Below are 51,261 nucleotides of genomic sequence, written 5' to 3'. Positions count from 1 at the left end.
CTGGGTACGCAGGGCGCAGGTCGATGCCAAGGAGCGTGAAGGCCTGACCACCAGCGACCGTGAGCGTATGAAGGCGCTGGAGCGCGAGGTCCGGGAGCTGCGCCAAGCCAACGAGATTCTGCGCAAGGCCTCCGCGTATTTTGCCCAGGCGGAGCTCGACCGCCGATCCAAACCATGATCGCCTTCATCGACGATCACCGCGCCGTCTACGGAGTCGAGCCGATCTGCCATGTGTTGCCGATTGCTCCGTCGACCTATTACCGTCACGTGGCCGAACGCCAGCGTCCTGATGAGCGTTCGGCGCGCGCCAAGCGTGATGAAGATCTGTCACTCGCCATCCAGCGTATCTGGGCCGAACACTTCCAGGTCTATGGCATTCGCAAAGTGTGGCGCCAACTCCAGCGCGAAGGCGTGACGGTGGCTCGCTGCACCGTCGAGCGGCTGATGCGCCGCCTTGGCCTGCGTGGTGTGATCCGTGGCCGCGTGGTGCGCACCACGTTTAGCGACAAATCCACGCCATCGCCGCTGGATCGGGTCAATCGGCAGTTCCGCGCCGACCGTCCGAATCAACTGTGGGTCAGTGACTTTACCTATGTGTCGACGTGGCAGGGCTTCGTCTACGTGGCCTTTGTGATCGACGTCTACGCGCGTCGTATCGTCGGTTGGCGCGTGTCGCGCACGGCTCACACGGACTTCGTGCTGGACGCGCTGGAGCAAGCGCTGTGTGACCGACGACCGACCCGACAGGCGTTGATTCATCATTCCGATCGCGGCTCGCAATACGTCAGCATTCGCTATACCGAACGACTGGTCGAGGCGGGCATTGAGCCGTCGGTCGGCAGCGTGGGCGATTCTTACGACAACGCGTTGGCTGAAACCATCAACGGGCTGTACAAGGCCGAAGTGATTCACCGTCGAGCTTGGCCACGCATGGAAGATGTGGAACTGGCTACGCTGGCGTGGGTGGACTGGTATAACCATCGACGTTTGCTTTCGTCGATCGGTTACCGCACACCGGCGCAAGCCGAAGCCGATTACTATCAACCACAGAGCGCGCTGCCCGAAGCGGCGTGACTCAAATCAAACAGCCTCCGGCAAACCCGGGGCGGTTCAGTTTCTGTACAACGCTCGCGCCAAGATCACGCGCTGCTTCTATCCACCTGATAGTGTCGAACCCATGTCACCTACGAGGCTGATAGCCCATCGGTATTGCCATGATGTCGTTGTGAATCACCGCCATGCGGGCTGCAGTTTCGATCTCCAATACAAACCGCCGTGAAGAGGTCTGAGCGGGATATGGCCATCACAAACATGAGTAGCGAAAAGATGGTCAAGAAAAACACATGTGGCGGACGGCCGAGCAGCCAGCCTGACGAAAGAAGGCCAGGTAATTTCTGCATCACGTATAATAGGTAAGATAATCATAGAAATTTCTGTGTGTTTTTATTATTTACTGACGGGTTTTATGCTTTGCTGTGTTGATAACTATGATAAGCGACATGCCCGAAAGGGCTACCGGAAAGAATGTTCCAAGCGCCTTTGTTATAAAGGTTGTTGTTAAGCTAATTCCAGCGATATACCTGATTTCAAGAAGTACTAAGGCACACGGTATGAGCCATAATGACAGGAATATTTTTAAATGCCATGCGATGGATTTTTGACGACAAGACATAACTCTAATCCTGGGTATAAGGTTTTTATCAAAGTGTATCAGGGGCAGAGCCCCTGATACTCGACACCTCAAATGCTCTATAGCCTCACTCCTTGGGTTGGCAAGCGCTGCCCTGTAATGCCACTGCACCAGATCCCGCGCCAAGAAGTGAGGCGCCTAGGACCGCTCCGAGTCCGGCAGTCACAGGAGCCGCGGGGCCTCCGACGGCGGCGCCGATGAGAGCCCCAACTGCCCCGCCAATGGCTGCGCCAAATCCTCCGGCGGCTAGCGCACCGTTTGCGCATGTGCTGGGGTCGGCGATCATCAATCCGCCGTTGACCTGTTGGACTTCCTGCATGATCAGTTCTTTCATTACATTTCTCCCAACTAGCACCAGAGATATCTGCCGCCCTGGCTTCGGCCCTGTCTAGATCTACTCAACGAGATCCTCGACAAACCTGACCTGTTGTTGTTCCATGATCGCCACTTTGTCGGCTGCTGTGACCGTTTCGGATCGATGCGCAATCACAAGACGCGTAATGCTGAGTCGCCTCACACAAGTATTCACCATGTACTCGCGCTCGATATCCAGATGACTCGTTGCCTCATCCAGCACAAGAAATTGTGGGCGGCGGTAGAGCGCGCGGGCTAGAATTATTCGCTGTTTTTGTCCGCCAGATAGACTGGATCCCATATCGCCAACAAGGGTTTGATAACCCATTGGCATCGCCATAATGTCGTCGTGAACGGCAGCCATCCGAGCAGCGGATTCGGTGCGGGCGGATGTTACTTCGCGGTCAAAGAAGCAGATGTTGTCTGTGATGGAGCCTGCGAAGAGCTGATCGTCTTGCATAACAGCACCGATCGATTGCCGATAGGTGTCGAGTCCCAGATTGCGAATATCGATGCCTCCGAATAACACCTCGCCCTCGATCGGCTCCAGAAGGCCAAGGATGATCTTTGCAAGGGTGCTTTTACCGCAGCCGCTGGGGCCGGTGAGTGCTACAGATTCACCTTTTTTGATGGACAGGTTGCAGTTCTTGAGAACCCACGGTTCGCCCTCGGCATAGCGGAAGCTGACGTTACGCAATTCGATGCTCGCCTCTAGCGGTGGGTCGCGCCAGGGCGATTTAACAGTACTCTCCGGTGCTGTCAGCGCAATGTCCGCGACTCGCTCCGCATGCAACTTCAGCATGCGAAAGTCCACCCACTTGTCGATTAATCCGGCCGACCGCGTCGTAAATTGATCCGCGTAGGCGATAAACGCAATCAGCATGCCGGCAGAGAAGTCATTGCTCAGTGCCAGCTTTGCTGCGATCCATATCAAGGCTACTCGGCCGACACCAAACATCAACTGATTGCTCAGTGTGAAGACGATACCAAGGCGTTGGATGGTGATATCGCGGTTGGTGGTCGCCACCGTGGCATTGGCATAGCGGGACAAGCGTTCATCCTGCTTGTTCGCCAGTTTGATCGGCATGGCGCCGCGAATGGATTCCAGTAGCTCGCTTTGCTGGCGAGCGGCGTAGACGATCTGTTCCTCGTTGGCGCGGCGAAGCGGGTTGAAGAATATCCAGCGGGTGATGCCGTATAGGGCAAATAGCCCAACGACCAGCAAGGTTAGCCACACACTGTAAAACGCCATCACGACGAGCGTGACGATCGACATCAGGCCATCCAGCAGCGAGCCTATGAACTGCGTGGTCAACGTCTTCTGGATGGCCTGCATCGAACCGAAGCGCGAGACTACATCGCCAACGTGGCGCTTTTCGTACCAGTCCAACGGCAACCGCATCAGGTGTGCGAACAGATTGCTTGCCCATTGCAGATTTAATGTGGCCCCCAGCCACATCACAGCCCACGAACGCGCAGCAGTAACCAGCGCCGAAAAGATGGTGATGCCCAAGAAGCCCAGGCCCAGGAGGGTAAGCAGATCACGATCCGCCGATACCAATACTTGGTCCAGCACCCATTGCAGGTAGAACGGGCCAGCCAATACGAACGTTTCGAGCGCCAGGGATAGCAAAAGGATTTGCGCCATGGCTGGCATCAAACCCCGAACGCGGCCAGCGAGGGCGCGCAACGACACCCTCTGCCGTTCACTGACCGGTGCGAAATCACTGCCTGGTGTTAGCTCCAGTGCGACACCGGTGAAATGATCGGATGCTTCACGCAGGCTGAGTTTGCGAATGCCTTGCGCGGGGTCGTATATGACGACACCGTCGCGCTTGGCACGTTTCAAAACGACAAAGTGATTGAAGTTCCAATGCAGCAGGCAAGGTGTGCGTAATTGGCCTAGATGGTCGAGCGTGAGCTTCAAGGGGCGGCAGGCGAAGCCCAACTGATTGCCCATCCCCATCACATGGGAAAGCGTTACCCCCTTGAGCGACGTCGAGAAACGACGACGCAAACCGGGAAGGTCCACGTCGTGGCCGTGGTAGCTCGCAATCATGGCAAGGCAAGCCAGTGCGCACTCCGCGGTTTCCGTTTGCAATATCATCGGTAGCCGGCGCGACCAGCCAAGTTGCAAACGATCTTGAATGCTTCGCTTGCGAGGCGATGAGCCTTGCTGAGGTGCTCCGTCAGCCATGCGCCCCTCCCAACAGGTGATGCGCCATGCCGTAAAGTGGCTCGAACACCCATTCGAGCAGTGTGCGCCTTTCCATCAGGATGTCGGCATCGACGGTCATGCCCGGCTTTACCGGTTCCGGCTTGCCATAGGCCAGAATGTGCTGGCTATCGAGCGTTACTTGCACGCGGTATAGCGGCTCCTTGGGTTGCTGCTCGACAAGCGCCTGCACTTCCGAGGCGGACAAGGCGCTGCGTGAAATATCGGCGACCTTTCCATAGTGCTGGCCGAACTTTTGATAAGGGAATGCGGCGTAACGCAGCACTACCTGGTTACCGGGCTCGATAAAACCCACAGCGCGCGAAGGCACCAGCAATTGGGCTTGCAAAGTCGAGCCAGCGGGCAGCAGCGATAGTGTGGATTGCCCGGCCGCCACCATCTGGCCTTCTTTGAAAAGCACGGTGGATACAATGCCGTCGCGCGGGGCGCGGATCACCACAGCGCGTTGCGCTTCGTTCTGGGCTGCGGAGCCGCTGATTTCAGCTAATTGCCGCTCGATATCATTGCGCTTGGTGGCTGCATCAAGCGGAAGCTGCGTCAACTGTTGCTGTGTCGCATCCAGTTCCTGACGAATCTCCAGCTGCTGCCTCAGCAACGTCTTGTGTTGCGTTTGTGCGTTATAAGCTGTTGTTTGTTGCTGCTGCAATTGAAGGGCGGAAACATAGCCCTTCGATCCCAGGGGGCGAATGCGCTCAAGCAACTGTTGGGCGCTGTCGGCTTGTTCTTTTTGAATGGCAAGCTGACCGGCGATCTGCTCCAACTGGGCGCGCAGAAGGGCAGACTTGTCACGTAGCGCGTCCGCCTGTTGCGCAGTTAACTGCGCCTTAGTTTGCAGGTCCGCCTGTAAACGAAGCCTTTGCACTTCCAGTTGCTGGCCGACCAACGCATGCGTGCTGCCCAGCTTGGCGCTATCTTGCTCGCCGGAAATTTCGATCAGCGGATCGCCTTGCTTTACGGTCTGGCCATCACGTACCCATACGCGATTGACCAGGCCGGCTGCAGTGGCATGGAGGTTGAGCAATCCTTCGCTGGGCACCAGCTGGCCAGTAACGGCCTCGCGGCGGGTATAGTGGCCGAACACCAGAAACAGTATCAAAGCTGTCGCGAAGGATATGGCCAATAAAGTCCATGCCCAACGCGAAAGCGGTGTGGCGACAAGAATAGTGCCTAGCCATTCTTGTCTTCTTGCCTCCAATGCTTCCTGCCGAAATAGCGTTGACATGGATCGTCCCTCCTGGACGCATCCTGATATCGCTTTGAGGAAGTTGAAACTGGCGCGGTGCTGGGCTGGTTGTCAGGCTATTCCCAATAGAGCGACCTTCGATGCCTTCGATCGACGAGATGCGCTGGCCCAATACGCGAGGAACTCAGGAGCGCAACATTGCTTCCGAATGCGCGAGGCTGCCGCAAATGGCTTGCAGGCGCGTGAGCAACATTTCGCGATAGGCAGCCACTTCGGAAAGCGGATGGCCCACGCCCCGCAATTGGGCGCAACGCAAAGCGGCCTGATAGGCGAGCATGGGGCCGGGCAGTTCCGAACGCTTATGTCCATCGCCCTGCCACAGCACGGCCACCCAGCCTTCTTCCAGCTCGTGATCCGATTCGTCCACCGGCATGTACAAGGTGCCGTCCGCCAGCGACAGGGCGCAGTCGTGGCCGTCGGCGAACTGGAAGGTATACAGCGGCGTCAGTTCGGCGATGAAATCGACGATGCGTTGGCTCAATCCGGCCATGCGAATCCCCCAGGGGATGAAAGGCGGCGAATGGTAGCGGCAAGCTCCTGGCACATGTGAGATGCCGGCGGCAATCCCGTGCATCGTAACCACCGGCGCGGATGCAGGCCATAGGGCTGCGCTCGGCTTTCGCCGGCTCCCGGAAAACGCGACAATGGGCGACTTTCAAGGATCCTGCCGCCACTGCGGTGGTTGATTTCGGCGGATCCGACGCCACTAGCGTGGGGCGCGTCGCATGTCTCGTCTTTGGGCTTACGGCGTTTCTTCCATGCACACGCCGTAGCCAACAGAGGTTGCCCGACCCATGTCCCAGACGCCGAAGATCATCTACACGCTGACGGATGAAGCCCCGTACCTTGCCACCCAGTCCCTGCTGCCCATCGTCAAGGCGTATACCGCCACCGCCGGCATCGGGGTGGAAACGCGCGACATCTCGCTGGCCGGACGCATCCTGGCGCAGTTCTCGGACACCCTCAAAGACGGCCAGAAGGTTTCCGACGACCTCACCGAGCTCGGCCAGCTGGCCACCGCGCCGGAGGCCAACATCATCAAGCTGCCGAACATCAGCGCGTCGATGCCGCAGCTGAAGGCCGCGATCAAGGAACTGCAATCGCAAGGTTACGCACTGCCGGACTATCCGGAAGATCCAAAGGATGTGAGCGACTGGAATATCCGCGCGCGCTACGACAAGGTGAAGGGCAGTGCGGTGAACCCGGTGCTGCGCGAAGGCAATTCCGATCGCCGCGCGCCGCTTTCGGTGAAGAACTACGCACGCAAGCATCCGCACAAGATGGGTGCCTGGAGCGGCGATTCGAAGACGCACGTGGCGCACATGAGCGGCGGCGATTTCTACGGCAGCGAGAAATCCGTCACCGTCGAGCACGCCACCGTCGCCAAGATCGAATGGATCGGCAATGACGGCAGCAACACCGTGCTCAAGGAAAAGACCAACCTCACTGCCGGCGAAATCATCGATGCGGCCGTGATGAGCAAGAAAGCGCTGGCCAGCTTCATCGACGCGCAGATCGAGGATGCGAAAAGCCAGGGCGTGCTGTTCTCGCTGCACCTGAAGGCCACCATGATGAAGGTGTCCGATCCGATCATGTTCGGCCAGGTCGTCAACGAGTTCTACAAGGACGTGCTTACCAAGCACGCGGACACGCTCAAGAGCATCGGTTTCAATCCGAACAACGGCATTGGCGATCTGTATGCGCGCATCGGCGCGCTGCCGGCCGACCAGCAGGCGCAGATCAAGGCCGACGTGGAGGCCGAGTACGCCAAGCGTCCCGCGCTGGCGATGGTCAATTCCGACAAGGGCATCACCAACCTGCACGTGCCCAGCGACGTGATCGTCGATGCCTCGATGCCGGCGATGATCCGCGACTCCGGCAAGATGTGGAACACCGAAGGCAAGTTGCAGGACACCAAGGCGGTGATTCCCGATCGCAGCTACGCCGGCGTGTACCAGGCCGTAATCGAGGACTGCAAGGCAAACGGCGCGTACGATCCCACCACCATGGGCAGCGTGCCGAACGTGGGCCTGATGGCGCAGGCGGCCGAGGAATACGGTTCGCACGACAAGACCTTCCAGATCGCCGGCGACGGCGTGGTGCGCGTCACCGACGCCGACGGCAAGCTGCTGCTGGAACACGCAGTGGAAGCCGGCGACATCTGGCGCATGTGCCAGACCAAGGATGCACCGGTGCAGGACTGGGTGAAGCTCGCCGTCACCCGCGCGCGCCTGAGCAACACGCCGGCCGTGTTCTGGCTGGATGCGAACCGCGCGCACGATGCGCAGATCATCAAGAAGGTCGAGCGCTACCTGAAGGATCACGACCTCAGCGGCCTGGACATCCGCACGCTGTCGCCGGTAGAAGCTACCAAATTTTCGCTGGCGCGCATCCGCAAGGGCCAGGACACCATTTCGGTTACCGGCAACGTACTGCGCGACTACCTCACCGACCTGTTCCCGATCATGGAGCTGGGCACCAGCGCGAAGATGCTTTCCATCGTGCCGCTGATGGCCGGTGGCGGCCTGTTCGAAACCGGCGCCGGCGGCTCCGCGCCCAAGCACGTGCAGCAGTTCCTGGAAGAAAACTGCCTGCGCTGGGATTCGCTGGGCGAGTTCCTCGCGCTGGCTGCCTCGCTCGATCACTTGAGCAACCGCTACGACAATGCCGCGGCCGGCGTGCTGGCCAAGACCCTGGACCAGGCCAACGGCAAGTTCCTCGACAACAACAAGTCGCCGGCCCGCAAAGTGGGCGAACTCGACAACCGCGGCAGCCATTTCTATCTGGCGTTGTATTGGGCGCAAGCCTTGGCCGAGCAGAACGACGATGCCGCACTCAAGGCCAAGTTCGCGCCGCTTGCCAAGGCGCTGACCGACAACGAAGCGAAGATCGTCGCCGAACTCAACGGCGCGCAGGGTAAGCCGGTAGATATCCACGGCTACTACCACCCGGATCTGTCCCTGGTGAGCAAGGCGATGCGGCCGAGCGAGACGTTCAATCAGGCCTTGGCGGCGTTGTAAGCCTTTCCATCCGCTGTGTATCGGACGGGGCCTTCGGGCCCCGTTTTCGTTTTCGGCCCGACTGCGCGTGTCATGCATTTGCATTACACTGTGAAGGTCTTCCGCCGGAGAACCGCGATGGCCGCCAACGCCCTCGTACAGACACGTATCGACGCTGACATAAAGGAACGCGCCGCTGCGGTCCTGGACAGCATGGGGCTGACCGTTTCCGATGCTGTCCGCATCCTGCTTACCCGCGTGGCCAGGGAGGGTGCATTGCCCTTTGCGTTTGCTGCCGACCCTGCGGTCCACGATGCGTGGTTTCGCGCCAAGGTCCATGAAGCCTTGAACGATCCGCGTCCTGCCATACCCGATACGGACGTGGAAGCGCATTTTGCGAAGCGCCGAAAGGCGGCATTGAGAAAAAGCCGCAAGGAATGATGCGTGAAACTCGAATGGACGCATCTTGCCTTGACGGATCGTGACAGGCTTTTTGATTACATTGAGGCGGAGCATCCCGATGCTGCCGTCATGCTCGACGAGCGCCTGCTCAAGCAAACCAAGCAGCTCAAGCAGTTTCCTGAAAGCGGTCGGCCGGGTAGGGTGGCCGGTACAAGGGAGTTGGTCGTGCAGCGAACGCCTTACATCGTCGTTTACCAGGTTGCCGCCGATACGGTGCTGATTTTGCGCGTGTTGCACGAAGCGCAGCAGTGGCCCATGGATGCGGCGCAGATGCGTGCGTTCGATCTCGATGCAGACCTGCGGGAGCCCTGATCGTGCGCATCGTAATGATCGTAGGAGTGCTGTCATTCGTCTTGGCGACGCCAGCGTGGTCGCAATCGACGCCCGCTCCAACCAGCAGCGCGCCCAGCGCGGTGGCCGCCAAAGCGCCGTTGCTTTCCCCCGTCACCGTCACCGGCGAGCAACCGGGGCCTGGTTTGTGGAAGGTGAGCAAGGGCGATCACGTGATGTGGGTGCTCGGCACGGTCACGCCCTTGCCGAAGAACATGCAATGGCGCTCCGCGGAAGTGGAGCAGACGATCGCGCATTCGCAGGAGCTGCTTGAAGCACCCTCGGCGGAAGTGAAGGTGGACGCCGGCTTTTTCGGCAAGCTCGTGTTGCTGCCGTCGGTTTACAGCGCGCGCAAGAATCCCGATGGCGCCAGCCTGCAGCAGATTCTGCCGCCCGGCATCTATGCGCGCTGGCAGGCGGTGAAGCCGCCGTATTTCGGCAGCGATCGCGGCATCGAATACTGGCGGCCGATCCTGGTGGCGCTGAAGTTGTACCAGAAAGCGCTGGACAAGGCCGGGCTCACCAATCGCAACGACATCAACAAACTGGTGTTCAAGCTGGCCGCGCGGCACGACATCAAGCGCATCCCGGTGAAATACCGCTTGGTGGTGGAGCATCCGCGCGAGGCGCTGGACACCATCAAGCAGACCCAGTTGCACGACATCAGCTGCTTCAACCAGACGCTCGATACGGTGCAGAACGGCATGGGCATGCTGACCGAGCGCGCCAATGCCTGGTCGACCGGCGATATCCAAGGGCTGCGTAATCTGGCCGTGAGCGACCGTCACCAATCCTGCTTGATCGCCGTGATCAACGCCGATTTTGCCGAGCAGCTCGGCTTGCACGATCTGCCCCGGCGAATGGAGCAGGCGTGGCTGGATGCAGCGGAAGCGGCGCTGATCCGCAATACGCAGACCTTCGCCGTGTTGCCGATGGAACAGGTACTGTCGCCGGATGGTTGGCTGGCTCGCCTCAAGGCGCTTGGTTATACGGTGCGAGCGCCAGACGAGGAGGACGATTGAGCCCGCTCAGAACGCCGCGCTGGCCTCGTTCAACGCGGCAATTTCATCCTGCGCAAGCGTCAACGTCGCCGCGCCGGTCAGTTCGCGCAACTGCTCGACGGATGTGGCGCTGGCAATCGGCGCGGTAATACCAGGTCGCGCCATCAGCCAGGCCAGTGCGACTTGCGACGGCGTTGCCTTGTGCGCGGCGGCCACCTCGTCCAGCGCGGCCAGCACTTTCAAGCCTTGCGGCGTCAGGTACTTCTTTACCGAGCCGCCGCGTGCGCGACTCTTGGCAAGATCGCCCTCGCTGCGGTATTTGCCGCTGAGGAAGCCGCTGGCCAGCGCGTAGTAATTGATCACGCCGATGTCTTCCCGGCGCGCGAGCGGTTCCAGTTCGCGTTCGTAGACCGCGCGGCTGACCAGGTTGTATTCCGGTTGCAGGCTTTCGTAGCGGGGCAGGTTGTGTTCTTGCGAAATCTTCAATGCCTCGGCGAACCGATCGGCGCCATAGTTGGAAGCGCCGATCACGCGCACCTTGCCTTCCTCGATCAGTTTCGCGAACGCGCCCAGGGTTTCGCTGAGCGGCACGCTGGCGTCGTCCTCGTGCGCCTGGTAGAGGTCGATGCGGTCGGTTTGCAGGCGCTGCAGGGAACCTTCCACCGCCTGGCGGATGTTCAGCGGCGAGAGGCCGCGATGTTCCACCCACTTGGCCACCTTGGTGGCGATCAGCACCTTGTCGCGCTTGCCGCTGCGCTTGAGCCACTTGCCGATGATGGTTTCCGATTCGCCGCCGCGGTTGCCCGGCGCCCACGCCGAGTAGACGTCGGCGGTGTCGATCAGGTTGAAGCCGGCGTCGACGAAGGCGTCGAGCAGCTCGAACGAGCGCGGCTCATCCGTGCTCCAGCCGAACACGTTGCCGCCGAAGGCGAGCGGGGCGATGGAAAGCGTGGAACGGCCCAGTTGGCGCAGTTGCATGAACGACGGTCCTCGGCAGGGGGCAATGCCTGTCGATATGGGTGCGCGCCGGCCTTAAGGCAACACTGAATAAGTATTGCCGTCGTCACCAGCCCTGTCTGTTCGCAGGCCGCAGGGCCGTCGGCGAAGGCAGACTGGCGCATCGTCGAGACGGGTACCTGCGGCATGCGGACAGACAGGGCTGGCCCCAACCGATTGAATTGAAAATGATGGGGTGATGCCTGGAAGGCCCGCAGGCTGCGCCGCGCGGCTTGGCAAGACAGCCAGTCTTCCCTGCGCCACGCACCACACCCTGCGAGCCTTCCAGGCATCATGACGACGGCGATACTTATTCAGTGTTGCCTTAATCAAGCGCAGCGGGCGGGTGTGTCCTGTGCGTTGGACGGCAACGGCAGTTTCGCGACATCCACCTCGACTTTTGGTGGTTCCGTTGCGCAGGCGGGCGATGGCGCATCGACGTGCCAGCTCAGGTTGGACGGCGTGATATGGCCGTGAAGGAACAGCAGATCGACCCATGGCGAACGCATGGCGGCGAGTTCCGATGGAGTGGGAATGTGCACAAAGTATCGGCGTAGACCTGCAAGAAAAAGCGATATATTCGCAAGACAGCGTTGAAGGGTATTCAACATGAGCCGGGTTCCGCTCAGTCTTCTGCAACAATTCGTGCAAGTGGCGCGCTTGGGCAATCTCTCGCGCGCCGCCGAGCAGGCAAACCTCACCGTCAGCGCGCTGAGCCATCAGATGCGCCAGTTGGAAGAGCGCCTGGAGCGGCGCCTGTTCGAGCGCGGTCCACGCGGCGTGACCTTGACCGTGGAAGGCTGCAGCCTGCTCGAAGCGGTGGGCGAGCATTTCGATGGCATCGAACATGCGCTGTCGCGTTATCGCCAGCGGCGCCACGATGCGCTGACGGTGAGCGCCAGCCCCGGCATCATCTCCAGCTGGCTGATGCCACGCTTGCCGCGCCTGCTGGCTACGCATCCGGAGCTGGAACTCAACCTGCAGTCCAGCAACCTGCTGGTGAACTTCGAGCGCGAAGCGGTGGACGCCGCGGTGCGTTACGGCAAGGGCGAGTGGGAAGGCCTGCGCAGCGAATACCTGTTCGGCGAATGGATCGCGCCGGTCGCCGCGCCGTCGCTGATCGAGCGCATGGCCGGCGCCGACCCGCTCGATCTTGCGCAGTGGCCGTTGATCGGCGATCCCAATCGCGCCAACCGCTGGATCGACTGGTTCGCGCATTACGGCGGCGAACCGCCGCAACGCTACGTGGCGCACGTGGATACGATCGATGCGCTACGCCAGGCGGCGCTGGAAGGCCTGGGCGTTGCGCTGGGGCGCATGGTCACCACCAAGTCGTGGATCGACGCCGGCCGGCTGGTAGTGCTGGGTGATCGCTACCTGCCGGTGCCGGAGGCGTATCACCTGGTCTATCCGCCACGCTCGGAAGACCATCGCGGCATGGTGACCTTTCGCGCGTGGTTGCATGAAGAGGCCAAGGCGTATTGCCGGCAGATGCCGCAGCCGCAGCGGGATGAGGCTGCGGCGTAGCGAGATTCAGGCGCCGCCAAGCGCGGTCATCAACGTCATTGGCTGATCCGTTGACGAGATGCTGCCTTCGGGAATGGCATCGGACGAGGCCTGCAGCGGCTTGTTCCGCTGCCACGGTATCCATTCGTGCGGACCGGGAATGTAGGGTTCCCACTTGCCGTAGGTATCTCTTGACGTGCCTTGCGTGTGCAAATTGAATTGCACCGGTACGCGCACATCCCAGTAGGGATCCAGTACGTGCTTGCCGGTGGTGGGCAGGTTGTACGTCCAGTGCTTGGCCGCATCCAGCGCCGCGTCGCCAAGCACCGAGCGGAAATGGCGCATCTGTGAATCGCGTCCGTAGACGCCCAGGTTCACTTGCTCCACCGCAACGTCCTGCACCTGGCCCTGGCGGTTGACGCGCATCAGCAGAAACACCGTGCCGTCCACGCGCGACTGGACCGCCTCTTGCGGATAACGAGGTGGCTGGCGGTCCTTGTACGTCACGTGATCGGTTGCGGTGGCATTCGTATCGCCGAAGCTGGCGCTGCTGATGCGCAGCGTGTCGTTTTTATCGTCGGTCGGCTTGGCGACGATGCGCAAACGCATCGTCGCGTGCTGGATGGCATTCACATGTTCGGCGAACTGGAATTTCCAGCCGGGCACGCTGTTCTTCACGAGATCGACGACGGAAGCAGGGATTTTTTCGGGCCGGTCCAGCGCGTAGCTGTAGACACCGCCATCGGGCGCCACGTCGATGGTGCCCGTGACCAGCATGGTGGCTTCGGCGGTCTTGCGTATATCACTGGTGCCTGCCCATGCCACGCAGGTGGACAGTGTGCAAAGCGCTGCTGCAATCCAACCTTTCATGACTGTCTCCTTGTCAGGTGCGGCGAGTATAGCGGCCCGAATGGACGCCCACACGCTCACGCGCCAGCAGAGGGTTGCTGCGTTCTACACTTATCGTAAACTGTTGATCGCCGACCATTATCGATTCGGCGATGACATCCCTTCTTTCGTGGCACCCATAAGGATTCGCTAATGCCAGGTACCGCCATCCTCGTCGACGGCGCTTTTTTTCTTGCCCGCTATCGCAAAGTGTGGGGCGATCGCGACGCCAATGATGCGCGCACCGTCGCCAAGACACTGTTCGGCATGGCGCTGGAACATCTCAAGGCACTGGATCGTCCGCGCGAGGCGCTTTATCGCATCTTCTTCTACGATTGCCCGCCGCTGGAAAAAGTGCTGATCAAGCCGATCAGCGGCGAGAGCGTCGATTACTCGCGCACCGGCGCCGCCGTCTTCCGCCGCGACCTGCACGATCAGCTGCGCCGCCAGCGCAAGATGGCGCTGCGGCTGGGGCGGCTTTCCGATCGCGGCGAATGGAAGCTGCGCCACCAGGCGTATCAGCAGTTGCGCGAGGAATCGCTGTATTGGGACGAGCTGTCCGACGAGCACTTCGAGCCGGACATGCGCCAGACGCAGGTCGACATGAAGATCGGCATCGACATCGCCGCGCTGGCCTACAAGAAGCAGGTGGACCAGATCATCCTGGTGGCCGGCGATGCGGATTTCATTCCCGCCGCCAAGCTGGCCCGCTACGAGGGCATCGATTTCATCCTCGATCCGATGTGGCAGGGCATCGCGCCGGATCTGCACGAGCATATCGATGGCTTGCAGTCGGTCTGTCCGCGGCCGTTTTGAGCGGGACAGGGATTGAGGGAATAGAGTAGGGAATTGGGAGGGCGGGATCGCTGCTGTTATCGCATCTTCGCGTTCAGTATTCCCTATTCTCCCCATCCCTATTCCTGGCGCCCCGTGCGCGATTCGTAAACTAATCGTAAAATGTCCACGCTCGCTGTACGGGGTTTACGGCAGGCTTGTCGCCCATCTACGAGGAATCGTCATGAGATCCAGGTTCGTCTTCGGATTTTCCGTTGCCCTGTTGCTTGCGGCCGGCGTGGCCCAGGCGCAACAGGCATCGCAGGATCAGCCTGCAGGCGACCTGGTGCCGCCGACCAGCGCCAGCGATTTCACCGCCGGCCAGCTGGATGCGGTGCTGGCCGGCTCCTGGCGTTCGGAACACAACAAGGCGCGCGACGTCTACCGCCATCCCAAGGCCACGCTGCAGTTCTTTGGCCTGCAGCCGGACAAGACGGTGATCGAGATCACCCCTGGCGGCGGCTGGTATACCGAAATCCTGGCGCCGCTGCTGCGCGACAATGGCCACTACATTGCCGCGATATCCGGCGGCAACGGCGGTGAAGACAAGCAGGATGCCGATGCGTTGCGAGCCAAGTTCAAGGCCGACCCCAACCAATACGACAAGGCCTCCATCGTCGTGTTCAACCCCAAGACGCCGATATTCGGGCCGCTCGGTTCGGCCGACATGGTGCTGACCTTCCGCAACGTGCACAACTGGACCATGGCCGGCAACGCCGAAGCGATGTTCAAGGCGTTCTATGCCGTGCTCAAGACTGGCGGCACGCTGGGCGTGGTCGATCATCGCGCGGCGCCGGGCACCAGCCTGGATGCGGCCAAGAACAGCGGTTACTTGCCCACCGATTACGTGATCAAGCTTGCCACCGATGCCGGCTTCAAGCTCGATGGCCAGAGCGAGATCAACGCTAATCCCAAGGACACCAAGAACTATCCCAAGGGCGTGTGGACGCTGCCGCCGACCTTGACGCTGGGCGACAAGGACCGCGACAAATACCTGGCCATCGGCGAATCCGATCGCATGACGCTGCGGTTCGTAAAAACCGGCGTCAACAAGGCGCCCGCGATGCCGGCGCCGACCTCGACCGTCCGTCATTGATTGAGCCCGTAAGCCGGGTCTCGCGTGTAGGTTGGGGTGCAAACCCCAACATCGCCATGCACATATCCATCGGAGTGTTGGGGTTTGCACACCAACCTACGCAGGCACCATGCTTCTTGCGCTGAACAAGCCCTTCGGTGTGCTGTGCCAGTTCACCAGCAGCGACGGGCGTCCCACGCTGGCCGACTACGTGCGGCAGAAAGATGTCTATCCCGCCGGCCGCCTGGATCACGACAGCGAAGGCCTGCTGTTGCTCACCGACGATGGCGCGTTGGCGCACCGCCTGACCGATCCGAAGCACAAGCAGCCGAAAACCTACTTGGTGCAGATGGACGGTGCGATCACTGACGAGGCCGTGCAGGCATTGAGCCGCGGCGTAAGCTTGAATGACGGCCCGACCTTGCCTGCCATCGCCGAGCATGCGCAGGAACCGGCGTGGCTGTGGCCGCGCGATCCGCCGGTGCGTTTTCGCAAGAGCATTCCTACCAGCTGGTTGTCGATCACGCTGCGCGAAGGACGCAATCGCCAGGTGCGCCGCATGACCGCGGCGGTGGGATTTCCGACGTTGCGCCTGATCCGCGTGCGCATCGGCGATTACGCCCTGGATGGCCTGCTGCCCGGCGAGACACGCGTGTTACGGTAGGTTGGAGTGCAAACTCCAACGTATGCACGGCCTACAAACCAAAAAACGCCTGCGCTGCCGCCGTGCTGTTCGCCGCCGTCACGTCCGCCGACTCACCACGGTCGCGCGCAATCTCCTCGCAGATGTGCTTCAGGTACATCGGTTCGTTGCGCCGATGGCTGGGTTGCGGCCGCACGCTGCGCGGCAGGAGGTAGGGCGCGTCGGTCTCGATCAGCAGGCGGTCGGCGGGAATCTCGCGCACGAACTCACGCAGATGCGTGCCGCGCCGCTCGTCGCAGATCCAGCCGGTGATGCCGATGTGGCAATCCAGTGCCAAGTAGTCGTGCAGCGCCTCGCGCGTGTCGGTGAAGCAATGCACGACCGCCGCCGGCACCTTGTCCCGATAGCGCTTGAGCAAGGCGAGAAAATCGTGATGCGCATCGCGCTGATGCAGGAACAACGGCTTGCCCACATCCGCGGCAATTTGCAGCTGGCGCTCGAACACCTGCAACTGCACCTCTCGCGGCGAGTAATTGCGGTTGTAGTCCAGTCCTGTTTCGCCCACCGCGCGCACTTGCGCATGGTTTGCCAGTACGCGCAGATGCGTGTCGGTTAAATCGTTGTAATCGACCGCGTGATGCGGATGCACCCCTGCCGTGGCGAACAGTTTGCCGGGATGGGCGCGGGCCAGCTCCAGGGCGTGATCGCTACCGCTATGTGACGCGCCCGTGACGATCATTTGAACCACCCCGTGCGCCCAGGCGCGTTCCAGCACGGCATCGAAGTCGTGCCGAAACGATTCGTGGGTGAGATTGGCCCCGATGTCGACAAGCTGCATGGCAAAGCGAACCTTATCAAAAGGTCGATTGTCTCATTCGCATCCGGCCCGATCCATGCTGCATGCGCGTTACGCTTTCGCGTGAACAGGTGATCACTACGCGATAGCCGCTACGATGCGAGGCTCGCCAGCCGCTTCGTGGATGTGTTACCAATGGGATTCGCCTCTTCGACGCGTAGGGACGCCGGGCGGGCGGGACTATCCGAAAGCAGTATGACCAACGGGGTGGAACCATGTCGGCAGCCTTGAAGCCGGCGTCCATAGGGACGATGCAAGCCACGGAAGACCACGAGGCGGCGGTATGCGCGCTGCTTGTTGCACGTGGACGCCTGAAGGACAACGATCTGGCACGCGCCAAGCGCCTGCACGAAGAGGCGCCGGAAGGCACGCTCACGGCACTGTTGGCCAGGCTGGGCCTGGTGTCCGAGCGCGATCTGGCCGAGGCCTGGGCCGAACGCCTGCACGCACCGCTGCTGGCCGCGCGCGACGCGCCGGACATGCCGCCGGCCGATCTGGATGTATCCGTGCGCTTTCTCAAGCAGCAGCACGTGGTGCCGGTGCGTGTGGGTGAAGACGGCATCGCCCTGGTCGTGGCCGATCCGGCCGACCCCTATCCCTTGCATGCGCTGCAGCTGGCATCGGGCAAGCCGGTGGCGATGTGCATCGGCCTGCGCTCGGAAATCGACGACCTGATCGAGCGCTACTACGGCCAGGGCCGTTCCGCGATGGGCACCATCGTGGAAAACCTCGACGGCAGCGGCGCCGAAGAAGAAGACGTGGAGCACCTGCGCGACCTGGCCTCCGAAGCGCCAGTGATCCGCCTGGTGAACTTGATCCTGCAGCGCGCGGTGGAACAGCGCGCCTCCGATGTGCACATCGAGCCGTTCGAAAATCGCCTGAAAGTACGCTACCGCATCGACGGCGTGCTGCACGAAGTGGAAGCGCCGCCGTCCAGCTCTACCGCGGCGGTGATCAGCCGCGTGAAGATCATGGCCAAGCTCAACATTGCCGAGCGCCGCCTGCCGCAGGACGGTCGCATCCAGTTGCGCGTGCAGGGCAAGGAATTGGACCTGCGTGTTTCCACCGTACCGACCAGCTTCGGCGAATCGGTGGTGATGCGTATTCTCGATCGCGAAACGGTGGTGTTCGATTTCGCCTCGCTGGGTTTCACCGACAGCTTCCAGCAGCGGTTCATCGATGTGCTGGAACGTCCGCATGGCATCCTGCTCGTCACCGGCCCGACCGGTTCGGGTAAAACCACCACGCTGTATACGGCGCTGTCGAAGATCAATACGCCGGGCGTAAAGATCATCACCGTCGAAGACCCGGTGGAGTACCAGCTCGAGGGCATCAACCAGATCCAGGTGAAGCCGCAGATCGGGCTGGATTTCGCCAACGCGCTGCGCTCGATCATGCGCCAGGATCCGGACGTGATCATGATCGGCGAAATGCGCGACCTGGAAACCTGCCGCATCGCGATCCAGTCTGCGCTCACCGGTCACCTGGTGTTGTCCACGCTGCATACCAACAGCGCCTCCGGCGGTGTGACGCGCCTGCTCGACATGGGCGTGGAAGACTACCTGCTCGGTTCCACCGTCAACGGCATCCTCGCGCAGCGCCTGGTACGCCGGCTCGATCCGGAAACCGCCATTGCGTATGAAGCGCCACCGGAAGTGGTGAAGGAATTCGAGCTGGAGAAATACACCAACGAGCGCCCGATCCGCTTGTGGAAGCCCGGCACCAGCACGGCCAATCCCACCGGCTATCGTGGGCGTCGCGCAATCATGGAATTCCTGGTGATGAGCGACGCACTGCGCCGCCTGGTGATGCAGCGTGCCGACGCCAGCGTGATCGAGCGCCAGGCGCGCGCCGAAGGCATGCGCACCATGTATGAGGACGGGATCGCCAAGGCGGTGGCGGGCATCACCACCATCGAGGAGGTGTTGCGTGTCACGCAGGAGGGCTAAGCGCCCCGAACTGTTACGACTTGCTCCCTCCCCTACGGGCAATAGGGGAGGGTTGGGGTGGGGTGAAGGCCACACTCTTGCGATGAATTCGTGCCGTGCGGCCAGCTCGCGCACCCCCCTCCCGACCTCCCCCTGCAAGCAGGGGGAGGAGCTTGAACCATGAGTCAATTCCGCTACCGCGCCGTCAGCGCCTCCGGCGAAATCGTGCAAGGCGAAATGGAGGCCGCCAGCCTCGATGAAGTGATCGTGCGCCTGCAGGATCAAGGCCACACGCCGCTGGAAGCCAAGCCGGCCGATGCCGCCGGTAGCGGCGGCGGTTTTGCGGGGTTTCTCAAGCGCGGCCCGTTCAGTGGTGACCAGCTGGCGCAGTTCACGCATCAGCTCGCCACGCTGCTGGGCGCGGGGCAGCCGCTGGATCGCGCGCTCGGTATCCTGATGGACCTGCCCGAAGGCGAGCATGCCAAGAAACTGATCGAACGCGTGCGCGATCGCGTGCGCGGGGGCACGCCCTTGTCGCAGGCGATGGATGAAGAGCATGGCGTGTTTCCCAAGCTCTACATCGCGCTGGTGCGCGCGGGTGAAGTCGGCGGTTCGCTCGAAGACACGCTGCGGCGGCTGGCCGATTACCTCGAGCGCACGCAGGAGCTGCGCGGCAGCATCATCAACGCGCTGATTTATCCGGCGTTCCTGATGGTCGGCGTGTTCGGTTCGCTGCTGTTGCTGCTCACCTATGTGGTGCCGCAGTTCGTGCCGATCTTCCAGGACATGCAGGTACCGATTCCGCTCATCACCCGCGCGGTGCTGGCGCTCGGCACCACCTTGCAGGATTGGTGGTGGCTGATCGTGGCGATCATCGTCGGCGGCATCTTCGTATGGCGCTCGCGCATGCGCGATCCGGCACAGCGCCTGGCCTGGCACGAGCGTCTGCTGAAGATGCGCGTGGTCGGCCCGCTCGTATTGAAAGTGGAAACCGCGCGTCTTGCGCGCACGCTCGGCACGCTGGTGAAGAACGGCGTGCCGCTGCTGTCGGCATTGAGCATTGCGCGCATGGTCACCTCCAATCGCGCGCTGGACGAATCGCTGCTGCAGGCCACCGACATGGTCAAGGGCGGCAATGGCCTGAGCCTCGCGCTGGGGCAATCGCAGCGTTTTCCGCGCCTGGCCATCCAGATGGTGCAGGTGGGCGAAGAGGCCGGGCAGCTCGACACCATGCTGCTCAAGGTCGCCGATACGTTCGAAATGGAAAGCCGGCGCGCCATCGATCGCCTGCTGGCCGCGCTGGTACCCACGCTTACCATTGTGATGACGTTCTTCGTGGCCATCATCATGGCGGCGATCCTGCTGCCGCTGCTCAGCCTTACCAGCAACATCCAGTGACCGGCGTTGTCCCAAACTCATCGTTTTCTATTGCACGCCTCGAAACGGAGAAACCAACCTATGCAGTACAGATACCCGCGAACCCGGCAACTGCGCCATTCCCGCCGCAGCGCCGGTTTCACCCTGCTGGAAATGCTGGCGGTGATCGTGCTGATCGGCATCGTCGGCGCCATCGTGGTGCGCCAGGTCGGCAGCAGCGTAGACAAGGGCAAGTACGGCGCCGGCAAAGCCCAGCTCACCACCCTGAGCCAGGCGATCGATTCGTATGCGCTGGACAACGGCTCTCCGCCCGGGCAGTTGCCCGACCTGGTCAACAAGCCTTCCAACGCCACCAATTGGCAGGGGCCTTATGTAAAGCCTTCGCAGCTCAAGGACCCCTGGGGCCATGATTTTGGCTACACGTACCCTGGCCAGCATGGCAATTACGACCTGGTGTTTTACGGTCGCGATGGCCGGCCGGGTGGCGAGGGGTATGACGCGGATGTTGGAAACTGGCAGTAATGAAGCGGTGTGAATCGTCAATCGCCAATCGTCCATCGGGAGCGCTGCATGGCGGTGCTCCACGGTTGGCGTTTCACGGTTCACGCCAGCACGGTTTCACCTTGCTGGAAATGCTCGCCGTCATCATCCTGATCGGCATCGCGGCGACGGCGGTATCGATCTCGGTGGCGCATGGCCTGGCCAGTGCACGCATCAATGCCGCCGCCGGCGAGCTTGCGGCATCGTTGCGCACCACGCGCACGCAGGCGATCGTGAAGGGCCAGCAGAGCGTGTTCGAGGTGGATACGCGCGGCGAGCTGTATCGCGGCGCGGACAAGCGCGACATGAAATTGCCCAAGGGCCTGCAGCTTTCCGTCACCAGCGCCGCCAGCGATCAAACCCGCGGCGAGATCGCACGCATTCGTTTCTTCCCCGATGGCAGCTCCACCGGCGGACGCATCACGCTACGCAGCGGCCAGCGTGAATGGCATGTCAACGTATCGTGGCTCACCGGCGCCATCACCATCTTCGACACGGCCAAGCACTCGTGAACGTGTCGACGAGGGGACTGCTGGACTTTGGATGGCCGGGCTGCAAATCCGCCTACGCGGTCCATATGTCCATCACCTCGCCGGGCCATAGAACCACTATGGACCGGCGAGGCGCCGAACATCTGTCCTCGCGTAGTCAGATTTTCGCCTCGACCATCAAAGCCCAGCAGACCCCTAGCCACGCACGCGGCTTCAGCCTGCTGGAGGTGATCGCCGCCGTCATGCTGCTGGCGATCGCCTTCGCCGCGTTGATGGAAGTGGCAGGCGGTTCGATCCGTCTTTCGCAAAAGTCCTCCGATTACACGCAAGCCGCGTTGTGGGCACGCTCCAAGCTCGATTCCAGTTTCGTGCTGGAGCAGATCCAGCCCGGCGCGACGCAAGGCAGTTTCGACAATCGTTTCCGCTGGCGCATGCAGGTTACGCCGTGGGACGTGCCGAACACCTCGCCGGCCGGCACGCCGTATGCGTTCCATATGTATAAGCTCAATCTGGAGGTGATCTGGGGTACCGCGCCGTTCGAGCATACGGCGCGTTTCAGCACGTTGCGGATCGGGAGCAGTGCGCCGTGATGCGCGGCCAGCACATCGTTGCATGCCTTGCAGCAGGTTTCCCGCAGCGGGCGGAAACCTCGCACGCTTCACGCATCGCTGCGTCCCGCCAGCAACAAGGCTTCACCCTGTTCGAAGTGCTAGGCGCCATGGCGCTGCTCGCCTTGCTGTTGCTGGGCGTGTACTCCGGCGTGCGTTCGGCCACGCATACCGTGCAGGCGGGCACGATCAAGATCGAGCAATTGGATGAAGTGCGTTCCGCGCAGCAATTCCTGCGGCGCGAACTGGCGCAGGCGATGGCGCAGTCGATGGGCATGGATGCGAACGGCAACGGCATCTTCTTCGTCGGTACGGCCGATTCGATGCGCTTCGTCGCGCCATTGCCCGGTTATCTCGGGCGCATGGGTCCGCAGCTGATCGAGGTGAAACTGGTCAAGGGTGAACACGGCAAGCAACTGGTGGCGAGCCTGGCCGTGCTGCCGCCCAATGGCGACAAGCCCAAGCCGCTGGGCGAGCCGCAGGTGCTGCTCGACGGCGTGATCGACGGCAGCTTCAGCTACCGCGGCGTGAACCAGCAAGGCCAGCCGATGGACTGGCAGAACGATTGGAACACCGCCGCGACCATGCCCAACCTGGTGGTGATCAAGCTGGCGCTCGCCAAGGATCGTCCGTGGCCGATGCTGAGCGTACCGCTGCGCGTGAATGCCGCGGCGCTGCAAGGGCCGGGTAATTTGTTGCGTGGCTTGCGCGGGCCAGGGGTGGGGCCGTGATCGGCGCGAATCGTCAATCGGGAATCGGGAATCGTCAGTGCCGCAGCGTGGCGCTTGCCGGTACGAGCGACCACCGCGTTCGGCTTTTCACCATTCCCGATTCCCGGTTTCCGATTCCCGTTCCGCACCATCAACGCGGCGTCGCCCTCCTGCTGGTGATGTGGGCCTGCACCCTGCTCGCCATCCTGCTTGGCGGCTACGCAATACTTGCGCACACCGAAGGCTTGCAGGCGAATTATCAGTTCCAGCAGGCGCGTGCGCACTACGCGGCCGAGGCCGGCGTGATGCGCGCGATCTACTCACTGCAGGCGCCCAACATCAACGACCGCTGGATCGCCGATGGACGCATCTATCCGATCGAGTTCGATCGCGCCAAGGTCGGCGTGTCCGCCACCGCGGAAAGCGGCAAGGTGGATCTCAACGCCGCCACGCCCGACGTGCTGACCAATTTGCTGCGCAATGCCGGCGCCGACCCCGTGCATGCCAGCCAGATCACCCAGGCGATCGTCGATTGGCGCAGTTTTCCGATCTCGCAACAACAGATATCGCAGCGCAACGCTGCCTATACCGCCGCGGGTCGCGATTACGGTCCGCGCAACGGGCCGTTCGCCAGCGTGGAGGAATTGCAGATGGTGCTGGGCATGACGCCGGAGCTGTACGAGAAAGTGGCGCCGTACGTCACGATCTGGTCGGGTCGGGCCAGTCCGGACCAGAACACCGCACCGCTGCTTGCGTTAGCCTCCATCCCTGGCATGGATTTGCAACGTGCCGCTGCCATCATCGCCGCGCGTCCGGCGGCGGTCGGTGCCGCCGCCACCACGGGGTTGGTCGCCAACAACGGCATCACGCATAGCATTCGGTCCGAGGCCGTGCTGGCCGACGGCACGCGCGCAATCCTGCGCGCCACGGTACGCTTGCAAGGATATCGGCCCGGCGCGCAGGCTTTTGCGGTGCTGCGCTGGCAGGAGGGAGACGGGGAGTGAACGCCGCAACACAGACATTGCGACCGCAACTGGAGCGTGCACGCCGCGCATGGCGCGGTTCGCCCTTGCCCGGTTTCTTCGCCTGGTGGTGGGGAGAGTTGTGCGCGCTGTTTCCGGCGCGCTGGCAGGCGTTCTTCAGCGGCGGCAATGTGTGGTGCCTGCTGCATCACCAGGACGGTCAGTGGTCGGTCAGGCGCAGCGGCCAGTCGCAGGCGTCGGTGCCCTGGAGCGATGCGCTCGATGCGCCCGAACAGCAGGCGCTGTTGAACGCGGCCGTGGCCGATGTGGATCGCCAGGATCTGCGCCTCGCCCTGTGCCTGCCGCAGGAAGCCGTGCTGCGCCGCCGCCTGCTGCTGCCGGAAGCGGCACGCGATAATTTGCGCCAGATCGGCGCCTTCGAAATGGATCGGCAAACGCCGTTCCGCCTCGATCAGGTGTACTACGACCTGCGCGAAGTATCAGGTCCGGCGCCAGATGGCCGCATCGCCGCCGAACTCGTCGTCGCGCCGCGCGCAGCGGTGGACGCCAAGCTCGATCATCTGCGCAGCGCCGGCATTGCGATCGATGCGGTGGACCTGTGCGAAGGCGATGCGCGGCTTGGCGTGAACCTGCTGCCGCCGGAAATGGCACGCGTGCATCGCGATCCGCGGCGCCGGCTCAATCTCGCGCTGGCAGTGGCCGCCGTGCTGTTGCTGGTGCTGTGCCTGGGGCAATACCTGCACAACCGCCAGGAAGCATTGGCTGCAATGCAGACGCAGGTCGACGACATGCGCGCCGATGCGCAGAAAATCGCGCAACTACGCAAGCAACTGGAAGACAGCACTGGCGCGGCCGGCTTCCTGGCCAAGCGCAAGACCGATTCGGTAGCGATCGTCGACGTGCTGCAGGACCTTACCGCGCGCATCCCGGATGACACCTGGCTGGAACGCTTCACGGTGGAAAGCAGCGGCGGGCGCGTGGGTATCCAGGGCCAGAGCGCGAAGGCCGCCTCGCTAATCGACGTGCTACAAAGCAGCAAGCTGCTCACCGGCGCGAATTTCCAGGGCGTGATCCAGCGCGATCCGGCGACCAACAAGGAACGCTTCTACATGGATGCGCAGTTGCGCACGCCTACCGCCAGCAAGCCAGCCGCCAGCAGCAGCGCGGGAGCGGCCAAATGAAAATGAGGCCGATGAAACCCACCGAAAGCCGCATGGCCGCGATCGGCCTGTTGCTGCTGGTGCTGGTGCTGACGTATTTCCTGTTGCTGCATTGGTGGTTCGTGGCGCCGCTGCGCGACATCGACAGCCAGATGGACGATCTGCGCGATACGCAAAGCCGCTATGCCGCTGCCATCGCGCAGAAGCCGCAACTGCTCAAGCGCATCGAAGAACTCGGCCACGCGCAGACCGACAGCAGCACCTTCCTGACCGAGACCGATCCCAATGCGGCCTCCGCGTCCTTGATGCAGCGCGTGGTGGACGATGCCGCCGCGCACGCGCAGGAAGGCAGTTGCGAAGTCAGCCAGAAGATGCCGGTGAACAACCCGGGCACTTCGTCGAGCGATCCGTATCAGAAGGTGGTGGTCAGCATCAGCCTGCATTGCGACATGCAGCCGTTGATGGGCCTGTTGTACACGCTTGAAAAAGGCAAGCCGTATCTGTTCGTGCAGGATTTCAGTGTGTACCGCAATCCGCTGGTGAACACACAGAAGAATGTGGCGCCGCTGGAAGTGCAATTCACGCTGGCCGGTTACGTGCGTGCCTCCGGCAAGCAGGCCGCACCCGCCAATGGGCAGGAACCTAACACGCAGGCGCCGGGAGGGGACGACGAATGAACGCCGCCGCCCAGCGCCGTCTAACCCCCGCTGTGGGTGCCGCCGTGGCCGTGTTCGGCGTGGCGCTGCTTGCGCTGATGTTCGGCGCGGGACGCGGCGTGAGCTGGGACCCGCCGCGCCCGGTGCCGCCCCTGCCGGCCGTGCACGCGGTCAACCTGCCCACGCCGCCGCCGCTGCAAAGCTACGCGCAAACCTGGGAACACCCGCTGTTCAGCGCCGACCGCAAGCCGATCGTCACGCAAAGCGGCGGCAGCGAAGGCGTGAGCCTGGGTGATCTCCAGCTCACCGGCATCATTCTCACGCCCGGCCTGCATATGGCCCTGCTCGGCCCCACCAACAGCAAGGGCGGCGACGAAGACAAGCAGGTGAGCGTGCGCGAAGGGTCCACCTTGCCCGACAGCACCTGGAAGCTGGTCCAGGTACTGCCGCGCTCAGCGATCTTCGCCTCACCCAGCGGACGCACGGAACTGAAGCTGCCGGCCGGTGCTCCGATAGACCAGAAGCAGCCGGTGCCGAACGCGTCGTCACCGCAGGGCGCCATACCGATGAACCAGCCACAGCCGGAAGACGGTGCGGAGCCGGGTCGTCCCGAGCCTGCCCAGAATGGCGTACTCATGCGGCCGGCACCGCCGCCGCCGGTTCGGCCCAACGATGCGCAAGCGGAGCGCTTGCAAAAACTACGAGCTGCCATTCTTAAGCAGCGTTCCCAGCAGCAGCAAACAGGGAATCAGGGAGAACACTGATACATGTCACACACGCGCCTGCAATCCACCCCACGCATCGGCCTGCGCATCGGCGCGATCGCGTTGGCGGTCTTCCTGAGCGGCTGCGCGGCCAACAAGCCGCTGGTCCCCGACAACCATCAGCTGGAACGCGAAGCCGTCGCCGGCACCGAAAAGCCCGCGCCGCAGCCGCAGCCGCTGAACACCAACCTCAACAACGGGCAGGCGGCGCCGGCCGTGGCCAGCATCACGCCCGGCACCGGCGAGTTCGTGCGGCCGACCGGACCGGCCAGGCCGCACCGTCCCGCCTCGGGCGCCGGCGCGGTCACCTTCAACTTCGAAAACCAGCCGGTGCAGGCGGTGGTAAAGGCGATCCTGGGCGATCTCTTGCACGAGAACTACACCATCGTGCCGGGCGTGCAGGGCAATATCTCCTTCTCCACCTCCGAGCCGGTCGACAGCAGCCAGGCCATGCCGATCCTGGAAACGCTGCTGTCGTGGACGCACAACGCGCTGGTGAAAACCGACGGCCGCTATGTGGTGATGCCGGAGAAGGACGCCGTGGCAGGCAACGTCGCGCCCAGCCTCGGCGCGGCGGCGCCGAGCGGAGGCATGCAGGCTCGCCTGTTCCCGCTGCATTACATCGCCGCGGACCAGATGCAGAAACTGCTCAAGCCGTTCGCTCGCCCCGATTCGATTTTGCTGGTCGACAACGCGCGCAACGTGATCGTGGTGTCCGGCACGCCGGATGAAATCGACAACTACAGCCGTACCATCCGCACCTTCGACGTGGACTGGCTGCGCGGCATGTCGGTGGGCGTGTTCAACCTGCAGCACGCGACGGTGGAAGACCTGATGCCGCAGCTCGACGCGATGTTCGGCGCAAAGGGCGACACGCCGCTGGCCGGCATGTTCCGCTTCATCCCGATCAAGCGCACCAACGCGCTGGTGGTGATCAGCACCCAGCCGAGCTATCTCAACGAGATCGGCAACTGGATCGCCAAGATCGACCTGGGCGGCGGCAACGAGCCCCAGTTGTATGTGTATGACGTGCGCAACATCGGCGCGGCGGACCTGGCGCACTATCTGGCGCAGATCTATACCGACAACAGTGGCGGTTCGTCCGATCGTGGTGGAGCAGTGGCACCAGGCGCAGGTGGTGCGTCGACGCTGGGTGTGGGCAACAACGGCAGCGGCAACAGCAGCGGCATGGGTAGTACCGCCGGCGGCTTTGGCAATTCCACCACCGGCAGCGGACTATCCAATGGGCTGTCCGGTGGCGGTTTGGGTGGTACGGGCGGCAGCTCCTACGGCGGTGGCTTGGGCTCGTCCTCTACCGGAGGCATCGGAGGCATCGGTGGCATCGGTGGCGGCACGGCCGTCAACGGCGTCGGCATGAATGGCGGCCTGGCCAACAGCCAGGCCCAGGATCAGGGTTACAGCTCCAAGGACGGCAGCATCCGCATCGGTTCGGTGAGCGGCAACAACCAGTTGCTGGTGCGCGCGCGTCCGGCGCAATGGCAGGAGATTCTCGGCGTCATCAAGAACCTTGACGTGCCGCCGCTGCAGGTGCAGATCGAGACACGCGTGTTCGAAGTGGCGTTGACGGGCGACTTCCAGTTCGGTGTGCAGTGGTATCTGCAGGGGCTGGCTGGTGGACAGGCAAACAGTAATGGTGGATTTACGCCAGGCTATCCCGGTGCGCACCGCTGGATTGGCCTGGGCGGTGGCATTGGCCCTGGCAGCAATGCGAGCAACACGTACAGCGGGCAGCCCTTCTTCTATTCCTTCCTGAGCCCGGGCGGAAAATTCCAGGTCGCGCTCAATGCGCTGGAAACCAGTGGCAACACCAAGACGCTGTCAGCGCCTTCGCTGGTCGTGCTCAACAATCAGGTCGCGCACATCCAGGTGGGTGACCAGGTGCCGGTGAACCAGACCTATTACACCGGCCTGGGAACCGGAACCGGCACGACGGTGGGCCAGGTGCAATACATACCTACCGGCGTGATCCTCGACGTACAGCCACGCGTGAATCCGGGTGGCCTGGTCTATCTCAACATCGACCAGCAAGTCAGTTCGTTGAACGGCAATCCCAACAGCCAAGGCAATTACACGATTTCGCAGCGTCAGATCGCTACCCAGCTGGGTGTGCAGAACGGTCAGACCGTGCTGCTTGGCGGCCTGATTCAGCAGACTGATAGCGACACCAACAGAGGCGTGCCGGGGCTGAGCCGCATCCCTGTCCTGGGCAAGCTGTTTGGTTCGACCGATAAAAATAAAGCCCGCTCGGAACTGATCGTGCTGATCACTCCGCGTGTGATCACCAACAGCGAGGAAGCCAAGCAGATCACCGACGAATACCAGGAGAAGTTCCAGTCGCTGGCGCCGCTGCATGGCGAGAAGGGTCCGCCGGTGGAATACCCGCTGCGTCGATAATACTGCCGTAGGTTGGGGTGCAAACCCCAACATCGCCATGCATGAGCGTAGGTGCGTTGGGGTTCGCACCCCAACCTACGTCTATCGCAACGATTTTCCGTCAGCCGCGCAAGTTTGAGCATTTTGCAGTTTCCGATCACGCCACTGCTGCCCGATATCCGTGCCACGCTGGCCGCACAGCCGCGCCTGGTGCTGGAAGCGCCGCCCGGTGCCGGCAAGACCACGCAAGTTCCGCTCGCGTTGCGCAACGAGGACTGGCTCGAAGGCAAGAAGATCATCATGCTCGAGCCGCGCCGCATCGCTGCGCGCGCGGCGGCGCAATTCATGGCGCAGCAACTTGGAGAACAAGTCGGGCAGACGGTGGGTTATCGCATTCGCTTCGAAGCGCGCGTCAGCGCGGCCACGCATATCGAAGTGGTGACCGAAGGCATCCTTACGCGGCTGATCCAAAACGACCCCGAACTCACCGGCATCGGCGCGATCCTGTTCGACGAATTCCACGAACGACACCTGGCGGGTGATCTCGGCGCGGCCTTGGCGCTGGATGTGCAAAACACCTTGCGGCCGGATCTGCGCATCGTGGTGATGTCGGCCACGCTCGATGGCGAACGCATCGCGCAATGGCTGGATGCACCACGCATCAGCAGCCCCGGCCGCAGCTTTCCGGTGCGCATCGAATATCCGCCTGCGCGTACGCAGGAAAGCACGGAACAGCATCTGGTGCGCATCGCTCGGCAAGCACTGGAAGAAAACCAGGGCGACGTGCTTGCGTTTCTCCCGGGTCGCCGCGAAATCGCCCGCGTGCAAGGCATGATGCAGGCGCTGCAGCGGGACGACCTGGAAGTGATGGCGTTGCACGGGGAGCTCTCGCTGACTGAACAGCAGCTCGCGCTGGCGCCGGCGGAAGCGGGCATGCGCCGCATCGTGCTGGCTACCAATGTCGCCGAATCCAGCGTGACGTTGCCTGGCATCCGCGCGGTGATCGACACCGGGCTGGCACGCGAACCGTGCTTCGATCCGAACTCCGGCTTTACGCGGCTGGAAACCGTGACCATTTCGCAAGCCTCTGCCGATCAGCGCGCGGGACGCGCAGGGCGTGTCGCCGAAGGCACGGCTTACCGCCTGTGGCCGCAAAGCCGCCGCCTGGATGCGTCGCGCACGGCGGAAATCATGCAGGCGGAACTATCGGGGCTGGCGCTGGAACTGGCCGCCTGGGGCAGCGCGGAACTATCCTGGCTCGATCCACCGCCCGCTGGTGCACTGGCGCAGGCGCGCGAATTGCTCGTGCGGCTAGGTGCGCTCGATGCGCAAGGCCGCATCACTGCTTTGGGACGCCGAATGCTGGAACTTGGTGCGACCCCGCGACTTGGCGCGGCGGCCTTGCGCGCACCCGAAACATTGCATGCATTGGTGGCGGATCTGCTTGCACTGATGGAAGCGCGTTCTCCGCTGCGCGGCGAGCAGGCGCGCAGCGATGATTTCCGGGCACGGGTGACAGCGTTGCACGCGTGGCGCGATCGACGCAGCGCAACCGGTTTGAGCCATGGCGCGGATGCGGGCGCACTGGCTGCGGTCGAGCAGGCCAGCAAAGGCTGGCGTCAACGCCTGGGCATACGCAGCGCCGCCAGCGGCGTGCCGCATAGTCACGCGGTCGGCGATTTGTTGCTGCATGCGTTTCCCGATCGCATCGCGCGTCAGGACGACAGCAATCCAGCACGCTACACCTTGGCCAACGGCCGCGGCGCGCGTCTGCACGAACAGACGGCATTGCTGGGCGAACCGTGGCTGGTCGCGCTCGATCTTCGTCACGAAGCGCGCGATAGCTTGATATTGGCCGCGGCGCCGCTCGACCCGCGCGTGCTGGAAGAAGACTATCCCGGCCAATTCCAGCGCGTGCGCACCGTGCGCTGGAATGAAGAGCGCGCGGCGGTGGAAGCGTTCGAGGAACGCCGCTTCGGCGCGATCGTGCTCGAACGGCGCAGCGTTCCCGTGCAGCCGGAAGACGCCGTGCCGGCGTTGCTTGCCGCGGTCCGTCAACGCGGATTGGATGCCTTGCCATGGAGCGAATCGGCGCGCCGACTGCGCCTGCGCATGCAATCGCTGCGCGAATGGATGCCGGAACTGGGCTTGCCTGATGTTTCCGATGCACATCTGCTGGCTACGCTCGAAGACTGGCTCGGCCCGTACCTGCAGACCAAGCGCAAGCTCGATGCCTTGTCGGAAGACGAGCTTTCCCAGGCACTGGCCGCATTGTTCGACTACGAGCAGCGCAAGCAACTGGATGTGCAGGCGCCCGACAGCTTGACCGTGCCCAGCGGACAGACGCGCCGTCTCGAATACAAGCCCGGCGAGCCACCGGTGCTTGCCGTAAAGCTGCAGGAACTGTTCGGCCTGGCCGACACGCCGCGCGTGGCCGGCGGCCGCGTGCCGGTGACGCTGCATCTGCTGTCGCCCGCGGGACGTCCGATCCAGGTCACGCAGGATCTGCATGGTTTCTGGGAACGCACCTATCCGGAAGTGAAGAAGGAGTTGAAGGGGCGCTATCCCAAGCATCCCTGGCCGGACGATCCGTGGACCGCCACACCGACGCATCGCGCAAAACCAAGAGGAACGTAACGCTCGTAGGTTGGGGTGAAAACCCCAACGTCGCCATGCCAAACAGTGAGAGAGCGTTGGGGATTACACACAACCAAGCCCCACCAATGTCGCGTGTAACGCCTTGTCTATCGGCGTATAAGGCCGCTCACCCAAAAACGCCACCAACTTGGCATCGTCCAGCCGGATCGATTCCCGCCACAGATAACGCATCTTGCGCAGTTCCCGCAGCGTTTCCATGAACGGTGCCGCCAACGCCGTCAACCACCAGGGAAAGCGCTTTAATACGATGTGCGGGTTGTCGGCCGCACGCCGGACGGCATCGGCCATCGCATGACCATCCAGCCAATAACCACCGAAGTGATACACGTCGAAGTCGGCCAGGGCACGCTCGCGTTCGAGCAGGCGGGCGATCGTTTCCGCCACATCGGGCAGATAGGCCCATGCGTGATGATGCGCGTAATCGGCAGGGTAGCGCAGCGTCGTGACCGGCTTGCCCGGTTGCACCAATCCCTGTCCGAACCAGTTGTTGCCGGCGCGCGGCCCAATGAAATCACCGCAACGCACGATCAGCGTGCGCACGCCGGCATGCGTGGCCTGCGCCAGGCGGCGCTCCATCTGCGCGCGAATCTCACCCTTGCGCGTTTGCGGATGTTGCGGCGCATCCTCGCGCAACAGCGGGAATGCATCGGGACCGAAGTTGTAGATCGTGCCGGGCAGCACGATGCGCGCATGCGCCGCCTTGGCCGCCTCGATCGTGTTTTCCAGCATCGGCAGCACCAGCGTGTCCCACTGGCGATAGCCCGGTGGATTGACCGCGTGCACGATCACGTTCACGCCGTTTGCGGCGGCGAGCACGTCGGCAAGCTGCATCGCGTCGCCCTGAATCCAGGCGATGCCGTCTTGCTCAGCCGGCAGATGCCGCACCAGGGCGCGCACCTGCCAACCGTGTTTCTGCAATGCCAGGCAGGTTTCGCGGCCGATGCCGCCGTTGGCACCGATCACCAATGCCGTTCGAGATGTGCGCATGACTTCGGTCTCCGTGGGGGTTGAACGGAAGTCTGGTCGCGCCCAGCCCAAAAGAAAATTGCCTAATAGCGTAGAGCTGTTATACAAATATGCATGACCATCCAAGAACCCGGTTGGGAGTTGTACCGTTCGTTTCTCGCGGTGATGCGTGAAGGCAGCCTGTCTGCCGCCGCTCGCCTGCTCGGTATGACGCAGCCGAGCCTGGGGCGGCATATTCGCGAGCTGGAGGACACCCTGGGCGTCTCGCTGTTCGCCCGCTCGCCGCAAGGCGTATCGCCCACCGACCTGGCGCATGCCTTGCTGCCGCATGCGCAAGCGATGGCGTCCGCTTCGGCGGCGCTGCGGCGAGCCGCGACCACTCGCGACGACGCGATCGCCGGCGTGGTGCGCATCGCCGCCAGCGAGGTGGTGGGCGTGGAAGTGCTGCCGCCGATGCTTGCCGCCTTCCGCGAGCGGCACCCGGGCGTGGTGATGGAGCTGTCCCTTTCCAACCAGGCGGAAAACCTGCTGCGTCGCGACGCCGACATCGCCATCCGCATGGGCCGTCCTACCCAGGATGCGCTGGTTGCGCGACAGGTCGGCAGGATCGCGCTCGGCATGTATGCGCACCGGCGTTACGTTAAAGCGCATGGACGTCCCGGTACGATGGCCGAGCTCGCCGGGCACGCACTGATCGGCTTCGACCGGGAAACGGCATACATCCGCAGCCTGCGTCCGGCCGGCGTGCCTTATGCGCGCGAGCATTTCGCCTTGCGCACCGACAACGACCTTGCCGCGTTGGCGGCGCTGCGCGCGGGTTATGGCATCGCCATCTGCCAATGTGGCATCGGCGATCGCGACCCGTCGCTGCTGCGCCTGTTCGCGGACAGCTTCGAGTTGCACATGGATACCTGGGTGGCGATGCACGAGGATTTGCGCCGCAACGCACTGATGCGTGCGTTGTACGATCACCTCGCCACGCTGTTGATGGACTACGCCAACGGCGCCTCGCCGCCGGGCAAGCGCACGCTTCGGGCGCCGGCGAAACGTTGACGATGCGCGATGGCTACACTGCCTTCATGAACGACGTGAGCCCGCTCAACCGTTATCAACTGGCCGAACTGGGCGCCATGCTGGCCGAGCCGGCACGCGCGGCGATTCTGTTGGCATTGATGGACGGCACCATGCGCCCGGCCGGCGAACTGGCGGAGGTCGCCGGGGTAAGCGCGGCAACCGCCAGTGCGCATCTGAAGCGCCTGCTCGATGGCGGCCTGCTTGGCCTGCACGAACAGGGTCGGCATCGCTATTACCGCCTGGCCAATGACGACGTGGCGGCATGGCTGGAAGCGATGGCCTTGCCGCATGCCACGCGTGCGGTGCCCAGGCCGGCGTCGCGCGATCTCACGTTGTGCCGTGCGCGCACGTGCTATCGCCACCTTGCCGGGCAGTTGGGTGTCGCGCTGTGTGAAGCATGGCTGCATCGAGGATGGCTGCGTGCGGACAGCGATGGCATGTCGCTGTTGCCGGACGCTGCCGATGCGTTGATACATGCCGGTTGGCAGATGGCATCGACCCAGCAGTTGGTGCAGCTGCGCGGACGCGGCTGCCTGGATTGGACCGAGCGCCGCCTGCATCTGGGTGGCGCGCTCGGCGTCGCCATCACCGGCGGTCTGCTCGATACGGGCTGGTTGCGCCGCGCGCCGCGCAATCGCGCCTTGCTGCCGACGCCGGATGGCTTGCGCCAACTCGCCATGCTTGGTGTGCGCATCGATCCTTGAAGGTTGCGCCGTTGGCATGCATTCATGCTTGTCATCGTGCATTTCACGGACGTGATGACGCCTTCAGCGATTTGGATCGTGCGAACGTGAACGTCGCGTGCAGGTTTTTCTCGCCACGCTTTCAATAAGCTTGCGAAATTCTGCGCAGCAATTGTTCCAGTTTATGGTCAAGCCGATGCGTTCGGAAGAATTTGCGTGAACAAATGGATGAGGAACGCGCGGTCGAATCTGCCCGCCATGCATGGGCATGGATTTCCAACGCTACGCAAAAAACCTTTGGCGCAAAGCGAGCAGATTCATGCGATAGGAAAAACATATCGCGTATGGTGAATTTGGCGTGTGCATTTTTTCTGCGACGCAGTTCCATGCACGTTGCTTGACGCTGAATTTTCCGCCCGATACTTTCAAATGCATTCGTGGCAGGGAATTGGCGACGAATGATTCCTTGGCGATGCAACGTGTTTGTGGGGATGCATCACCTGAGCGCTGCAATCGGCACTGCCCGCAACGGGAGCAGGGGGAGCAGCAGCACGCCGGTGCTCGGGGGAATCTTAAGACGCAGCATTGTTCGATATGGCGTCGCGTGCGAGCGCGACTTCACTGGCATGAGGTACGCGCGACCTCAGTGGCTTCGCTCGTCCTCAACATTCCTGGGGAGTGAACTAATGTCTAGTCGTTTTCATCACAAGGCCATGCTGATTGCATTGGGTCTGGTTGCGGTCAACGCGGTGTATGTGCACGCCGCACCGTTGCCGGATGCAGGCAACATGGCGGCCGCCAGCTCCACTGCCATGGTCAACCTTCATCCCGCCGTTGCCTTGCGCACGGGTGACCAGGTCGTAGGGCCGCTGGCGTTTTCGCATCCGATGCATGTGGTCGTCACGCTGAAACTGCGCAACGAGCAGCAGTTGGACAGCTACATTGCCAAGCCCGGCTTCAAGCCGCTCACCTCCGAGCAATTCAATGCGCAGTACGCGCCCACGGCCGAACAGGCGCAAGCCGTCGCCAATTACCTGAGCAAGGCCGGCTTCACCAACGTCAAGATCGCGCCCAACCGCGCACAGGTGGAAGCCGATGGCCGCGCCGATACGGCGCAGACCGCATTCGGCACGAGCTTCGTGCATGTGAAGACCAAGGAAGGCCGGGATGCCTTCGCCAACAACAGCCCTGTGCGAATTCCCGCCAGCCTGCAGGGAACCGTCAACGCCGTGCTCGGCATGCAGAACGTGCATATCTCGCACGTGTTCGCCAAGCGGCTCAACCCTAACGTGGTCCATGGCAACAACCTGCAGCCGATGGCCGGTACGCCGGTGGGCCACCAGCCCTCCGATTTCCGCACGATCTACGGCGCCAGCAGCATGGCGAACGTCGCCTCGCCGATCGTAGGTTCAGTGTCGTCGGGCAGCCTGAGCAACGTGGTCAGCGACCTCAAGGCGACCTATCCGAGCGTAACGGTGACGATCAAGGGACCCAACGCAGGCAGCAGCACCAGCGGCGATGGCGAATGGGATCTGGACAGCCAGGACATCCTCGCCATGACGGGGCAGTCGCAGTACTACTTCTACAACGCCAATTCGTTGAGCGATGCGGACCTGCAGACCATCTACAACGATGTCGTGTCCGACAACCTGCTCAAGGCGATCGACGTGTCGCTGGGCGAATGCGAGACCTCGGCGCAATCCAGCGGTGCGGCATCTTCGAACGACAGCACCTTCAAGCAGGCCGTCGCGCAAGGCCAGACCTTCTTCGTTTCCTCCGGCGATTCTGGCGCGGATGAATGCAGCAATGGTGGCATCACGCCGAGCTGGCCGGCCAGTTCGCAATACGTCACTGCCGTGGGCGGCACCGAGCTCTACACGAACAGCACTACCACGTGGGCAAGCGAAACGGTGTGGAACAACTTAAGCTCGAGCGAAGGCGCCACCGGCGGCAGCCCCAGCACCTTCGAACCGATTCCGAGCTGGCAGCAGGGCGTGGCGGGCATCACCGACCAGAGCCATCGCGGCGTGCCCGATATCGCCTTCGACGCGAGCCCCGTGAGCGGCGCGCTGGTCTACGTGGATGGCCAGGCCAACCAGCAGATCGGCGGCACCAGCCTCGCCGCGCCATTGGCTGCCGGCATGTGGGGATTGGTGCTGCAGGCCAAGGGCACCAGCCTGGGCTTCGCCTCGCCGGTGCTCTACAGCGTCGCGAAATCGTCCAGCAATTACGCTGCGGCGTTCCACGACGTCACCTCGGGCAACAACAGCGGCGAAACCGCGGCGAGCGGCTGGGACTACACCACCGGCTGGGGCAGCGTGATCGTCAACCAGTTCAGCAGCCTGGCCGGTGGCGGGTCGGGCGGCGGCGGTAACCCCGTTGCCAATTTCACCGACAGCGTGAACGGCCTGACGGTGAACTTCACCAACACCTCCACCGATACCGGCGGCACCATCAGCTCGTACGCGTGGACCTTCGGCGATGGCGGCACGTCGACCAGCGCCAGCCCCAGCCACACCTACACAGCTGCGGGTACCTACACCGTCACACTGAAGGTAACCGACAACACCGGCGCCACCAACAGCACCAGCAAATCGGTCACCGTCAGCAGCGGCGGCGGTTCGACCCAACTGCTCGGCAATCCCGGCTTTGAAACCGGCACGGCATCGCCCTGGTCGATGAGCTCCGGCGTGCTTTGCAGCAACAGCAGCTGCTCTGGCGAAGTTGCGCACAACGGTTCGTGGTTCGCATGGATGGATGGCTACGGCAGCACCCATACCGATACGGTGTCGCAGACGGTGAGCATTCCTTCCGGAAAATCCAGCGCCACCTTGCAGTTCTATCTGCATGTCGACACCGCAGAGACCACCACGACGACCGCGTACGACACGCTGAAGGTGCAACTGGTCAACAGCAGCGGAACGGTGCTGACGACGCTGGCGACCTTCTCCAACCTCAACGCGGCGTCGGGTTACCAGGTGCACAGCTATAACCTCAGCTCGTATATCGGGCAGACCGTGACGCTGAAGTTCACCGGCACCGAAGACACTTCGCTGCAAACCTCGTTCGTGCTGGACGACGTCAATTTGAACGTGCAGTAAGCCTTGAAAAGGGGTGTGCACGGATGCACTGACAGGCGGGAAGGCGGAGCCGCAGGAGTGCGGCTCCGTCTTACGCGTCAGACGCGATGCTGGTTTTCAGGCCAGGCGCGAACGCACGGTATTTTTGCCTGATGCCGTCCGCTGCTCCATCCAGTCGTACAACACCGGCAGCAGCACCAGCGTCAGCAAGGTCGACGTGACCAGGCCACCCACCACTACGGTGGCCAGCGGGCGCTGCGTTTCTGCACCCACGCCGCTGGACAGCAGCATCGGCACCAGGCCAAGAATCGCCACGCTCGCGGTCATCAACACGGGACGCAGGCGCAACATGCTACCGCGCACGACGGCGTCGCGAACCGACAATCCTTTTGCACGCTGTTCGTTCAAGAAGCTCACCAGCACGATGCCGTTGAGCATGGCGACGCCGAACACCGCGATAAAGCCAATCGCCGAGGGGACGGATAAATACTGACCGGTGATGGCAAGCGCAACGATGCCGCCGATGATGGCGAACGGCACATTGGCCAGGATCAGGCCGGCGTATTTCATTGAGTTGAAGGCGGTGTAGAGCAGGATGAAGATAAAGAAGACCGTGGCCGGCACGATCAGCGACAAGCGCTTCAACGCACGCTGCTGGTTCTCGAATGCGCCGCCCCACTCGATGTAGTAGCCCGTCGGCAACCTCACTGCCTGGCTGATGGCTGCGTTGGCATCGCGGACAAAACCATCGATATCGCGCCCACGCACATCCATCTGGATAACGGCATATCGCTGCAGCTGTTCGCGCCGGATGAAGGAATAACCTTCGGCCTCGCTCACCTCCGCCACCTGGGAGAGTTGCACGATGGCGCCCGTGGACGTACGCAAGGGAATGCGCTGGATGGATGCCGGCGACTCCCTGTCCTTGTCATCCAGGCGAACGGCGATGTCGAATCGCTTGACGCCTTCCATCAGCGGGGTGACCGGTTCGCCGCCGATGCCATTTTTGACCACCGTCAATACATCGTCCGCATTGAGGCCGTACCGCGCGAGCGCGTCGCGGTCCACGCGAATGCGGATCTGCGGTTTGCCCAGGTTGGCCTCCAGGGCGAGGTCCGCCACGCCCGGTACGCCGGCGAGCGCATTCTTGATCTGGCCACTCAAACGATCGAGCGTGGCCAGATCGTCGCCATAGAGCTTGAGCGCGAGCGTGGCGCGCACGCCGGAAATCAGTTCTTCGATGCGCATCTGGATCGGCTGCGTGTAGCTCACCACCGCAGTAGGTAGCGCATCGGACAGTTCTTTCTGCATGTCCGCCTCGATACTTTCGAGCGTCTGCCCTTTGCGCCATTGGTCCTTCGGCTTGAGCGGTGTGTAGACCTCCATATAGTTCACGTCGGCGGTCTCGCCTTTTTCGGCGCGACCGATCATCGCCAGGGTGGTCTCCACTTCCGGAAACTTGGCCCTGACGCGATCGGCCACCTGCCTGGAAACGGCGATCGATTCATCGAGCGACGCCGAAGGAATGGAAGTAATGCGCCACATGATCGCGCCCTCGCGCAGGTTCGGCATGAATTCCTTGCCCAGGAGCGGAAACAGCGCAAGGCTGCCGATCAGCGCGCCGCCGGCGATGGCGAGTACGGTGCGGCGATGACGTAGCGACCACGTCAACACGGTGTCGTAGCGACGCTTCAGGAAGGCCACCAGCCGCGTGTCCTTTTCCTCCTTTGGCTTGAGCATCAGCGCGGCGAGGACAGGAATAAGCGTCAACGCGAGCAGCAACGATCCGGCCATGGCAAAGCTGATGTTGAAGGCCATCGGCTTGAACATCTTGCCTTCCAATCCTTGCAGGCTGAGCAACGGCAGGAACACCACGATGATGATCAGGATCGCGAAGGCGATCGGATTGGCCACTTCGCGCGCCGCCGCGAGCACGGCGGCCGTTCTGTCGACGGGCAGGCCCTGCGCCTTTCGTTCGGCCATGATGCGGAAGGCGTTCTCGACCATCACCACTGCGCCATCCACCATCATGCCGATGCCGATCGCCAATCCCGCGAGCGACATCAGGTTGGCCGACAGCCCGGCTTGCTCCATGCAGATGAACGCAATGAGCATGGCCAGCGGCAATGCAATCACGACCACCACCGCACTGCGTAATTCGCCCAGGAACAGAAACAGCACGATGGCGACCAGCACGGAACCTTCGATGAGCGCGCGCACAGCAGTCTGCACAGCCTTGTTCACCAGTTCGGTGCGTTCGTAAACCGGCTTCACCACCACGCCCGGCGGCAATGCCTGCTTCACCGTGGCCAGCTTGGCCTGCACCGCATCGACCACGCGCTTGGCGTTCTCGCCGACGCGCGCGAGCGCCTGCCCCATCACCACTTCCTTGCCGTCGCGGGTGATCGCGCCGGTGCGTGGCGCGCCGGCCTCGGTGATGCTTGCCACATCGCGCACGTAGACCGGCGTGCCGTTTTCGCTCTTGAGCACGATCTGGCCGATGTCCCTGGTGTCCTTGACCAGGCCGAGGCCGCGCACGAGATATTGCTCGCGCCCCACGTCCACGAAGTTGCCCCCGACCTGCGCATTGTTGGCCTGGAGCGCTTCGATCACCTGCTTGAAGCCGAGGTTGTGCGCAATCAGCTTCATCGGATCGATGCGAACCTGGTACTGCTTTTCCTGGCCACCCCAGGAGGTGACATCGTCCACGCCCGGTGCAGTGCGCAGGATCAGGCGAATCGTCCAATCCTGCAGGGTGCGCAAGTCCATGTCGCTGGGTGCGTCCTCGAGCGCGTCGTCCGCACGCTCCACCGTGTACCAGAACACTTGGCCAAGGCCCGACGTGTTCGGTCCCATCTCGGGTTTGCCATAGCCGGCGGGCAAGCGGTCGCCCACTTGCTGAAGCCGCTCGTTGACCAGCTGGCGAGCGAAGTAGATGTCCATGTCGTCGTCGAAGTACACCGAGACATACGACAAGCCGAACAGGCTGACCGAGCGGATTTCCTGCACCTTGGGCAGGCCGGCGAGTGCGGATTCCACCGGTGTCGTCAGCAGTTGTTCGACATCCTCGGCGGCCAGGCCGGGCGCTTCGGTATATACGTTCGCCTGCACCGGCGTGACGTCCGGGAAGGCGTCGATGGGCAACGTGCGCACGGCCTGGTAGCCGAGGGCGCCGATCACCGCAAAAAGGATTAGCACCAATACTTTGTAACGCAGCGAAAGTTCGGCAAGGCGCCCAAGCATCATTCTTCTCCCAACTGCGAGCGCAACAGACGCGCCTTGAGCGCGAAGGCGCCATCGCGCACATAGGCAGCGCCGGCCTTGAGTCCTTGCTTGATTTCGATCCAGCCCTGGCGCGTCTCGCCGATGACGACTGGCGCGGGTTCGAACTGGCCTTGTCCCTTGTCGACGAACACGGTGGCCTGGTTCTGCCACAGCACCACCGCGTCGCTGGGAACGGCCAGCACCTGCTTGCTGCCCGCGATGGCGATGCGCGCATCGACCAGTTCGCCCGGATGCAGCGCATCGCTCGCGTTGTCGACCTTGATGCGCACGAGCGCGGTGCGCGTACGCTCGTTGGTCTGGTGCGATCGCTGCAATACGGTGCCGGGCAAGCTGATGCCTTGTGCGAGGATGCGCGCCGTATCGCCCGGCGAAACCTTCTCGGCATCCGCGGGCGGTAATTGCGCTTCCACCCAGACCGCGTTTTCGTCGACGATGGTAAAGAGCGTGCGTCCAGGCTGCACGCGCTCGCCCACCAGGAAATCATCCGAGGTGATGCGGCCGGCGATCGGCGAGAGCAACGCATAACTGCCATCGGCCTTGGCCGAACCGCCGCGCAGCACCGCCTGGATCTGTTCCTTGGACAAACCATAGGCGAGCAGCTTGGCGTGGGCCTGGTCGCGCTGCACCTTGGTTTCGTTGTAGCGGCGCGCCGATACCGCTTGCGGTCCCAGTGCGGCGATGCGCTGCCAATCCTGCTCGGCCACGATCAGCGTGCCTTCGGTTTCGGCCACTTCGACACTCGAAAGCGTGACGAGTGCTTCGGCGGCCTTGACCAGATCGCCCAACCGGGCTTTGCGTGCTACCACTTGCGAATCGATGCGCGGCGACACCAGCACGGTGGCGTAGGCATCGAGCTTTACCTCGCCCGGTGCCTTCAGTTCATCGGGAAAGGCGCGCAGTTGTGCTTGTGCGGTGACGATGCCGGCGTCCTTGATCGCCGCTGCATCGAGCTTCAGCGGATTGTTCGCCTCCTGCGCATCGGCAAGGGTGATCATGCCTGTCACGACAAACAGGCCTAGCGATAAAAATAATGTCTTCATGGTGCGGCCTCCTGCATGCGGCCATCGATCCAGTCGTTCAAACGACCGGCAGCGGTGAGGTAATCGAACCAGGCCTGCCAGGCCTGGTTTTCCAGTTCGAGGCCGGAAAGCGCGGTATCCAGGCTTTGTTTGAGTTGCACCAGGTAATCGGAGGTGCCGAGTTCGCCTGCGCGCCAGAGTTTTTCCTGCAGGGCCGTGCGTTCCTGGAAGGCGGCGGCACGGCTGTTCTGGAACGATGCCGCGGCGGTACGCAATGCTTCGTAACGCGCTTGCGCTTCCTGCAAAGCGGCCCGCGCGCGCAAGCGTTCGCCTTGCAACTTGGCGATGGCGGCGTCCGCATCGGCGCGCGCGGCATCCACGTCGGCGCGTCCGCTATTGAGCACCGGCAAGGGTACGCTGACGCTGACACCAATGACGCGATCGGTCACCGGGCCGGCACGAACGCGTCCACCGGTCAGGCTGACCGTGGGGTCGGGAAGACGGTTGCGTTGCGCCACGCGAATGGCTGCATCCGCACTCGCTTCGCGCGCTTGCGCCAGCACCACCTGCGGCAGATCGGCAACGGCACGCGGCGCCATGCTCGCTGTACTGGGCGGAAAGCTGTGCGGCCATGGCGGTGGTGCGATGGTGTGCGTGTCGTCGGCGAGCGCAAGCAATGCGGCACGCACCGCCGCTTCATTGCCCACCAGCGTGGCTTGCTGCATTTGCGCCTCGCCTAGCGCCAGTCCTGCCAGATCGCGCTCGGGACTGCTGATATCGCCTACTTTCAGCCGCTGCGCAGCCAGGTCATCGAAGCGCTGCATCAGTGCGAGGCGCTGTTGTCCCAATTCACGCTGTCGCGTCGCCAGGGACAGGGTGGACCACACCTTGAGCCATTGTTGCGCCGTCAACTGGCGTTGCAGGTCGTACGCTGCTTGCGCCACGCGTAACTCTGCCTGGCCCTGCGTAGCGCGTGCGCGGCGCTTGCCCGACACGTCCAGCGTAAGGCTAAGCTGTGCGGTACGCCGATCCACATCGGCGTTTTCCGCTTCGAGCGCCAGCGCGGGGTTGTAGAGCGGTTGATCGGCGGCACGCGCGCGGGCGTATGCGGCATCGAGATCGGCGCGCGCGACCTGCACGTCCGGATTGATCGTCCAAAGTGCACGGATGGGTTCACGCCATGGTGCGGACGTGTCGGGCTGAGTCGACGCATGAAGCGTTGAGGAAAACAACATGCCGAGCGATAAGGCGCACAGCAAACAGACGGCACCCCACGGCGCCGGGCTTGAGCTAGCCATGAAAAATCATCTCCTGAAAACGAACACGAAGCGTGGCGCGGCATTAGGCTGCGCCACGGTGAGTCGGTGTTTTCAGGCAGCGATTGGAGGCCGCAGCAGCGAGGCGGTAGGTTCCGGGGCAATACCCTCAGAGGCGGCGGCAGGCGTGAACGACACGCCATGGTTCGGCATCATCAAGACCATGCCGGCCGGCAGCGGCATGTTGTGCGCGCAGTTGCAGTGGCATCCGCCCGCTTCACCGAGCAGGCAGCTGGCGTCATCCGGCACGGAAGCGTGGACCATCGACGTTTGCGCTGCGTTTCCCGAGATGGATGCTGAGGATGCCTGTGGATCGGCCAGGCAGATGGAACTCGTCAGCAGCTTGAACAGCAATACCGCCACGGCCAACGCCCACAGGCCGCGATGGCGGCGCAAATGGGAAAGCAGGGGCAGGCGAGCGTGTTGCATGGCGGACGATGCTACGCGAGCCGGCCGTTGTTAGACAATTTCATTTGCGTCGGAAACGCACGCTCAATGCGTGGGCATCGCAAACTCCGGTCCGCGGCTGCCTTCGCTGGCCAGCCAGCGCTGCGTCACGGCTTTCTGCCGCGTGTAGAAGCGCACGCCTTCGGGGCCGTGTGCGTGGTGATCGCCGAACAGGCTCCTCTTCCAGCCGCCGAAGCTGTGAAACGCCATCGGCACGGGAATCGGTACGTTGATGCCGATCATGCCCACCTGCACGCGATGCGCGAATTCGCGCGCCACCTGGCCGTCGCGCGTAAAGATCGCGGTACCGTTGCCGTATTCGTGCTCGTTGACCAGGGTGAGCGCGCTGGCGAAATCCGGTACACGCACCACGCACAGCACCGGGCCGAAAATTTCTTCCTTGTAGATGCGTATGTCCGGCGTAACGCGATCGAACAGCGAGCCGCCAAGGAAGAAACCTTGCTCGCAGCCGGCCACGCGATGACCGCGACCATCGACCACCAGCGTGGCGCCTGCCGAGAGGCCGTCTTCGATATACGCGGTGATCTTGTCGCGATGCTGCGCGGTGATCACCGGGCCCATCTCCACTTGTGCATCCATGCCTTCGCCGATGCGCAGCGCGCGCACCTTCGGCGTCAGCTTCGCCACCAGCGCATCCGCCGTGGCGTCACCGACGGCGACAGCGACGGAAATGGCCATGCAGCGTTCGCCGGCCGCGCCGTAGCCGGCACCGATCAACGCGTCCGCGGCTTTGTCGATATCGGCATCGGGCATCACGACCATATGGTTCTTGGCGCCGCCCAGCGCCTGCACACGCTTGCCGTTCGCGGTGCCGCGCGCGTAGATGTACTGCGCGATCGGCGTGGAGCCGACAAAGCTCACCGCGCGGACTTTGGGATGATCCAGCAGCGCATCGACGGCAGTCTTGTCGCCCTGCACGACGTTGAAAACACCGTCGGGCAGGCCGGCTTCCTGCAGCAATTGCGCGAGCATCAGCGAGGCGGAAGGGTCGCGTTCCGAGGGTTTAAGTACGAACGTATTGCCGCAAGCGATGGCCATCGGGAACATCCACATCGGCACCATCGCAGGGAAGTTGAACGGCGTGATGCCGGCGCACACGCCTACTGGCTGGCGCATGGTCCAGGCGTCGATGTCGCTGGCTATCTGCTCGGTGTATTCGCCTTTCAGCAGTTCCGGAATGCCACAGGCGTACTCGACCACTTCCAGTCCGCGCACCACCTCGCCCTTGGCGTCGGCAAACACCTTGCCGTGCTCGCGCGTGATGGTGGCGGCAAGCTTGTCCATGTCGCGCTCGATCAGTTCCTTGAAGCGGAACATCACGCGCGCACGCTTCAACGGTGGCGTTTGCGACCATGCATGGAACGCGGCGTCGGCCGCTTTCACGGCAGCATCCACGTCCGCGGCCGTGGCCAGCGCTACTGTGCCGATGACGGCGCCAGTCGCAGGGTTGTAAGAGGGCAGGGTGTTGCCGCTGCCGTCATGGAGCTGGCCATTGATGTAGTGGCCGGTGGTGTGCGGCGCGGTGTGTTCGGAAGGTTGAGCGGACATGGGTGTTCCTCTTCGATGCAATCTCAGCGCGGTATCAGCCAGTCGTGCGCCGGGTCGTTCTTGAAATGCCATGCGCGATGCGGGCCGGCCATGACGTTGAGGTAATAACCGCGGTAACCATGCGGCATCACGACCGGGTGATAGCCGCGCGGCACCATCACCACATCGTGGTCGCCCACCGCCATGGATTCGTCCAGGTCGCGCGCGTCGGTATACACGCGCTGGAAAGCGAAACCCTGCGGCGGATCGATGCGGTGGTAATAGGTTTCATCCCTCGAACTTTCCAAAGGCAGGTTGTTGTTATCGTGCTTGTGAGGCGGATAGCTGGACGAATGTGCGGCCGGCGTCACCACTTCCACCACCAGCAGCGATTCGGCCGGCTCGGTTTCCGGCAGGATGTCGCAGACGTAGCGCGTGTTGGTGCTTTTGCCGCGCACCGAGCGTTTCATGCTGGCGCCTGGAATAAGCCGCACGGGATGCTGCCCCTTGGCGGGGGCGGTCGCCAGGGCCAGCTCCACTGCATCGTGCGCAGTGATATCGAAGGAGGCGCCGGGCGGCGCGTAGACCGCATCCGGAGAACGTTCGTCGAACACGCTGGCGCGGCCACCGAGGTATTCGAATGATTCGCCGTGTGCATGAACATCCACGCGGCCGGTAAGCACGACCAGGCAGCCTTCGCGATCCGCAGGCAAGACGAAGCGAAGGTCTTCCTTTGGTGAAAGGCGGAAAGCTTCAAAGCCGACATGCTTCCAGCCGGCGGATTCGGGCGTCACCTTGACGATGTCGCGCCCTTGCGGACGTCCCTTGACCAGCAGGCTCATGCGACCTCCTGCAGCGGCGCATCGATCAACGCACGCAGCGTGCGGTAACCCTTGCTGGCATACGCGTAACTTGGCGCCACCGCAGGATCCTGCTCGGCCTCCACCACCAGCCAGCCCCGATAGCCGTGCGCACGCAAGGTGGCGACGATGGCGGCGAAATCGATGCCGCCGTCGCCGGGCACGGTGAATACGCCGTTCAACACCGCATCGAGAAAGCTCCATTGCCGATTGCGCGCGTGTTGCACGATAGTTGGCCGCACGTCCTTGCAATGCACATGGCACACGCGCTGGATGTGCCGGTCGAGCACGGCCAGCGGATCGCCACCGCCGAAATAGGCGTGGCCGCTGTCGAACAGCAGGCCGACCTCGTCGCCGGTACAGGCCATGAGGCGGTCGATATCCTCCGGCGCTTCCACGTAGGCGCCCATGTGATGGTGATACGCCAATCGCACGCCATGCTTCAGCAGGTGCTGGCCGAATGCAGTAAGCCGCTCGCCGTAGCGCTTGAACGTGTCTTCATCGCGGAACTGCGGGCGCTTGTAGAGCGGCGTGGAGCGTTCGCCCTGGATCGAATCGGCCACTTCACCGTACACCATCACCTTGCAGCCGTTCTCGGCGAGCAGGCGCAGATGCGGCTCGACCGCGGCGATTTCTTCCTGCACGGAACGCTCGGCGAGCCAGCCGGAATACCAGCCTGAAACGACTTCCAGTCCGTAGCCGGCCATCAGTTCGCGCAATGCGGCGGGCTCGCGCGGAAACTTGTTGCCCAGTTCGAAACCCTGATAGCCGATGTCGCGGCCTTCGCTGAGTGCCGTGGACAGCGGCGTTTCGCCACCCAGCGCAGGGAGATCGTCGTTGCTCCAGCCGATCGGGTTGATGCCGATCTTTACCTTGAACGTATCAGTGCTCATCGGGCTTGCCTGTTACCGGGTAGAGCCGCTGTCTTTCCTTGGCCTGTTCATAGTCGCGTCGCGCGGCTTGCACGGATTCACGCTCGGACATTTCGGGTACTGCTACTTCCCACCAGCAGCCGCCGGCTTCGGTGGTGCGACGATGGTCGGTGTCGATCGCGATCAGGTAGGTACGCGTGGAGGCACGCGCACGCGTCAGTGCCTGTTCCAACTCGGCAATGCTGCGCACGTGCTCGGCTTGCGCGCCCATGGCGCGAGCATGTGCGGCGAAATCGATGGCTGGGGCGTCATCGGAGCCATGCAGGCAATCGTCGAGCATGTTGTTGAACGGCGGGCCGCCGCAGGCTTGTTGCAAACGGTTGATGCAGCCGAAGCCGCGGTTGTCCAGCACGATCACGATAAGCTTTTGGCCCAGCATCACCGAGGTGGCGATTTCCGCATTGAGCATCAGGTAACTGCCGTCGCCCAGCATCACGATCACTTCGCGCTCGGGTTTGGCCATCTTCACGCCAAGGCCGCCGGCAATCTCGTAACCCATGCAGGAGTAGCCGTACTCCATGTGATAGCCGCCAGGCGTTTCGGTGCGCCACAGCTTTTCCAATTCGGCCGGTAGCGTGCCGGCAGCGCACACGACGATATCGTCGCGTGTGGAATGGGCATGCGAGCGCTGGACGGCGCCGATGATCTCGCCGTCATACGGCAGCGTGCCTGCCGGCAGTTCGCGTCGCGAGGCGATCTTATCGACGAGTTCGCGCCATTGCTTGGCAAGTTGTTCGGCGCGCTCGCGCCATGCTTGCTTAGCGCGCCAGGCGCCGAGTTCCTTCGAAAGGGCGCCGAGGCCGAGCCGCGCATCGGCCAGCACCTGTACGCCACCGCCTTTGAGCGCGTCATAGCCGTTGACGTTGAGCGTGATGATGCGTGCGTGGCGGTAAAGCGCGTTGGAACCGGTGGTGAAATCCTGCAGGCGCGTGCCCACGGCCAGCACGACATCGGCATCGGCCAGAAGATCGTTGGCCGCAGTCGAACCACATACACCTGCCGGTCCCAGTTGCAGCGGATGATGCCAGGCGAGCGTGCCTTTGCCGGCCTGCGTTTCCGCCACCGGCACGCCATGAGTCTCGGCGAAGTGGCGTACAGCCTCGCTTGCTTGTGCATACAGTGCGCCGCCGCCCACGACCACTACGGGATGCTTCGCATGACGTAACGCGTCGGCTGCGGCAGTGATGTCTTCTGGTGCAGGCGGCAAGCGACGGAAGCTATGCACGCGCTCGGTGAAGAAGTCCTCCGGCCAGTCGCAGGCTTCGGCTTGCACGTCCTGCGGCAGTGCAAGCGTAACGGGGCCGCATAGCGCAGCATCGGTCAGCACATGCATCGCGCGGGGCAGGGCGGTGAACAGCTGTTCCGGCCTCACGATGCGATCGAAATAACGCGATACCGGACGGAAGCAATCGTTGACGCTGACCGTGCCATCGCTGAAATCCTCGATCTGCTGCAGCACCGGATCGGGTGCGCGCGACACAAAGATATCGCCCGGAAGAAGCAGCACTGGCAAGCGATTGACGTGCGCCAATGCGGCCGAGGTCAGCAAGTTGGTGGCGCCCGGGCCGATCGAGGTGGTCACTGCCATCATACGCCGTCGCATCTGTGCTTTCGCATAGGCGATCGCCGCATTCGCCATCGCCTGCTCGTTGTGCGCGCGATAGGTGGGTAGCTGTTCGCGATGCTGGTAAAGCGCTTCACCCACCCCGGCCACGTTGCCGTGACCGAAGATGGCGAACACGCCACCGAACATCGGCAACAGCTCGCCGCTGTCTTCGTCGCGCACCTTCTGCGCGGCGAGATAGCGCACCAGTGCCTGCGACATGGTGAGCCGCAGCGTACTCATGCGGCGACTCCGGTCGTCTTGCTGCCGCGGCGCGACTGCTGCCATAGCGCGATCAGCTTTGCGAACTGTTGCGATGCACGCTCGACCAGCGTGTCGTCATCGATCTCGTTGCTGAGCCAGGCGCGCGAAGGTTCCAGGAACAGACTGCGACCGACAGCGAATCCTCGGCAACTTGCGCTCTGTGCGGCGGCGGCAAAGCCTTCGGCCAGTTCGGCGAACGGTGCGTTGAGGCCCAGCAGCACCACGCCACGGCAATACGGATCGCGCTCGGCCAGCAGTGCATCGATGGCGGTCCAGTCCTTCGCGGGCAGCGGCTTCAGCTTCCACCATTGGGGACGTATGCCGAGATTGTAGATGCGCTTCATCGCGCGCAATACGCGCTCGCCTTGTGTGCCGCTGGTAGAAGCAGGGGGAATCACCTCCAGCAACAGTTCGTGGCCACTTTGCTTGACGGCGTCATACAGCGTGCGCAGCTGCGTTTCCTGCTCCAGGCGCAGTTCGGCGTCGCCATCCGGATCGAACTGCACCAGGCATTTCACCACGTGCTCGTGCGGCCACTGCACCAGCTGGCTGCCGAGCGAGCGACCGTACTCGAATTCCAAGGGATTGGAACCGGGCGTTTCCACCGGACGGCCGACCCACCAGCCACGCCCGGTTGCGGCGTTGAGCGCATCCTGGCCATAACGCTGATCGATCAGCACGCCCACGCGATGGGTAAGATCCAGCTCGCGCTCGACCTTCGCCACTGCATCGACCAGCAGGCGCTTCAGGCGCGGTAGCCGCGCTTCTTCCGCGCCGCATGCGCAGGCCAGTTCGTAGAACTGGCTGCGATGGTCAAAGGCGAAGATATGCAGATCTTCCCACGCTGGCCGCGCCACGCTGACGCGATGCAGATGGGCCAGTTCTTCGTCCTGGTCGGGACGCTGCAACTGCTCGACACGCGCGAGGAAATAATCCAGTTCCGCACGGCTGGGCATGGCCGGCGCGCAGCCATGACGCGATACCACGATCGCACCGCAAGCATTGGCGTAGGTGCAGCTTTGTTCGATGTTCCGGTCGCGCAGCCAGCCGTAGAGAAAGCCGGCCATGAAGGCGTCGCCCGCGCCCAATACATTGAGCACCTCCACGCGGGCGCCGCGATGCATGGCGATGTCGTGCATGCTGGTAGGAATCGCGCCTTCGAGCACATGGCAGCCCTGCGCGCCGCGCTTCACCACTAGCGTGGCCTTGGTCACTGCGCGCACGGCACGTAGCGTGGTGAGCAGATCGCCGCTGCCGCCGGCGATATGGAATTCCTCTTCCGTGCCGACGATCAAATCGAACTGCGGCAGCATCGCTTGCAGGTGCGCGGTCACCCCATCGTTGGCGATGAAGCGTGTTTCGCCATCGCCGCGCCCGGTAAGCCCCCAAAGTACCGGCCGATAATCGATATCGAGCACGGTGCGCACGCCATGCTTCTTGGCGAAGGCCAGCGCCTTGCTGCTCGCCGCATGGACGCGCGGCGTGGAGAAATGCGTGCCGGTGATCGCCAGCGCCCGGCTGGATGCAATGAAGGCCTCATCGATGTCGGCCTCGTCGATCGCCATGTCCGCGCAATTCTCGCGGTAGAAGATCAGTGGAAAGGTGTCGCGGTCCTTGATGCCGAGCAGCACCAGAGCGGTAAGCCGTTCGCGATCGATGCCTACATGGCTGACATCGCAGCCTTCGCGCGCGAGCGTTTCGAGCAGGAAGCGGCCCATATGGTCGTCGCCCACGCGGCTCAACATGGCGGTGCGCAGGCCAAGGCGTGCGGCGCCGAACGCGGCATTGGCGGATGAGCCGCCGAGATATTTGGCGAAGCTGGTGGCGTCTTCCAATCGCGCGCCAGCTTGCTGCGCGTAGAGGTCCGCGGCGAGGCGGCCGAGGCAGATAAGGTCGTAGGTGCGTTCGTTGGTCGTCATGCTCGTGGCTCTTTCACGCCGCAGCGCGCCCTTCCAGTTCGGCGACCAGGCTTTGGATTTCCGTGCCGCCGGCCATCATGTCCAGCAGTGTTTCCTTGGCCAGGTCGTGCTTGGCGAAGGTGCCCATGGATTGGCCGCGATTGAGCAGGGTGAAGCTGTCGCCGATCGGATAGGCGTGATGCACGTTGTGGGTGATGAAGATCACCGAGATGCCGCGCGCACGCGCCGTGTGGATCAACTTGAGCACGTTGCAGCTCTGCTTGATGCCGAGCGCGGCGGTGGGTTCATCCAGAATCAGCACCTTGGCGCCGAAGTGGATGGCGCGGGCGATCGCCAGGCACTGCCGTTCGCCGCCCGACATGGTGCCGACCGCCTGATGCGGCGAGCGGATCTGGATGCCCATCTCCGCCAGCTTTTCTTCCGACACTCGCGCGGCATGTGCGATATCCATCACGGGAATCAGGCCGAACAGCTTGCGCGCCGGTTCGCGACCGGCGAAGAAGTTGCGCGCCACGCTCATCAAGGGCACTAGCGCGAGATCCTGGTATACGGTGGCAATGCCGTGATCGAGCGCCTCGCGCGGCGAGGTGAAATGCACCTCCTTGCCTTCCACCAGATAGCGTCCGCGGCTGGGTGCATGCACGCCAGCCAACGTTTTGATCAGCGTGGATTTACCGGCGCCATTGTCGCCAAGCAGGCAGTGCACCTCGCCGCGGCGCAGGCGCAGCGTGACATCCTTGAGCGCAATCACCGTGCCGAAGAATTTGCTGACGTTTTCCAGTTGCAGGATGTAATCGTCGTTGCCGGTCATGGCGATACCCTTATTTGCTGCGGGTGGCATGCAAGCGCACGTAATGGTTGAACAGCACCGCAAGCAGCAGCA

The 51,261-nt window shown here is 62.8% G+C and carries 41 protein-coding genes, 1 pseudogene and 1 other annotated feature; of the genes and pseudogenes, 24 read left to right on the top strand and 18 right to left on the bottom strand.

Annotation, left to right across the window (positions count from 1 at the left end):
- Window positions 1–1,074, top strand: a pseudogene (locus tag ACTHNE_RS04385) (IS3 family transposase); the annotation flags it as partial.
- Window positions 133–249: a sequence feature (AL1L pseudoknot), on the top strand. Its footprint overlaps the pseudogene before it by 117 nt.
- A gap of 1,010 nt (window positions 1,075–2,084) precedes the next feature.
- On the opposite strand, the gene ACTHNE_RS04380 reads toward ACTHNE_RS04385, so the two are convergent.
- The 3 genes from ACTHNE_RS04380 to ACTHNE_RS04370 form a co-directional block, all read right to left on the bottom strand.
- Complete coding sequence (locus ACTHNE_RS04380; RefSeq protein WP_324943614.1) at window positions 2,085–4,241, bottom strand: peptidase domain-containing ABC transporter; 2,157 nt, start codon at window positions 4,239–4,241, stop codon at window positions 2,085–2,087.
- Entirely contained in the window at window positions 4,234–5,502 is a 1,269-nt protein-coding gene (locus tag ACTHNE_RS04375) for an HlyD family efflux transporter periplasmic adaptor subunit (protein ID WP_324943617.1), read from the bottom strand. Before ACTHNE_RS04375 ends, ACTHNE_RS04380 begins: the two co-directional genes overlap by 8 nt.
- A 145-nt stretch (window positions 5,503–5,647) precedes the next feature.
- The gene (locus ACTHNE_RS04370; RefSeq protein ID WP_324943621.1) at window positions 5,648–6,013 is read right to left on the bottom strand and encodes a hypothetical protein; all 366 of its coding nucleotides are present in this window, start codon (window positions 6,011–6,013) and stop codon (window positions 5,648–5,650) included.
- A gap of 304 nt (window positions 6,014–6,317) precedes the next feature.
- On the opposite strand from ACTHNE_RS04370, the gene ACTHNE_RS04365 reads away from it, so the two are divergent.
- The 4 genes from ACTHNE_RS04365 (at window position 6,318) to ACTHNE_RS04350 (ending at window position 10,336) form a co-directional block, all read left to right on the top strand.
- Complete coding sequence (locus tag ACTHNE_RS04365; protein ID WP_440268644.1) at window positions 6,318–8,543, top strand: NADP-dependent isocitrate dehydrogenase; 2,226 nt, start codon at window positions 6,318–6,320, stop codon at window positions 8,541–8,543.
- A gap of 117 nt (window positions 8,544–8,660) precedes the next feature.
- A complete protein-coding gene (locus tag ACTHNE_RS04360; protein WP_324943627.1) occupies window positions 8,661–8,963 on the top strand; it encodes a type II toxin-antitoxin system RelB/DinJ family antitoxin in 303 nt (100 codons plus the stop codon).
- A gap of 3 nt (window positions 8,964–8,966) precedes the next feature.
- Window positions 8,967–9,296 (top strand): type II toxin-antitoxin system RelE/ParE family toxin, encoded by a 330-nt coding sequence (locus tag ACTHNE_RS04355; protein WP_440268643.1) that lies wholly within the window; start codon window positions 8,967–8,969, stop codon window positions 9,294–9,296.
- A 2-nt stretch (window positions 9,297–9,298) separates the two neighbouring features.
- Window positions 9,299–10,336: a TraB/GumN family protein gene (locus tag ACTHNE_RS04350; RefSeq protein ID WP_324943630.1), complete on the top strand. Its 1,038-nt coding sequence runs from the start codon at window positions 9,299–9,301 to the stop codon at window positions 10,334–10,336.
- A 6-nt stretch (window positions 10,337–10,342) separates the two neighbouring features.
- On the opposite strand, the gene ACTHNE_RS04345 is transcribed toward ACTHNE_RS04350, so the two are convergent.
- Both ACTHNE_RS04345 and ACTHNE_RS04340 read right to left on the bottom strand, forming a co-directional pair.
- Entirely contained in the window at window positions 10,343–11,293 is a 951-nt protein-coding gene (locus ACTHNE_RS04345; RefSeq protein WP_440268642.1) for an aldo/keto reductase, read from the bottom strand.
- Window positions 11,294–11,640: 347 nt separating this feature from the next.
- Complete coding sequence (locus tag ACTHNE_RS04340) at window positions 11,641–11,820, bottom strand: hypothetical protein (protein WP_324942654.1); 180 nt, start codon at window positions 11,818–11,820, stop codon at window positions 11,641–11,643.
- A 100-nt stretch (window positions 11,821–11,920) separates the two neighbouring features.
- Here ACTHNE_RS04340 and ACTHNE_RS04335 point away from each other — a divergent pair, with 100 nt between their 5' ends.
- The gene (locus ACTHNE_RS04335) at window positions 11,921–12,838 is read left to right on the top strand and encodes a LysR substrate-binding domain-containing protein (RefSeq protein ID WP_324942658.1); all 918 of its coding nucleotides are present in this window, start codon (window positions 11,921–11,923) and stop codon (window positions 12,836–12,838) included.
- 6 nt (window positions 12,839–12,844) lie between these two features.
- Here ACTHNE_RS04335 and ACTHNE_RS04330 read toward each other — a convergent pair whose 3' ends face one another.
- The gene (locus ACTHNE_RS04330; protein ID WP_324942661.1) at window positions 12,845–13,687 is read right to left on the bottom strand and encodes an energy transducer TonB; all 843 of its coding nucleotides are present in this window, start codon (window positions 13,685–13,687) and stop codon (window positions 12,845–12,847) included.
- A 171-nt stretch (window positions 13,688–13,858) separates the two neighbouring features.
- Between ACTHNE_RS04330 and ACTHNE_RS04325 the strand changes: the two genes are divergently transcribed.
- The 3 genes from ACTHNE_RS04325 to ACTHNE_RS04315 all read left to right on the top strand — a co-directional run bounded on the left by ACTHNE_RS04325 (window position 13,859) and on the right by ACTHNE_RS04315 (window position 16,278).
- Entirely contained in the window at window positions 13,859–14,521 is a 663-nt protein-coding gene (locus tag ACTHNE_RS04325; protein ID WP_324942663.1) for an NYN domain-containing protein, read from the top strand.
- 202 nt (window positions 14,522–14,723) lie between these two features.
- The gene (locus ACTHNE_RS04320; RefSeq protein ID WP_324942666.1) at window positions 14,724–15,635 is read left to right on the top strand and encodes a class I SAM-dependent methyltransferase; all 912 of its coding nucleotides are present in this window, start codon (window positions 14,724–14,726) and stop codon (window positions 15,633–15,635) included.
- A gap of 109 nt (window positions 15,636–15,744) precedes the next feature.
- Entirely contained in the window at window positions 15,745–16,278 is a 534-nt protein-coding gene (locus tag ACTHNE_RS04315; RefSeq protein WP_324942669.1) for a pseudouridine synthase, read from the top strand.
- A gap of 31 nt (window positions 16,279–16,309) precedes the next feature.
- Here the strand turns inward: ACTHNE_RS04315 and ACTHNE_RS04310 are convergent, their stop codons facing one another.
- A complete protein-coding gene (locus ACTHNE_RS04310; RefSeq protein WP_324942673.1) occupies window positions 16,310–17,095 on the bottom strand; it encodes a TatD family hydrolase in 786 nt (261 codons plus the stop codon).
- 233 nt (window positions 17,096–17,328) lie between these two features.
- Here ACTHNE_RS04310 and gspE point away from each other — a divergent pair, with 233 nt between their 5' ends.
- From gspE to hrpB, 12 genes are all read left to right on the top strand, one after another.
- Window positions 17,329–19,062, top strand: a complete 1,734-nt coding sequence (gene gspE / locus ACTHNE_RS04305) for a type II secretion system ATPase GspE (protein ID WP_414649740.1) — start codon at window positions 17,329–17,331, stop codon at window positions 19,060–19,062.
- 159 nt (window positions 19,063–19,221) lie between these two features.
- Window positions 19,222–20,439 (top strand): type II secretion system inner membrane protein GspF, encoded by a 1,218-nt coding sequence (gene gspF, locus ACTHNE_RS04300; protein ID WP_324942676.1) that lies wholly within the window; start codon window positions 19,222–19,224, stop codon window positions 20,437–20,439.
- 60 nt (window positions 20,440–20,499) lie between these two features.
- Window positions 20,500–20,940, top strand: a complete 441-nt coding sequence (gspG, locus tag ACTHNE_RS04295; RefSeq protein ID WP_324942679.1) for a type II secretion system major pseudopilin GspG — start codon at window positions 20,500–20,502, stop codon at window positions 20,938–20,940.
- 65 nt (window positions 20,941–21,005) lie between these two features.
- Window positions 21,006–21,470, top strand: coding sequence for a GspH/FimT family pseudopilin (locus ACTHNE_RS04290; RefSeq protein ID WP_440268641.1), 465 nt, complete (start codon window positions 21,006–21,008; stop codon window positions 21,468–21,470).
- Window positions 21,471–21,568: 98 nt separating this feature from the next.
- The gene (locus ACTHNE_RS04285) at window positions 21,569–22,039 is read left to right on the top strand and encodes a type IV pilus modification PilV family protein (RefSeq protein ID WP_440268640.1); all 471 of its coding nucleotides are present in this window, start codon (window positions 21,569–21,571) and stop codon (window positions 22,037–22,039) included.
- The gene (locus tag ACTHNE_RS04280) at window positions 22,039–22,788 is read left to right on the top strand and encodes a prepilin-type N-terminal cleavage/methylation domain-containing protein (RefSeq protein WP_440268639.1); all 750 of its coding nucleotides are present in this window, start codon (window positions 22,039–22,041) and stop codon (window positions 22,786–22,788) included. Before ACTHNE_RS04285 ends, ACTHNE_RS04280 begins: the two co-directional genes overlap by 1 nt.
- Window positions 22,785–23,771, top strand: a complete 987-nt coding sequence (locus ACTHNE_RS04275; protein WP_440268638.1) for a general secretion pathway protein GspK — start codon at window positions 22,785–22,787, stop codon at window positions 23,769–23,771. The genes ACTHNE_RS04280 and ACTHNE_RS04275 overlap by 4 nt, the downstream gene beginning before the upstream one ends.
- Window positions 23,768–24,931: a PilN domain-containing protein gene (locus tag ACTHNE_RS04270; RefSeq protein ID WP_324942691.1), complete on the top strand. Its 1,164-nt coding sequence runs from the start codon at window positions 23,768–23,770 to the stop codon at window positions 24,929–24,931. The genes ACTHNE_RS04275 and ACTHNE_RS04270 overlap by 4 nt, the downstream gene beginning before the upstream one ends.
- An 11-nt stretch (window positions 24,932–24,942) precedes the next feature.
- Window positions 24,943–25,587: a type II secretion system protein GspM gene (gspM, locus tag ACTHNE_RS04265; RefSeq protein WP_440268637.1), complete on the top strand. Its 645-nt coding sequence runs from the start codon at window positions 24,943–24,945 to the stop codon at window positions 25,585–25,587.
- Entirely contained in the window at window positions 25,584–26,330 is a 747-nt protein-coding gene (locus ACTHNE_RS04260) for a hypothetical protein (RefSeq protein WP_324942697.1), read from the top strand. Before gspM ends, ACTHNE_RS04260 begins: the two co-directional genes overlap by 4 nt.
- A 3-nt stretch (window positions 26,331–26,333) precedes the next feature.
- Window positions 26,334–28,745: a type II secretion system secretin GspD gene (gene gspD / locus ACTHNE_RS04255; protein ID WP_324942700.1), complete on the top strand. Its 2,412-nt coding sequence runs from the start codon at window positions 26,334–26,336 to the stop codon at window positions 28,743–28,745.
- A 114-nt stretch (window positions 28,746–28,859) separates the two neighbouring features.
- Window positions 28,860–31,361: an ATP-dependent helicase HrpB gene (gene hrpB, locus ACTHNE_RS04250; RefSeq protein ID WP_324942703.1), complete on the top strand. Its 2,502-nt coding sequence runs from the start codon at window positions 28,860–28,862 to the stop codon at window positions 31,359–31,361.
- Window positions 31,362–31,424: 63 nt separating this feature from the next.
- On the opposite strand, the gene ACTHNE_RS04245 is transcribed toward hrpB, so the two are convergent.
- Window positions 31,425–32,369, bottom strand: coding sequence for an NAD(P)H-binding protein (locus tag ACTHNE_RS04245; protein WP_440268636.1), 945 nt, complete (start codon window positions 32,367–32,369; stop codon window positions 31,425–31,427).
- A 93-nt stretch (window positions 32,370–32,462) separates the two neighbouring features.
- Between ACTHNE_RS04245 and ACTHNE_RS04240 the strand changes: the two genes are divergently transcribed.
- The 3 genes from ACTHNE_RS04240 (at window position 32,463) to ACTHNE_RS04230 (ending at window position 37,206) form a co-directional block, all read left to right on the top strand.
- Window positions 32,463–33,401, top strand: a complete 939-nt coding sequence (locus ACTHNE_RS04240; protein ID WP_440268635.1) for a LysR family transcriptional regulator — start codon at window positions 32,463–32,465, stop codon at window positions 33,399–33,401.
- A gap of 26 nt (window positions 33,402–33,427) precedes the next feature.
- Entirely contained in the window at window positions 33,428–34,126 is a 699-nt protein-coding gene (locus tag ACTHNE_RS04235) for an ArsR/SmtB family transcription factor (protein ID WP_324942714.1), read from the top strand.
- Window positions 34,127–34,791: 665 nt separating this feature from the next.
- Window positions 34,792–37,206: a protease pro-enzyme activation domain-containing protein gene (locus tag ACTHNE_RS04230; RefSeq protein ID WP_324942720.1), complete on the top strand. Its 2,415-nt coding sequence runs from the start codon at window positions 34,792–34,794 to the stop codon at window positions 37,204–37,206.
- 96 nt (window positions 37,207–37,302) lie between these two features.
- Here the strand turns inward: ACTHNE_RS04230 and ACTHNE_RS04225 are convergent, their stop codons facing one another.
- The 10 genes from ACTHNE_RS04225 to ACTHNE_RS04180 all read right to left on the bottom strand — a co-directional run bounded on the left by ACTHNE_RS04225 (window position 37,303) and on the right by ACTHNE_RS04180 (window position 51,189).
- A complete protein-coding gene (locus ACTHNE_RS04225; protein WP_440268634.1) occupies window positions 37,303–40,428 on the bottom strand; it encodes an efflux RND transporter permease subunit in 3,126 nt (1,041 codons plus the stop codon).
- The gene (locus ACTHNE_RS04220) at window positions 40,428–41,510 is read right to left on the bottom strand and encodes an efflux RND transporter periplasmic adaptor subunit (RefSeq protein ID WP_440268633.1); all 1,083 of its coding nucleotides are present in this window, start codon (window positions 41,508–41,510) and stop codon (window positions 40,428–40,430) included. The genes ACTHNE_RS04225 and ACTHNE_RS04220 overlap by 1 nt, the downstream gene beginning before the upstream one ends.
- On the bottom strand, window positions 41,507–42,787 hold the full coding sequence (locus ACTHNE_RS04215; RefSeq protein WP_324942726.1) for a TolC family protein: 1,281 nt from the start codon (window positions 42,785–42,787) through the stop codon (window positions 41,507–41,509). The genes ACTHNE_RS04220 and ACTHNE_RS04215 overlap by 4 nt, the downstream gene beginning before the upstream one ends.
- Before the next feature lie 72 nt (window positions 42,788–42,859).
- Window positions 42,860–43,234, bottom strand: a complete 375-nt coding sequence (locus tag ACTHNE_RS04210) for a hypothetical protein (protein WP_440268632.1) — start codon at window positions 43,232–43,234, stop codon at window positions 42,860–42,862.
- A gap of 63 nt (window positions 43,235–43,297) precedes the next feature.
- The gene (locus ACTHNE_RS04205; RefSeq protein ID WP_440268631.1) at window positions 43,298–44,821 is read right to left on the bottom strand and encodes a CoA-acylating methylmalonate-semialdehyde dehydrogenase; all 1,524 of its coding nucleotides are present in this window, start codon (window positions 44,819–44,821) and stop codon (window positions 43,298–43,300) included.
- Between the two features lie 23 nt (window positions 44,822–44,844).
- Window positions 44,845–45,642, bottom strand: coding sequence for a 5-deoxy-glucuronate isomerase (gene iolB, locus ACTHNE_RS04200; RefSeq protein ID WP_440268630.1), 798 nt, complete (start codon window positions 45,640–45,642; stop codon window positions 44,845–44,847).
- Window positions 45,639–46,553: a myo-inosose-2 dehydratase gene (gene iolE / locus ACTHNE_RS04195; protein ID WP_440268629.1), complete on the bottom strand. Its 915-nt coding sequence runs from the start codon at window positions 46,551–46,553 to the stop codon at window positions 45,639–45,641. The genes iolB and iolE overlap by 4 nt, the downstream gene beginning before the upstream one ends.
- Window positions 46,543–48,438 (bottom strand): 3D-(3,5/4)-trihydroxycyclohexane-1,2-dione acylhydrolase (decyclizing), encoded by a 1,896-nt coding sequence (iolD, locus tag ACTHNE_RS04190; RefSeq protein WP_440268628.1) that lies wholly within the window; start codon window positions 48,436–48,438, stop codon window positions 46,543–46,545. The genes iolE and iolD overlap by 11 nt, the downstream gene beginning before the upstream one ends.
- On the bottom strand, window positions 48,435–50,378 hold the full coding sequence (locus ACTHNE_RS04185) for a bifunctional 5-dehydro-2-deoxygluconokinase/5-dehydro-2-deoxyphosphogluconate aldolase (protein ID WP_440268627.1): 1,944 nt from the start codon (window positions 50,376–50,378) through the stop codon (window positions 48,435–48,437). The genes iolD and ACTHNE_RS04185 overlap by 4 nt, the downstream gene beginning before the upstream one ends.
- Window positions 50,379–50,391: 13 nt before the next feature.
- The gene (locus tag ACTHNE_RS04180; protein WP_324943242.1) at window positions 50,392–51,189 is read right to left on the bottom strand and encodes an ATP-binding cassette domain-containing protein; all 798 of its coding nucleotides are present in this window, start codon (window positions 51,187–51,189) and stop codon (window positions 50,392–50,394) included.
- Between the last annotated feature and the right edge of the window lie 72 nt (window positions 51,190–51,261).

Source organism: Dyella sp. (assembly GCF_051954575.1).
GTDB lineage: Bacteria > Pseudomonadota > Gammaproteobacteria > Xanthomonadales > Rhodanobacteraceae > Dyella_B.
This window is presented reverse-complemented; position numbering and strand designations above follow the sequence as displayed.

Excerpts from the sequence above, each read along its gene's own strand:
- gspF (WP_324942676.1), top strand. The coding sequence starts at position 19,222 with ATGAGTCAATTCCGCTACCGCGCCGTCAGCGCCTCCGGCGAAATCGTG.
- ACTHNE_RS04325 (WP_324942663.1), top strand. The coding sequence starts at position 13,859 with ATGCCAGGTACCGCCATCCTCGTCGACGGCGCTTTTTTTCTTGCCCGC.
- ACTHNE_RS04340 (WP_324942654.1), bottom strand. The coding sequence starts at position 11,820 with ATGCGTTCGCCATGGGTCGATCTGCTGTTCCTTCACGGCCATATCACG.
- ACTHNE_RS04365 (WP_440268644.1), top strand. The coding sequence starts at position 6,318 with ATGTCCCAGACGCCGAAGATCATCTACACGCTGACGGATGAAGCCCCG.
- ACTHNE_RS04315 (WP_324942669.1), top strand. The coding sequence starts at position 15,745 with ATGCTTCTTGCGCTGAACAAGCCCTTCGGTGTGCTGTGCCAGTTCACC.
- ACTHNE_RS04180 (WP_324943242.1), bottom strand. The coding sequence starts at position 51,189 with ATGACCGGCAACGACGATTACATCCTGCAACTGGAAAACGTCAGCAAA.
- ACTHNE_RS04235 (WP_324942714.1), top strand. The coding sequence starts at position 33,428 with ATGAACGACGTGAGCCCGCTCAACCGTTATCAACTGGCCGAACTGGGC.
- gspG (WP_324942679.1), top strand. The coding sequence starts at position 20,500 with ATGCAGTACAGATACCCGCGAACCCGGCAACTGCGCCATTCCCGCCGC.
- ACTHNE_RS04280 (WP_440268639.1), top strand. The coding sequence starts at position 22,039 with ATGCGCGGCCAGCACATCGTTGCATGCCTTGCAGCAGGTTTCCCGCAG.
- ACTHNE_RS04260 (WP_324942697.1), top strand. The coding sequence starts at position 25,584 with ATGAACGCCGCCGCCCAGCGCCGTCTAACCCCCGCTGTGGGTGCCGCC.
- iolB (WP_440268630.1), bottom strand. The coding sequence starts at position 45,642 with ATGAGCCTGCTGGTCAAGGGACGTCCGCAAGGGCGCGACATCGTCAAG.
- ACTHNE_RS04230 (WP_324942720.1), top strand. The coding sequence starts at position 34,792 with ATGTCTAGTCGTTTTCATCACAAGGCCATGCTGATTGCATTGGGTCTG.
- ACTHNE_RS04320 (WP_324942666.1), top strand. The coding sequence starts at position 14,724 with ATGAGATCCAGGTTCGTCTTCGGATTTTCCGTTGCCCTGTTGCTTGCG.
- ACTHNE_RS04335 (WP_324942658.1), top strand. The coding sequence starts at position 11,921 with ATGAGCCGGGTTCCGCTCAGTCTTCTGCAACAATTCGTGCAAGTGGCG.
- ACTHNE_RS04225 (WP_440268634.1), bottom strand. The coding sequence starts at position 40,428 with ATGCTTGGGCGCCTTGCCGAACTTTCGCTGCGTTACAAAGTATTGGTG.
- iolD (WP_440268628.1), bottom strand. The coding sequence starts at position 48,438 with ATGAGTACGCTGCGGCTCACCATGTCGCAGGCACTGGTGCGCTATCTC.
- ACTHNE_RS04210 (WP_440268632.1), bottom strand. The coding sequence starts at position 43,234 with ATGCAACACGCTCGCCTGCCCCTGCTTTCCCATTTGCGCCGCCATCGC.
- ACTHNE_RS04375 (WP_324943617.1), bottom strand. The coding sequence starts at position 5,502 with ATGTCAACGCTATTTCGGCAGGAAGCATTGGAGGCAAGAAGACAAGAA.
- ACTHNE_RS04185 (WP_440268627.1), bottom strand. The coding sequence starts at position 50,378 with ATGACGACCAACGAACGCACCTACGACCTTATCTGCCTCGGCCGCCTC.
- ACTHNE_RS04220 (WP_440268633.1), bottom strand. The coding sequence starts at position 41,510 with ATGAAGACATTATTTTTATCGCTAGGCCTGTTTGTCGTGACAGGCATG.
- iolE (WP_440268629.1), bottom strand. The coding sequence starts at position 46,553 with ATGAGCACTGATACGTTCAAGGTAAAGATCGGCATCAACCCGATCGGC.
- ACTHNE_RS04240 (WP_440268635.1), top strand. The coding sequence starts at position 32,463 with ATGACCATCCAAGAACCCGGTTGGGAGTTGTACCGTTCGTTTCTCGCG.
- gspE (WP_414649740.1), top strand. The coding sequence starts at position 17,329 with ATGTCGGCAGCCTTGAAGCCGGCGTCCATAGGGACGATGCAAGCCACG.
- ACTHNE_RS04245 (WP_440268636.1), bottom strand. The coding sequence starts at position 32,369 with ATGCGCACATCTCGAACGGCATTGGTGATCGGTGCCAACGGCGGCATC.
- ACTHNE_RS04330 (WP_324942661.1), bottom strand. The coding sequence starts at position 13,687 with ATGAAAGGTTGGATTGCAGCAGCGCTTTGCACACTGTCCACCTGCGTG.
- gspD (WP_324942700.1), top strand. The coding sequence starts at position 26,334 with ATGTCACACACGCGCCTGCAATCCACCCCACGCATCGGCCTGCGCATC.
- ACTHNE_RS04215 (WP_324942726.1), bottom strand. The coding sequence starts at position 42,787 with ATGGCTAGCTCAAGCCCGGCGCCGTGGGGTGCCGTCTGTTTGCTGTGC.
- ACTHNE_RS04360 (WP_324943627.1), top strand. The coding sequence starts at position 8,661 with ATGGCCGCCAACGCCCTCGTACAGACACGTATCGACGCTGACATAAAG.
- ACTHNE_RS04380 (WP_324943614.1), bottom strand. The coding sequence starts at position 4,241 with ATGGCTGACGGAGCACCTCAGCAAGGCTCATCGCCTCGCAAGCGAAGC.
- ACTHNE_RS04205 (WP_440268631.1), bottom strand. The coding sequence starts at position 44,821 with ATGTCCGCTCAACCTTCCGAACACACCGCGCCGCACACCACCGGCCAC.
- ACTHNE_RS04345 (WP_440268642.1), bottom strand. The coding sequence starts at position 11,293 with ATGCAACTGCGCCAACTGGGCCGTTCCACGCTTTCCATCGCCCCGCTC.
- gspM (WP_440268637.1), top strand. The coding sequence starts at position 24,943 with ATGAAACCCACCGAAAGCCGCATGGCCGCGATCGGCCTGTTGCTGCTG.
- ACTHNE_RS04310 (WP_324942673.1), bottom strand. The coding sequence starts at position 17,095 with ATGCAGCTTGTCGACATCGGGGCCAATCTCACCCACGAATCGTTTCGG.
- ACTHNE_RS04285 (WP_440268640.1), top strand. The coding sequence starts at position 21,569 with ATGGACCGGCGAGGCGCCGAACATCTGTCCTCGCGTAGTCAGATTTTC.
- ACTHNE_RS04370 (WP_324943621.1), bottom strand. The coding sequence starts at position 6,013 with ATGGCCGGATTGAGCCAACGCATCGTCGATTTCATCGCCGAACTGACG.